Consider the following 55042-nt stretch of genomic DNA (forward strand, 5'->3'; position numbering starts at 1 on the left):
CTCCCACTGGAAGTAGTTGACGCCGTACGGACAGGCGACCTGGCAGTACCGGCAACCGATACAGACGTCGTAGTCGGTCAGGACGAGACCGTCCTTGTCGCGAGTGTGACGAGCCGTCGTCGGACAGACCTTCTCACACGGCGCGTCCGTACAGTGCTGGCACGGCCGGATAAGCCGGTTGCGACTGAGACTTCCGTCCGAGGATTCCTTGTTTTCGTCCTGGTACTCGAGAATGTACATCCAGTTGACGCCCTGGTCGAGCTGGTTCTCCTGTTGACAGGCGGTGACACAGGAGAGACAGCCGTCACAGCGCTCCAGATCGAGCACCATCCCCAGCTGCGGGCCGTCGCGCTGGACATCGCTGTTGCCGTCGTCGGCTGCGGCGACGTTCATCGCCGGCCCGTCGTCGACGGTCCCCCAGGCACCGAGTCCGACCGCAGCCGCGCCGGCACCCATCTTCTTCATCGTCTCGCGCCGACTCTCTTCACCGTCACCGTCGAAAGCGTCGAGCATCCGACCGACGGTGCCTTTCCCTTCTTCGGCGGCCCGCTCGTAGGCCTCTGCCGTCGGGCGATCGTCGACGCCGAACTCGTCCATCACGTCGTCGTGATACTTCTCGTGGAATTCGGCTTCGGAGAGTTCGCCTTTGGTGACGGCCATCGCGTCCTGGGCCATTTCCATTCCCAGGTCGCTATCGTACTCGGTATCGTCGAGCATCGTCTCCAGCTCGTTCTCCCACTCCTGGCCGAGTGGGTGGAACGAGTCGTCGTCCGTACTCATTTACCGGGAACACCTCCCTGGATGTTCACATCGGTGCGACGTAGTTACATGCCGGCACGTAATTGAATACATGTCTCTGTACTCTACCCGCGACTCATAACTAGATGGATTTGAAGTATCGAGTCGATTTCCATCGAGTGAGAATGGATGCGAACATATTCGGCCATTTAAATAGTTAGACGGGCTCTTCCAGCGACGGATTCCGGCATCGACGCTCGAACGACCGGTACGGCCCACGAACGTCCGGTACGCCTCAGGACGAGTGCCTCCGAACACGTTCGCCCCAATCATCTTTCGGAGCCGCGGTCCGTATCCACTCGTATGACCACTTCGGAATCGGAACGCACCGTCACGGAAGTCCAGTCACTCGCAGCACTCGACGGAACCCCCCACGCACAGGTGTTCGACGGAGAGCCGAAAACGATCCGACTGTCGCTCGCAGCGGGCGAGGAAATCGCCCCACACCAGCATCCCGATCGGGAGATCGTGATGCACGTACTCGAGGGGCGACTGGCGGTGACACTCGGCGACGCCGAACACGAACTCGAAGCCGGTGAGCTCGCTCGCTTCGATGGCGCACAGGACATCGCACCGAAAGCGCTGGCAGCGACGACGGCAGTGCTCGTTCTCGCGCCCCGAGCCGACTGATACGGTTTGGTGTGATTCTTTACCCGTGATCGCCGCACTGGTGGGGTGGTGACCGGTAAAACGTCACAACTATCCGTACGAATCGTCGCCCGTGCGGCGCGGTCGTCCGCTCTACACTTGTAGAGCTACAGTTGGGGTGACGACGCGAAGTCGATCGATCAGCCGCTGGCGAGCTGTTCGGCCAGATCTTCCTCCTCTGCGACGCCGGGAACGTCCTCGACGAATCGTTTGATGATCGCCTCCTCGGCCCGGTGAAGCGTCTCGCTACACGTCGATTTCGCGATGTCGAGATGGGCGGCCAGTTCGGTCAGCGAACACTGCCGCGGCGTATCGTAGTACCCCTCCTCGACGGCCGCGACGACGATTTCGAGTTGGCGTTCCGAAAGCAACTGGCTCTCGTGAAGTCGCTCTCTGACGTGTTCGATGCGGTACTGCAGACCGAATCGTTCGAGCTGTGCGGCGAGTTCGGCAAGTCGCTCGCGCGAGCCCGTCACCTCGACCGTCGCGTCGCCGTCTTGAATCTCGACCGGAAGTTCGATCGGCATTCCCGACTCCTTCGAGGAAAACAGCAACAGTGGATCCGTCGTCTCGAAGTGGACCGTCGCCTCGTTCTCGCTCCACTGGGCGAGGGTCAGTTCGGTTATCTGCGGGTGATCGTTCATATCGTCGACCACCTCGGCGATCTCCGGACCCGCGATCCGGACGAGGGCGAATCCGGAATCCGAGCCCGGGACGGCAGCGAGCACTCGAAACGTCGCCTCGGGGTGAGACGTCGAGACCTGCTGAATCCAGACCTGCTGGGGCATCGTAACCGTGAGAGTTGCTTGAGCCATACGAACCTGTTACCGATCGAATCTACGTCCCCGTATCTACGAATATGTTCGGCGCATTCCTGCTGCGTGGGAATGTGGCGTACCAACCCGTTTCTCACCGGTCTTCCCGCTCGATCGCCGCGCGAACGACTCTACACCCGCGAGTGGTCGTCGAGCGCAACGACAGCCGTAGGCGACGTTCGAACACGTTCGCGTCAATACCCAACCGGTTCAAGAACGAATCATCGAGCGATGTCGATGGATACCGAGAGTCACGACCGAACGCTGGACGTTCGCGAGATCGATGGCGCACCGTTCGACGACATCATGACGGCCCTAAAGACGCTCGACGACGGCAATCGATTGCGATTGATCGCGCCGTTCGAGCCGGTTCCGCTCTACAAAGTGCTCTCGGCCCGTGGGTACACCCACGAAAGCGAGGAACGCGAGGGTGGCGTCTGGCACGTCCTGATCGAGTCCGAGTAGCTGACGCGAATATATTCGGATGAACGTGTACGTGGGTGCGGAAACGAACTTCGACTCGCATGACTCGACTCGACGTCAGAGACGTTCCACCGGTGAACCGCCACCCGACCATCCACGAGGCATTCGAGGAGTTAGCGCCCGGGGAAACGTTGACCATCGTCAACGACCACGAACCCAAGCCGCTGTTCTACGAGTTCCAGGCGGAAGTCGAGACGTTCGACGCCGACGGCTACGAGGTCGAACGGGCAGGCCCGGAGGAGTTCGTCGCCCGATTTCCGAAGGTAGAACCGTAACCCAGTCTACGGATCGACGACGCTCCCGAGACGGCCGGCCGGCCACCCCCATCAGCCGCTCCTGTGCTCGCCGTTTCGACCGTTCCTGTCCCTCTCTGTTCGATCGGTCGCCCGGCTGACCGTCAGTTCGGCCGAGCACTCGCGGCCGACCGATCGACACTGCAGGCCCCGGATTGCACGTTCCCGAACACGTGCGGGACGAAACACACCCCGTTCCAGGTCCAATCAGCACGCATGGCGTCACCGACGACGATCATCGATCGAACCGGGGCACCGACCGATCGACCGCATAAGACGATCGACGTGCGAACGCTCGGGCCGCCGGAGCCGCTGCAGCGGACCCTCGAGACGCTGGCCGACCTCCCCGACGAGACCGTGCTGGTCCAGCGCAACGATCGCGCGCCGCAGTTTCTCTACCCGAAACTCGACGATCGAGGTTACGAGTACGAAACGATCGAATCCAGGGGCAGCGACGGCGATGTCGTCACCGTCATCTGGCGGACCGACGCGTAGATCGCGCCGTCACTGATCAAGGTGTTCGAGGAGGAGCGTCGACAGTCGATCCGGGCGTTCGTGGGGGACCCAGTGACTCGTCTCCGGGAACCGCTCGAGTCGGCCGTCCTCGCAGTAGCGCTGACTCTCGATCGCGAGTTCGGGGACGAGCGCGATGTCGTCGTCGCCCCAGACGACGAGCGTCGGCACCGTGACGCGGTTACTGGAGTAACTCGCCGGATAGCGAGCGGCGGCACGGTACCAGTTGAGCATCCCCGTCAGCGCGCCGTTGGCACGCCAGGCTCGTCGGTAGTGTTCGAGCACGTCGTCGGAGAACGTCCCCGGCGGGGAACTCTCCCGAAGCGCCCGCTCGAGCAGGGCGAAGTTCGACGCGCGAAGGAGGCGTTCCGGGATCCACGGCAGCTGGACGGACAGGACGTACCAGCTTCGACGCAGCTGGTCGGGGTTCGACCTGAGTTGTTCACGGAAGGCGGTCGGATGCGGCGCGTTGACGATCGCGAGCCGATCGACGATCCCCGGAAAGCGCAGAGCCACGTCCCAGGCGACGCTGCCGCCCCAGTCGTGTCCGACGAGATGTGCCGATTCGCGATCCTCGCTTGCGACGAGATCGACGATGTCTTCGGACAGTTCGCGGGCCCGGTACGCCCTCACGCCGGGTGGCTTCTCGCTCAGGTTGTATCCCCGCTGGTCAGGAACGAGCACCCGGTAGCCGGCGTCGACGAGCGCCGCGATGTGGTCGCGCCAGCCGTACCAGAACTCCGGAAACCCGTGGAGCAAGACGACGAGCGGGTTGCTCTCGTCGCCCGCGGCGACGACGTGGAGTCGGACGCCGTTGACCACGCGGTACGACGAGGTGAGATCGGGCTCCGAGAGAATCGACGCGCCAGTTTCGGCGGTGACTGGCGTGGAAACCATACCGGACGGTTCGATCGCGACGCAGTTATATCCCCGTCGTCGATCGATCGTTTCTCCGCGGCGATCGCCTTATTACAGACCGCCCGAACCCGTTCGGGAGTGTTCCATTTCTGAGAGAATCACCGATGCAGCTGAACGTATAGTCACTGTATACAGACATGAGGAGAAAAACGATGACTGTAACCACCGCAAACCGACGATCGTTCATGCAAACACTCGGCGCAACCGGCGCGGTCGCGATCGCCGGCTGTCTCGGACGGGACGCCCCAGAGGGGAGCGCGAGCACCGACCCGGACGAGGACGCCCTGCCGGCAGCGGCGGCCGTCGACCTCGAGCGCATCGCGGCCGACCCGACCGCCATCCCGCCGCCGGTCGACTGGGACGAACCGCGGACCCACGAGCTCACGATCGAGTGCATCGAAGCGACCGCCGAGATCGAACCCGGCGTGACGATCGACTTCATGACCTACGAGGGGCAGATCCCCGGCCCGCTGATCCGCGTTCGCGAGGGCGACACGATCGATCTCACCTTCGAGGTACCCGAAGCGCACAACGCCGACACCCACAACGTGGACTTCCACGCGGTTTACGGGCCGGGTGGGGGTGCCGTTGCGACCACGATCGCCCCCGGCGACGAGCCCGCCAGGCTTCGCTTCCAGGCGACCTACGCCGGAATCCACATCTACCACTGTGCGGTCCCGAACATGGACCAGCACATCAGCCTGGGGATGTTCGGGGCGATCCTCGTCGAACCGGAAGACGGACTGCCCGAGGTCGACCGCGAGTTCTACCTCGGCCAGCACGAACTCTACACGAACGGCGACACCGGCGAGGAGGGCCACCACAGCTTCGACTTCGACGCGGCGGCGGACGAGGACCCGACCTACGTCCTCTTCAACGGCGGCGTCGGCGCTCTTACGGAGGACGGTCACGGACCGATCGCGGCCGAAGTGGGCGACACTGCACGGGTGTACTTCGCCAACGGTGGCCCGAACCTGACCAGCGCATTCCACCCGATCGGAAACGTCTGGAGTCGCTACTATCGCGACGGCGACCTCCTTTCAGAGCCCGGACAAAACGTCGAGACCTCGCCCGTCGCACCCGGAACCGTCGTCGCCGGCGAGATGGAGTTCCCCGTCCCCGGGCCGGTCAAAATCGTCGACCACGCGCTCTCGCGCGTCGCTCGGAAAGGCGCACTCGCCGTGATCGAGGTCGACGGCGAGGAGAATCCGGAGGTCTACGACGACGATCCGTGATCGGTCTCCGGGCGATCGAATCGTGCTACAAGCTGTCTGCTAGTAGCTGTCTTTTCAGAAACACCCAACTACGTCCAGACGCGAAGACAATCGGTCGAACAGAAGTGCAGGTCGATCGTCTCGTCGTCGGTGTCCGATCCGGCTCCGCTCTCGGCTGCGCCACCGGCGTCGACGTGAGTAGTCAGCGTGTACGCGACCTTCTCGGCGCGACAGTTGTCGCAGTTCATACCCGTACAGCCACGAGCGTTGATATGAATATGCACCCGTTAGTCGATCGCGATTGCGGGTAGTGGCCCATTAGGACAGTTCAAGCGACCGTTGACCGACGGCCGTAATCGGGTACCGGAAAGTCTGCGCTCAGGCGGCCGCCCCCTCTTCGGCCTCGAGGAGTTCGTGGTACCGGTTACGGATAGTGACTTCGGAGATGCTTGCGACGTCGCTCACGTCGTTTTGGGTGACTTTCTCGTTGGTTAGCAGTGCGCCGGCGTAGACTGCTGCAGCAGCGAGTCCGACGGGTGACTTCCCGCTGTGAACGCCGCGTTCTTTGGCCGCCTGTAGCAGCGATCGCGCGCGACGCTCGGTCTCGTCGGACAGGTCGAGATCGCTCGCAAACCGCGGAACGTAGCTCTCCGGATCTGCCGGCTGTACTTCGAGACCGAGTTCGCGAATTACGTACCGGTACGTGCGAGCGATCTCGTCTTTCTCGACGCGGCTAACGGCCGTAATCTCGTCCAAACTGCGCGGCGTCCCGGCCTGGCGCGCGGCGGCGTACAGCGACGACGTCGCGACGCCCTCGATCGATCGCCCCGGGAGCAGATCCTCCTCGAGTGCCCGCCGGTAGATGACGCTCGCCGTCTCGCGAACGGTATCGGGGAGGCCGAGTGCGCTAGCCATGCGATCGATCTCGCCCAGCGCCTGTTTGAGATTTCGCTCCTTCGAGTCTCGGGTACGAAAGCGCTCGTTCCAGGTGCGCAGGCGCTGCATCTTTTTGCGCTGGCGGGAACTCAGCGACTTGCCGTAGGCGTCTTTGTTCTGCCAGCCGATGTTCGTCGAGAGCCCCTGGTCGTGCATCATGTTCGTCGTCGGCGCACCGACGCGGGATTTCTCGTTCTTTTCGGCAGCGTCGAACGCGCGCCACTCCGGACCGCGATCGATCTCACCTTCGTCGACGACGAGGCCACAGTCTTCGCAGACGGTTTCGGCGTGTTCGGTATCCGACAACAATCGGCCGCTGCATTCCGGACACTGCTCTCGTTCGTCCTGTTGATCTTCGTGCTCTCGGGTCGCTTCCAAACTGGTTTGCCGTCGCTCACCGCTCCGCGTTCGGATAGTGGAATTGGTCATTGTGTTGAAACTCAGTGGAACGCTCGATGGAAAACGCTCTATCGTGGCATCATTTAACTATCTGCCGCCACTTAAATACTTCGATTGTTCGAAGAGACGAACGGTTTCCTGCGAACGCTGGAACCGGCGACAGACAACCGTCTACCAGCGGAGTGACGATCGGAGGGCAACGAAACAGCGACAGCCCGCCACGGTGGGCTCTCCGGGTCGATCGGTCGCCGCGGAGACGGTATCGAAACCCTTACTCTCGGGAGGCCGGTGAGATGGGGTATGAGCGACGATGCCGTCAGTTCCGAGGAGGTCCGCCACGTCGCGTCCCTCGCCCGGGTCGACCTCACAGACGAGGAGGTCGATCAGTTCACGGGCCAGTTTGCGGACATCCTCGAGTACTTCGAGACGCTGGACGAGGTACCGGAGGTCGATCGCGAAGCGACGCTGACGAACGTGATGCGACCGGACGAGGTGTGCGACTCTCTGGAACGCGACGAAGCGCTTCGGAACGCCCCCGAGACCGAAGACGGCTATTTCAAAGGCCCGAACGTTTCCTGATCATGTCCGAGAATATCTTTATCACAGAAGCCCGGATCGAGGGCGACGACGACGGCCCGCTGGCCGGGAAGACCGTCGCCGTCAAAGACAACATCTCGACGGAAGGCGTCCGAACGACCTGTGGGTCCCGGATGCTCGAGGAGTACGTCCCGCCGTACGACGCGACGGTAGTCACTCGGATCAAAAACGCCGGCGGAACGATCGTCGGGAAGGCCAACATGGACGAGTTCGGGATGGGGTCGACGACCGAAACCTCCTCCTTCGGCGCGGTGGAGAACCCGGCCGCGCCCGGACGCGTTCCGGGCGGCTCATCGGGCGGGTCTGCGGCCGCCGTCGCCGCTGGCGAGGCCGACCTCGCGCTCGGCTCCGATACGGGCGGCTCGGTTCGCTGTCCCGCCGCGTTTTGCGGTGTCGTCGGTATCAAACCGACCTACGGCCTGGTCTCGCGGTACGGGCTCGTCGCCTACGGGAACAGTCTCGAACAGATCGGCCCGTTCGCGAACACCGTCGAGGACGCCGCGGCGCTGCTCGACGTGATCGCGGGGAGCGACGAGCGGGACGCGACGACGCGCGAGGCTCCGAACGGAGACGACGCGACCTACGCCGACGCCGCGACCGGCGACGTCGACGGTCTCCAGATCGGCGTTCCCACGGAACTGCTCGACGGTGCCCACGAGGGCGTCGTCGACACGTTCTGGAACGCGATCGCGGCGCTCGAAGACCAGGGAGCCGAGTACCACGACGTGAGCCTCCCGTCGATCGAACACGCCGTCGAAGCCTACTACGTGATCGCGATGTCGGAGGCGTCCTCGAACCTCGCCCGGTTCGACGGCGTACGGTACGGCCACGACGGAGATGGGGCCACCGACGGGAACTGGAACGACGCCTTCTCGAACGCCCGCAAAGAGGGCTTTGGCGACGAGGTAAAACGTCGTATCTTGCTCGGCACCTACGCGCTGTCGGCGGGCTATCACGACAAGTACTACAAAAAGGCCCAGGACGCCCGCGCCTGGGTCAAACAGGACTTCGACGACGCTCTCTCGGAAGCCGACGTCCTCGCGTCGCCGACGATGCCAGTGCCACCTTTCGAACTCGGCGAGAGCCTCGACGACCCGCTGCAGATGTACCTGGCCGACGCGAACACCGTTCCCGTCAACCTCGCGGATCTGCCCGCGATCTCGGTCCCAGCGGGCGAAACCGACGGCCTCCCCGTCGGACTGCAACTCGTCGGGCCGGCCTTCGGCGAGACGCGCCTGATTCGAGCGGCCAGCGCGCTCGACTGATCGGAGGAATCTCTGGACGAGGAAGGAACTGGTCGCGGAGACGATCGCCCGTGGCGACAGATCCGACTCGGAGGTAGTTTTTTATACGGACATTGCCAATAGTATTCACACCGACCAATATATTCGGTAGGTTTACATGAAGATCGCACAGGATCACGAGGTCGAATTCGATGAGTTTTCGCGAGCGTGTGATCTCGTCGAGAAGTACTTTGGCGAGACGATCGACGACGTAGCGCTCAACGCACCGGTCTCGAGACGTCAGCTTGTCGCCGTGCTCGCACGCGCACAGCTTTCCGGCCGCCAGCTCGCGATCGACGGGCTCACCGAACACGGAGACGTGGTCTACCAGTCGAACGACGAAACGCTCCTCTGGCTCGACGGGAACTTCTGGACCGACATGCGCGGTCTCCACCACCTCGATCCGGACGAGGGGCGCGCCGCTCGCGAGGTCCACAGACGGCTCATCGAGGTTATCGACGGCGATGTCCCCTACTACAACCGAGAGCGCGATCCGTTCGTCCTGATCGAACGGTTCGACCCCTACGAGTAACGATCGCCACGAAACGGGCAGAAAACAGTGACATGCGGATGCGATCACCCGAGCACACTCGATCGATGCCGTCGTCGATCGAGCGTCCGATTACTCTTCGTACGCGAGGTTCATGATCCACTGCGAGAAGGCGTCGCTGTTTGGATCGACCTCCTCTTCGCCGATAAACGGCGAGAGCATGTCGCCGGCCATCAGGAGGGTGAAATCGAGGTCCCTTGCGGTTGGCGTGATGTAGTACGTGTTGTGTCCGCTGTAGACCGTCTCTTCCCGATCGACGAGTTCTTTCTCGACGAGCGATTCGACGATTCGACTCCCCTTGCGCGAGGAGACGTCCAGTTCCTTCCAGAAGTCGCTCTGGTGAATGCCGCCGCTCTGGCGTACGAGTTCGAGTCCCGCGCGCTCGTCCTCGGAGAGATCGGCTTCGATCGCTGACACGCTCACGGTGACCACCACGCCGTGTTCGTCGCGACAGGCAGGAGTCCGTCCATGTGTGAATGAGATGGATCGATCCGCATGAAACTACCGTTCCTCGGTTCCCCGTTCCGCTGACCAGTCGCGAACGCTGACGGTCGGAACGGACTCGAACTCGGTTTCACAGGGTGGTCCCGGAGCGTACCAAAACCGGCTCTCCGCACCGATCGCGATCAGCGACGACGATCGCGTCCCGAACCCGTTTTCGTGGATGCAGACGCCGTACTCGTGATCTGCGAGAACGGTCCCCGCACGATCCAGCCAGTCGGTGACGGTCTCGTCCGGCCTGACGTGGAGATCACGCCGGACGCGTCTTGCGTCAGCCGCCTGTTTTTTCGCCCGGTCGTGTCGCATCGAGGGCAACTGCGCGTCGTCGTCGACGGCGACGTTGACCACGACGTGCACGCCGGGATCGAACGTCGTTCGATCGAGGTCGCCGTCCCACTCGAGACAGATGGCATCGGTGGCGTCCGCGAGAACGAGATAGAACCCGTCGTATTCGTACTCGCTGATCGTTTCCCCGACCGCCGCCGCGGCCTCGGCTGCGGAGTCGGCGTTCAGCGCATCCGTGACGAGCAGCCCCCGCGACCGCTCTCCGGCGAGGTCGGCGTCGGTCCAGCGGTTCGTGATTCCGGCGAAGACGCCGTGCTCGTTGTAGCCCATCCACGTGCCGCCGGCTTCGAGGTCGCGCGGTGCGATCGCGGCGGGGTCCTCACGGTAGATCGCCGGCGGGACCGACTCGCGATCGAGCGCTTCGTCCCGGTTCGCGGCGACCACCACCGGTGCCTCCTCGAAAACCCGCCAGGCGAGAGTGAGTGTGCACACGAGACCCTCTAGGCACGGAATTGCCTTAACTGCCAGTCTGGCGTTCGCGGACTGCAGATCGAGTCTACCGCCGCCCGGGCGGGAGGAACGCGCCGCAGACGTCGTTACGACCCGTCGGCCACGTCGACACCGTCGCCGCGAATCCGTTCGCGGACGGCCTCGCGATCGATCGTCCCGGAAGCGGTCCGCGGAATCGTCGTTCCGAACGCGATCGTCTTCGGCCGTTTGAACCCCGCGAGTCGATCGTCGCAGTGGGCCAGCAGTGAGTCGAGGTCGACCGACGAATCAAGACTCGCCGTTTCAGCGCCGACCGCGTTGTCTGCAGGCACGATGAGTGCGCCGACCCGCTGGCCCCACTCCGAATCCGGGAGACCGACCACGGCGGCATCCGAAACGGTGGGATGATCGCACAACGAAGCGCGCACTTGACCGGGATCGACGTTCTCGCCGCCGGTGACGATCCGATCGCCTCGTCGAGCGTGAACCCAGAGGCGACCGTCCTCGTCCCGGTAGCCGATGTCCCCGGTGTGGAGTCCACGATCGCTGAACGCGGCTGCCGTCGTCTCCTCGTCGAGGTAGCCAGGGGCCACGGTCGGTCCCGAGACGAGGAGTTCGCCGGACTCGCCGGGGGCGACGCGCCGTCCGTCCTCGTCGACGATCGTAACGTCGGTACAGACCAGCGGCTGACCGACCGTTCCAGGGTGCGTCCGCGTCTCCTCGGGTGTCGCGGTCGCGATCTGGGAGGCCGTCTCCGTCATCCCGTAGGTCGGGTACACCGGAACCCCAGCCTCGCGACAGCGATCGAGCAGTTCCCTCGTCGCAGGTGCCCCACCCAGCAGAACGAACCGGAGGCAATCGCCGGAGGCCCAGCCGGCGTCGAGGAATCGCGTACACATCGTCGGCACCAGTGAGACGCCCGTACAGTCGTAGTCAGCGAGGACGCGCGCGGTTTCACTCGGCTCGAACGAGCGCTGTATCACGACCGTCGTTCCGTAGAGAACCGATCGAACGACCGGCGCAAGCCCGCCCATGTGGTACATCGGGAGACAACACAGCCACCGATCGTCGGGGTCGACGCCGAGGCGAAACGCCGACGCGGTCGCACTCGCGAGGAGGTTCCCGACCGTCAGGCGGACGGCTTTCGGCTCGCCGGAGGTCCCCGACGTGAACATGATGAGCGCCGTTTCGTCCCGATCGATCGGGTCGGTCTCGATCGGAGATACCGATCCCCTTTCCGATCGCCCGCCTGCGACGGCCTCGGCATCCAACCGCGTCGTTCGGTCGTCGATCGGGTCGTCGACCGACACCACCGGAATCTCGGATCCAACGATCTCGCGGGCGGTCGACTCGGTCGCGCCTTCACAGACGATCGCGACCGGCTCCGTGCGATCGCACTTCGTGGCGAGTTCCGCGGTGGTCTCGCGGACGTTTAGCGGGACTGTCGTCGTTCCGGTTCGCATCGCGGCGAAGAAAACGGTCGCGAACGCGGGCCTGGTGTCCATCACCAGCCCGATCCGGTCGCCGGTCACCCCGAGTGCGTCGAGCCGTCGTGCGACGCCGTCGACGCGGCGATCGAACTCGCGAAACGTCCACCGATCGTCCGTCGCTGCGTCGATGAGCGCCGTTCGCTGGGGCGTCGCAGAGACGCGGTGTGCCAGAAGCTCGCGCGTCGGCCACGACGGGCTATCGATCACGCGTCCCACCCCCATCCGGGCCGTCGACGCGTCCCTCGTCCGGACCGCTGATCACGCCTCCCACACCCCGTCGACGCCGAGGCCTTTCGCCTGCGGGACGACCGCCGACCCCTTTTCGAGGAGCACGGGGTCGCGACCGAGGTCCTCGGCAAGCAATTCGGCCGTCGCGAGACCACAGGCTGGAACGCCGGGAATCGCCGCCGCGAGGTGGACCGCTCCGGTCCGGGCGACCACCGCATCGATCGTCGTCGTGACGATCGGCATAATGTCCAGTTCGGTGACCCAGGCCGCGACCTGACGGGCGACGTCGATTCCACCGAGCGCCATGGGTTTGAGGACGACCGCATCCGCAGCCTTCGCCTCGCAGATCGCGTCCACGCCGTGTTCGAGCAAGCCTTCGTCGAGAGCGATCGGGACGCCGTTCCGGCGGAGCGCGGCGTGGCCTTCCAGCGCGCCGGCCGGAAGCGGCTGTTCGAGCAGCGAGATGTCGAGGTCAGAAAGGCCCGCGATCGCGGTTTCGGCCTGATCGTACGTCCAGGCCTCGTTGGCGTCGATGCGCAGGGTTACGTCCGGACCGATCGCGTCCCGCACTCGTCGGACACGTTCGAGATCCGCCTCGACCGCCCGGGTACCGACCTTGAGTTTGCAGACAGTGAAGCCGCGATCGACCGCGTTCCGTGCCGCCGAGGCCGTTTCGTCGGGATCGCCGTCCCCGATCGTCGCGTTCACCGGAACTCGCCCAACGAGCGGACCCTTGCCGAGGTAGCGGTACAGCGGTGTCGACTCCTGAGTGGCCGCCAGATCCGCGAGCGCGAGCGTCACCGCGTGCCGGGCGGCGACCGATCGATCGACCGCGTCGAGCGCGTCGCATTTTCCGCCAGTTCGGAACGCGTCACGAGCGCGCGTGAGAGCCGTCTCACAGTCACTGTGCGATTCAGTCCAGCCGGTTAGCGGAGACGCTTCGCCGTAGCCGACGACACCGTTGCCGTCGCTGATTCTGACGAGAAATCCCGTCCGGCGATCGATCGTCCCGCCGGCGGTTTCGAGCGGTTGGGCGAGGGGAAGCGAAAACGGACGATAGTCGAGTTCGAACGTCGATTCGCCGTTACGGTCGGGGGGAGTCATACGATCACCAGTCCGGTTGCAAAGAGTACGGCATAGAGCGCGAGGAGCTTTCCGGTCCGTTCTAACGCCGGGTTCAGAGCCGCGCCGTCGGTTCGCGTACAGACCGTGTGGGTGACCATCGCGGCGTAGGGGAGGCTAACGAGCGGGAGCAACGCCGCGGGACCGAACCCGGCACCGAGCCAGAACCAGAGCGGCGTGACGTACGCCAGCGCGATCAGAGCGACGTACTCGACGCGACTCCAGGTGTACCCGAGTCGAACCGCGAGTGTCCCCTTCCCGGCTTCTGCATCGGTCTCCTTGTCACGAACGTTGTTCACGACCAGAATCGCCGTCGAGATGCCGGCGATCGGCAGACTCGCCGCGATCGCTTCCGGCGTGACCGTCCCCGCTGGAACCGTAGTCGAGAGAGGATCCGCGAGAACTGCCGCCGCCTGCACGTAGTAGGTTCCCACGACGGCGACGATTCCGAAGAAGACGAACACGAACAGGTCGCCAAGCCCGTGGTAGCCCAGCGGGTACGGTCCCCCCGTATACGCCCAGCCACAGAGGACGCTGACCAGTCCGACGACGAGGATCGGAAGCCCGCCGATGTAGACGAGGGAGGTTCCGGAGAGGATCGCTAGTCCGAAGGTGACGATCGTCGCGAGTTTAACCCGCTCTGGCGGAATGAGCCCCGACTGGGTGACTCGCGTAAACCCCTCCCGATCGTCCGTGTCAGCCCCCTTGATCGCGTCGTAGTAGTCGTTCGCGAAGTTCGTCCCAATCTGGATCAGCGCCGCGCCGACGAACGCCATCACCGCCGGGAAAAGCGCGAAAACGCCGTCGTGGACCGCAAGCCCCGTCCCCGCGATCACCGGTGCCGCCGCCGCGGGCAGCGTCTGGGGACGTGCGGCCATCAGCCAGGCCTTCGTTCGCGACGTATCGACCTCCGCTGTGCTCATTTACTCGCGTATCCCACTCGCGTACGTGTCAACGTTGGCATTGCGGTCGATCGATCGTGCCCGGTGGCATCGCGGTCGATCGATCGCTGCGGTGATCGATCCGAACGGCACTCGCCTTCGATCCAGACCATATCCGTCCTGTCGATCAGTAGTGCCACGGATAATCGTCGAACGCCGGGTCGCGACCCTCGACAAACGCGTCTCGCCCTTCTTTCGCCTCGTCGGTCATGTAGCCGAGCCGCGTCGCCTCGCCGGCGAACACCTGCTGGCCGACCATGCCGTCGTCGGTCATATTGAACGCGTACTTGAGCATCCGCATCGCCGTCGGGCTTTTGGCGTTGATTCGATCGCCCCACTCGAGGGCGGTCTCCTCGAGTTCGTCGTGCGGGACCACCTCGTTGACCATCCCCATCTCTTCTGCCTCAGCCGCCGAGTAGGTCTTGCCGAGGAAAAAGACCTCTCGAGCCTTCTTCTGGCCGATCTGTTTCGCCAGATAGGCCGAACCGAAGCCGGCGTCGTAGCTCGCCACGTCGGGATCGGTCTGCAGAAACTTCGCGTGCTCCTCACTCGCGAGGGTGAGATCACAGACCACGTGCAGCGAGTGGCCGCCGCCGACGGCCCACCCTGGCACGACGCAGACGACGACCTTCGGAACGTGACGGATGAGTCGCTGGACCTCGAGAATGTGGAGTCGTCCCTGTTCGGACGCACGATCTTCGTTGCCCTCGTACTGATACCCGTCCTTACCCCGACTCGTCTGGTCGCCGCCCGAACAAAACGCCCAGCCGCCGTCTTTCGGTGACGGCCCGTTGCCCGTCAGCAGGATACAACCGACGTCGGTCTGGCGCTTGGCGTGATCCAGGGCGTCGTAGAGTTCGTCTACCGTTCCCGGCCGGAACGCATTGCGGACCGCGGGGCGATCGAACGCGATCCGAACCGTCCCGGAATCGATCGCGCGGTGATACGTGATGTCCTCGAACTCGAACGCGTCGATTTGCTCCCACCGATCCGGATCGAACAACTCGGAAACCATTGCTCGAGTGTGGTCGACGTGTCCTGAAATAGGTTCGCGTCGTTCCCGGCGTGCGATCGGTCATCTCCGCCGCTGAGCGACCCACCCGTGGCGGTAGCGGCATCAACAGACCCGCCTGCGGTCGATCGATCACCCTCGTTTTGATATATCGAAATACAATTTATTCGTCGGAATTCCACCAGCGGTCAAGAGGGGTGCTACCAGACAGCAAGAGGTCGCTCAGAAAACGAACCGGAGGGAATCGTGACTCACACGTGGCAGTCGTCAGTAATCCACGACAGAAGTCGTTGGCTTCCTACTCGTATCTGTGTGACTCGCTAACGGCAGTCCATCTCGAACGTCGAATCGCGATCGCGTCTAACTGGGTTCTGGTTGGATACGCGATCGCTCCTGGGAGGGTTGCTACAGCGCTGAATCGCCGTCCGAATCCCCCCCGATTTCGTCGAGAACGCGCTGCTCGAGGGCGTCCCGGCGGTGGTGACTCGCGCCGGCGTCGAACTCCACGGCGAGCACCTGCGTCCCCCCCGATTCGAGCGAGGTTCGGTAGGTAGCCTCGAATTCCTCGGGCGAAACGCGATCGAATTCGAGGTCGTACAACGCCGCGAGCGACTCGAAGTCGAGTCCGTGGGGCGTCTTGAACTGGTCCGTAAACGGCGGATCGAACGCTTCGATCGGGAGTTTGTGGAAAATTCCGCCGCCGTCGTTGTCCAGCAGGACGATCGTCGCGTCGACGCTGCAGCGATCGATCGCGAGCAAGCCGTTCGCGTCGTGGTAAAAGGCGAGATCGCCCGTCACGAGCACGAGCGGATCGTCGACGGTGCTGCCGGCACCCAGCGCCGTGCTCGTGATGCCGTCGATTCCGCTCGCCCCGCGATTGCCGAGGACGGTCAGGTCAGCGGGTCGCGGGCGGCCAAAGCGATCCGCGTCCCGGACCGGCATGCTGTTTGACACGAAGACGGTCGCCGGGTTCGGCGCGTGCTCGAACGCCGACGCGAGGATCGCTCCCTCGAAAGGGGCCGCCTCGAGTGCGGCCGTCGCCGTCACCTCGTCCCGAAGCTCCCAGTGGCGTCGCTCGGCGCGCTCGAACGCGGCGAGCCACTCGTCAGTACGAGGGGCTGGGTCGCGATCGTCGAGTCGATCGACCAGCGCCTCGACGACCGATTCGGGCGTCGCCGCGAGCAGATCGGTCGCCGTAAACGTCGCCTCGCGCCACTCGCCGGCGGGGTCGACGAGGAACTGCCGCGCGCCGGAGTCTCGAAGCGCGTGTCGTAGCGGCTTCGATGTCGGTGATGCACCGAACCGAACGACGACGTCCGGCTCCGGAAGGGCGTCGACGTACCCGTCGTAGCCGCCGAAAATCGGCCCTTCGTCTACGTGGGGACCGAACCGAAGCCCCGAAAGCGGATCGGCCAGTACGGGTGCACCGAGTCGCGCCCCGAGTTCGCTGACCGCACTCGGATCGAGGTGCTGTAGCGTCGCCGGATCGGCCGGCCCGGCGACGATCAACGGCCGATCGGCGGCCGCAAGCGCCTTGATTGCCGGTTCGAGATCACCCGGAGAGAGCCTCGGCGCTCCAGCGCTCGTCTCTACAAACGGCCCGTCCCGCCCCCCGCCCGCGAGCGTATCCGCAAACTCTGCGGGAACGTCGCCCGCGTCGATCGGCTCGAGCGGTTTCCGGAACGGGCAGTTGAGGTGGACAGGGCCGGACGGGACCCCGTTCGTCTTCGCGAGCGCGCGGGCGGCGGTCGTCCGGAGGCTCCGAACTTTCCGCTCGTCGGCCTCGGGGTCGGGGAGTTCGGCATACCACCGGACCGCGTCGCCGTATAATTTGACCTGGTCGATCGTTTGGTTGGCCCCGCTGTCGCGCAGTTCCGCCGGTCGGTCGGCGGTCAACACGAGCAGCGGGACCCGTGCCTGACTGGCCTCGATGACGGCCGGGTGAAAGTTCGCCGCAGCCGTTCCGGACGTACAGACCAGCGCCGTCGGCTCACCGGTGCGCCGGGCGCGACCGACCGCAAAGTAGGCGGCCGATCGCTCGTCCAGGTGCGAGTAGACCTCGATATCGGGGTGATCAGCGAACGCGATCGTCAGCGGCGTCGATCGGCTTCCGGGGGCGATACAGGCCGCCTCGAGCCCGCCCTTCGCGAGTTCGTCCACGAGAACGCGGCCCCACAGCGTCGTGCGGTTCGGTACAGTCATGATTACCGTAGCTCGTCGAGGATCGGGCGAAACTTCAGCTGAACCTCCTCCCACTCTTCGGTCGGGTCGCTATCTGCGACGATGCCGTTACCCGCAAAGAGCGTGACCCGCTTGTCCGTCGCCAGTCCCGATCGAATAGCGACGGCGAACTCGCCGTCACCCGCGGCGTCGAACCAGCCGACCGGCGCGGCGTACCAGCCCCGATCGAAGGTTTCGGTCTCGCGGATCGTCTCCCAGGCCGTCTCCGGTGGGACCCCGCCGACGGCCGGCGTCGGGTGCAGGGCTTCGACGAGTTCGAGAACGTGCTGGTCGGCCGCAAGCGTTGCCGAAATCGGCGTCCGGAGGTGTTGAATCGTCGCCAGCCGCCGGATCGTCCGGTCTTCGACGGTGAGTTCGCACGCAAGCGGCGCGAGCTGGTCTGTGATCGAATCGACGACGAGTCCGTGTTCGCGATCGAATTTATCATCGTCTACCAGCCGGTCGACGTACTCGTCGTCAGCCTCGGGCGTCTCGCCGCGAGCGACCGACCCCGCGAGTGCTTCGGTTTCGACCCGCCGTCCGCGCTTTGCGACCAGGCGCTCTGGCGGCGCACCGAAGAACGTGCCGCCGACCTCGTTGCCCACGAGGAACCGATAACAGTTCGGGTACTGTCGGCGGAGGCGCTCGAGGGTCGCCGGAACGTCGATCGGTCCCGCGAGGTCGACCTCGAGTGCCTGTGCGAGGACGACTTTCGTCAGCGGGCCCGCCGCGATCCGTTCGAGTGCGGTCTCGACCTGTTCGGTCCAGACGGTCGCGGAGGCGGTCCGCCGGGTGCCGACGACGCCGGGGCCCGTTCCGCTGGGACGCATCGCCGGCAGCGCGGCCAATCGGTCTTGCCAGTCTTCGAGGCGTTCGATCGCCGTGGCCTCGTCGGGAGCAACTGTCGTCAGCCACGTCGCATCTCCCGTCCGCGTGACGAGAAGTTCGGGAACGACGAACGAGGCCGCATCGAATCCGGTCCAGGGCGGTGTCCCCTCGTGTCCGTCGTGAAACGAAACGCCGCCGAAGGCCCGCGGGCGGGCGGCACGGGGACCGTCGTGATCGAGCGTCGAAAACGTCCGGGCTGCCTGTTGACGGATTTCGTCGAATCGGTCCGTTCCGGATGCCCGAAGCCGAACAGCAACCCCGCGACCGACGATTTCGAGGCCCTCGGGTGTTGCCCACTGAATTCGAGCCTCGCCGCCAGCGTCCGCGATCGCTCCAAACGAAACGTCGTCGAGTTCGCGGCTGTGGCTCACCAGTTCGACGCCGTCCGGGAGACCCGCTTCCGACTCTGGCTCACCCGCCAGCCGTCTCTCACCCGACGTGTGGTCCATCGAACGCAGTTCGGGACTGCCGCGCCTTCAGCCTAACTATTCCGGACCCGAGTTCGAGCAACCACGCAGTACGGTCCGGAGTCGAGAGTTGCACGAGCGCCCCTCTCTATGGCCCGTTCAGCAATACCGCTCTTCGCGCCACGGGTTCGCGGTCCGCGAGTAACCCCGTTTCTCCCAGTAGCCGCGGTGTGGGTCCGTGAGAAACTCGACGCCGTCGACCCACTTCGCACCCTTGTACGCGTACTTGTGCGGAGTGACGACTCGGAGCGGTCCGCCGTGGTCCGGAGACAGCGGGTCGCCGTCAGACGCCCACGCGAACAGTACACCTTCGCGAAGACAGTCCTCGAGCGGGAGGTCCGTGGTGTAGCCGTCCAGTGCCGAGAACAGGACGTGTTCGACCTCGTCGCGATCGATACCGGCGCGGGCCGCGAGTTCGGGAAACGGCACGCCCGTGAACTCGCAACCGAGCCGGCTCCAGCCGGTGACGCAGTGGAAATCCTGTCGTTGGGTTTCACTCGGCAGATCACGGAATTCCTCCCACGAGAAGCGACGCTCGGTGTCGACGGCACCGGTAACGGTGAACTCCCAGCGCTCCCGGTCCCAGGTTGGCGTCGCACCTTTCGAGAGGACGGGAAACTCGCTCGTTTCGTGTTGACCCGGTGGGAGCCGATCCTCGCCAAACTCCCGATAGCAGTCGGTGACGTCTTTCATATACGGCGTACCGTCCTCGGCGGACCTAACGCTGACGCTCTCCTCGGATCCCCACCCTCCTCGGATCCGGGCGCTGCCCGTCCCGAAAGACGGCGACCACGAGCGAGAGCGATCGCCGCCCGGTCGCACCCGCCACCGGCCTCGAGACACGGCATTCGCACCGAGACGTTTCATACTGAGTACGGGTACAGCGGGCAACGGCGTATCGCAATACGGGTTGGGGTGGAAACGAGAGATTGCCGGGCAGGCACCGGTGAAGAAACGAACCGGAACGGTCCACGAGGTCACACAACTCGGGGTTCCCCCTCGAAACCCTCGCCATCCCTTAGTAGCGTCTCACCGATCTTCTGTTCTGTATGGCTACGAGACAGCAGCTGTCAGAACGAGAGATGTCAGGAGAAGCGGCCGAAAAAGTCGGACAGGAAGCCATGGGTCCCGCTGCCCTCGCGTCGGCAGCGTCGGTCGGCCTCGCGTGGTACTACTTCTTTCTCCGCGGCGATCGAGAGCGGGGACTCTTCGTCGGACTCTGGCCGCCGACGATTCTCGCGTTCGCGAGCTACTTCAATCAGCGAAAGATGCGCCGCCAGCTCGATACCATTACCCAGCCCGGAACGACGCTGCGAAACGCGATCGACTCGATGATGGGTAATAAATAGGCCCGGTACCGGGCGTCACAGCGTCTCGATTATCGACTCGGGTCTTTCCGATCGGAACGGGCTGTGGCCGGAAGAGGACTCCGCCACGAGAGTCTGATCGATCGCCATCCGAATCGAGAAATAATCCTTTCCGTCCAGAGATGATTTCTTCGCGATCGGTGCAGATTCCCCGTCAGAGCTAAATACCCCCTCGCCGAAAGCCGAATCAGATGCCGAAAGTAGAGATCACCATTCCGGAGCACCTCGAGATGCAGATCGCGCAGATGGTCGAACGCGGCGAGTTCGTCAACCGCGAGGAAGCGATCGAGGACCTCCTGTCGACGGGCATCAAAGCCTACAAGACCAGCGGACCGATGGACGACGACGAAGCGGCGGGAGGCCCCGGACTCGAAGACGACGGGATGATGGGCCACGACGACGAGTACGTCTTTTAGATTGCTGTCAGGAGGGGAACGCCGAATATAATCGCGACGCCGATCGCGAACACGACGAAGCCGATACCGACGGCTCTCGACGAGTAGTCGCTCATCGGTGCAGTCGTTCGTTCGGCCTCCAGATCGTGGCCGACGTCGGCCGCCGAATCGTGATCCGCCGCGGGATCTGTATCGTCTGCCATAGTCGATCGTTTCCGTTTCAGGGCCTTAAAGACACCTACAGCGCGCGAGTCGATCGAACGTAGCGGCCGGCATCGAACCCGCCACGGGGTCGCGTACGCCGACTTGGAACTCGACTGGTGACCCGTTCGTCTACCTGTAGCAGTCAGAACAGGTCACAGAGTCACAACGTATTTACTGACAGGTATTGAACACTCTCCGAATGCCCTCCATTCACCTCTCCCGCAGACGGGTAGTCGCGACGGTCGGGTGCCTGCTCCCGGCGCTTGCCGGCTGTACCGGCACGGATCGATCGTCGACGACTTCGGACCACACCGCTACCGACGGAACCGAACCCATGCCGTCCGACGAGTTCGAGGTCCTGATGATTCGGTCGGAAACCGACACCGACGTGTTCGTCTACCCGGACGGCGAGTCGCCCGAGAGCGACGACCAGTCGGGCCCGCATACCACCCACGTCGAGTTCGTGCTATCCGCTGAGGATGCGGCGGCGCTCCGGATCGACGCCGACACGGGCGACGCCGAGGAGGCCCAAGCCTTCCTTCAGGAAACGGACTTCGAGACCGAATCGATCGTCGTCGAACAGCGACCGATCGAAGACTGCTACCGGCGACATCTCCTGAGCGTGCAGGCGAACGCGGACGACTTTCGCCGGCAGTACTGCCAGACGTTGAAACCCCCGACGGTGGCGTGTGACGCCGACGCGGAACTGATGGAGGCGATATTCGTCCGCGTCGATCGAGCGTACGACGAGAGTCCCTCCAGTCGGTCGGCAAGCGAAAGTATGTCGTGTCCAACCACGGTTCTCGACGGCGAGAGCGACGAAAACCGATCAGCCGGGAACCGGTCAGCAGAACACCAGTCGGCGGAGAGCCGATCGGCGGGGGAACGATGACCGACCAGCCGACGGACTCTCGGCGGCGGGTTCTGGCCGGGTTCGCGACGCTCGGCAGCGTCGCCGTTGCCGGCTGTAGCGCCCTTCCGTGGGACCGGAACGACGACCTGGCCTCCGGGCGGTTTACCCGGGCGACGGTTTCCGGGTTCCTGACCAACGAACCCGCCGTTCCCAACGTCGAGGAACCGTCTCCGGTTCAGCCGACCGAGAGCGCGGTGAACGACGAACTCGGACGCGTCGACGACCTGCTCGATGCCGTCCCGAACCCGATCGGTCCCGAAGACGTCCCGAACGGTGTCGTCCGCGAGGCGATCGCCGACCGGCGTGAGCGCGCACTCGAGGATCGATCGACGGCCGCCGCGGCTAAAAAGCGGCGCTACCACGCCTTGCGGACGACCCGAGACGCCCGCGACTCCGCTCGACGTGCCGCCACGACGCTCGCCGCGATCGACGCCGACAGGGAGTCACTGCGCGCGGAACTCGACGACGAACGACGCGCTGTTCGGGCCACGCTCACGGATCGACGCGACGAAACCGAGTACCGTGGCGGCGACGCTGCGGACGATCGGCTCCGTGCCGCACTGTTCTACGCCGACCTCGAGGCCGACCTCGAGACGGCGAGCCGGCGCGTCGATCGCCTGGACGTACGAGCTACCTCGAGTGCTGGACCCGCAGAGACCGTCACGACGGTCATCGACCTCGGGGATGAAGCCGGTGCTCTGGAGTTTGCGACGGCGACGGTCGCCGTTTGGGACCACTGCATCGATCGGTTCGACGCCGAGACGGCCGACCGCGTCGCGCTCGAACCGGTCTTTCGAGCGTCGATCGAGGCGTCGATCGATCGGGCCGAAGGGGTCGATCTCCCCGAGCAGGACGAGGACGACTGGCTCGCGGAGCTCGTCGACGGCGACGTCGAAACCGGCTTTCCCCAGACGCTCCTCTGGGATGCCGTCAGGCCCGTCTATCGCGCGCGTGACGGACTCGAAGACGATTTCGAGGCGGGACAACTCGGGTCGGCGCTGTCCGAAGCGCTCCGATTCGAGCTGGAACGCCGGGCGTTCGAGACCGTTCGCGATCGGTTCGAAGACGGCGACGTCGTGACCCCGGAGACGGTCGAGACGATCGCAACGGAGCGAGCGGCCGCAATTTCGGCCGCCGAAACGGCGATCGGCTCGGTGACCGGACCGTCGCTGGCTTCGGCTCGTCTGGCGGGACTGGCCCGCAGACTCGAGTGGACCGACCGATCGGTTCGGCGTGCGGGAGCGGGCGATCCGGACGTCTACGTTTCGCTGTCCCGAGAGTATAGCGAGTACATCTGCTTGCGAGCACGGTTCGAGGCGCTTCCCGCCGCGATGGACGCCGTTCGAAAGCCGCTACTCGAGGCCGACCACGGAGACGACTGATTACCGTAGTCCAACGGTGCGGGGCATGACGATCGATCGCTGCCGTACTACGGTTTCTTCGAGTGTTCGATCCAGACGGCTTTACTACCCCCAGTGCGAACCCCCATCCAGTTACCACATGGTATTGACCAAGCGAATCATCCCGTGTATCGACGTCGACCTCGACGAGGACGGGAACCCGGCGGTCTACACCGGCGTCCACTTCGAGGATCTCAAGTACACCGGCGACCCGGTCGAGATGGCGAAAGCGTACAACGAGTCGGGGGCCGACGAGTTCGTTTTCCTCGACATCACCGCCTCTGCGGACGGCCGCGAAACGATGCTCGACGTCGTCGAGCGCGTCGCAGACGAGGTTTTCATCCCGCTCACCGTCGGCGGCGGCATTCGGACCACAGAGGATATCAAGGAGACGCTCCGTGCCGGCGCGGACAAAGTGTCGATCACGACCGGCGCGCTCGAGCGGCCAGAACTGATCAACGAGGGTGCTCGTGCTTTTGGCAGCCAGTGTATCGTCATCAGCGTCGACGCCAGACGGCGCTACGACGGCGAGGGCGAACACTACGTCGAGATCGACGGCGAGTCCTGCTGGTTCGAGTGCACGAAAAAGGGCGGCCGCGAGGGAACCGGCGTCGACGTCCTCGAGTGGGCACAGGAAGCCGAGTCCCGCGGTGCCGGCGAACTGTTCGTCAACTCGATCGACAAGGACGGCACCAAAGACGGCTACGACCTGCCCCTGACGACCGCGGTCTGTGACGCCGTCGATACCCCGGTGATTGCCTCCTCCGGCTGTGGCGGCCCCGAAGACATGTACGACGTGTTCACCGAAGCTGACGCCGACGCCGGTCTCGCCGCTTCGATCTTCCACTTCGGAGAGTACTCGATCGAGGAGACGAAAGCGTATCTGAACGAGCGCGGCGTGCCCGTTCGATTGTAGGTCGACCAGACGAGTGGACGGTCCCCATCTCGCGTCGCCGCGAACCGATCGAAATCCGACTGTCCGTCGCCACAAATTGATTGCGGACCGCTGTATCCAATACGCTTATAGCTTCGCAGTCGTGGGTTTCTATCAGTGAAGTGGCGGTGTACGTGGTGTGGGAAACCGCACGCGGAAGACGATCCTCCCTGTAATGCCTGCGGGCACAACGCCTTCGAGGAGGCGATCGTTCGCGAGGACGGAGACCGGGGCGAGAGCGATGCCAACGCGGCGACCCGGCGAACGGTCGACACCGGGACGACCTACGTCTGGGTCTGTCCGAACTGCGGTCGGGATCACGTCAAGAACAACCCGCCCTGTTCGCGGTGTGGCAACCCGGATCTCGAAAAGACCGAACAGGACTACGCCGACGTCGATCGAGACCAGGCCGTTCCGGGCTGGCTCGAAGTCGCGAAACCGTACGCGCCGGTGTTCGCCATCGTCGGACTCGTCGTCCTCCTGTTTGTCACCGGCGTTCTTTCGCCGTCGCTCTTGCCGGGAATCGGGACGCCCTCCCCTCCGGACGCGCCGGGCGAGGGGACGGCAGCCGGCGGGCTGGATCTGGAGACCACCGAGCGATCGATTCACGAGCGACTCGAGGCCGAGCGCGAGAGCGCGGGTGAGCAATCGCGGTCGTACAACGACGGCCTTGCCGCCTTCGCCGAGTATCAAAACCGGTATCGCGTCGCCCTCGACTACGCCGACGAGGACCCCGAACGGCCGCCACATCCAGACGAGTTCGGCCACGAGTGCGCCGCCGACCCCGAGATCGGGCCGCTGACGCTCGATGCCGTCTCGATCGACGACTACGAGGACGAAGACGCGTTCGCGGCTGCACTCGCCGACACGCTGCTGTCACAGTTCGAGGACGCGACCAGAACAGGGTACGACGCGGAAGCGATCGACCTCCACGTCGCCCCGGACGATCGCGTCTACGTGATGTACGCCGTCTGTTAGCAGATCTTGAAACGAGGTCGGTGCCCGCACGCGGGTGTCGATATCGCCGGCCCTTGGAGATGGGTGGATCGCCGGCCCTTGGAGATGGGTGGATCGCCGGCCCTTGGAGATGGGTGGATCGCCGGCCCTTGGAGATGGGTGGACGTGACTTATGTCGTCGAGCGAACGGACGAACGTGGGTGCTGGTCGGCGTCGCTCGTCGAGACGGAGAACGATCGACGCAAAAATGAACTCGGCGAGTCCCGGAAGCGAAACGATAGAGATCTATGCGGCCGCCTCGAAGGCGTCGCGAAACGACGACGCCTTTTCGCGGACCGAAACCGCCGCTTCTTCGAGCGCTTCGAGAGGGTCTTTCCCGGTCTCGGTTTTGATCGTCAGAATGGGTTCGGTTTGGCCGCCCGACTGTTCGGGATTGACGTCGTAGGTCGCTGCACTCACGTCGTCGTGTTCGAGCAGTGCCCCCTTGAGGACGTTCATGAACGTGTGATCTTCTCCTGCAATTTCGATCGAGAGTTCGTTCTCGGTGCTCTCGGTGACCCGCAGTTCCATGGCGAACACTCCGCCCGTCTGCCGCTTGTACCTTTCGAAGGCGTCGCTGACCGGTTCACCGTCCGTTTCGAGCGGAATCGGTGTCCCTTCCCAACGCCCTCTCGGGAATGTAAACCACTATACGGATCCGGCCGAACGAACCACCATGGTTTCGGTCGCGACCGCCATCGCGGTTGCCCTCGCGGTGGCGCTACTCGGTTCGATCGCGATCGTCGGACGACTCGATCACTCCGGTCGTCGCTGGGGCGATCGTCTCCGGAGGCGACTGGTGATGGGCGTTCCCTGGGGGACGCTCGTGACGGTCGCGTTCGTCTTCTGTATCTACCTGTTCGTCCAGGACGGGATCACCGACTTTCAGACACCCGTGACAATCCCCTTCCGGGCGTGGTCGTACTTCTACCCGCTCGGGATGCTGATGGCGGGGGTGTCACACGCCGGGTCGAATCACTTGCTCGGTAACCTGATTGGGACCCTCGTCGTCGCCCCGATCGCAGAGTACGCCTGGGGCCATTACCCGGATGAACGGGGCTCGCAGTCGTTCGAATCGTGGCGAACGAACCCGTGGGTTCGAGCACTGTGTCTCTTTCCGCTAGCCGCGGTCGGCGTCGCCGTCCTCACGAGTCTCTTCGCGCTCGGTCCCGTCATTGGCTTTTCGGGCGTCGTCTTCGCGTTTGCCGGTTTCGCGATCGTCCACTACCCGATCGTGACGATCATCGGGACCATCGGCGTGCAAGGACTGCTGTTTACGATCCTGCGCGCGCTGCAGTCGCCGATCGCCGTCTACGTCGCCCAGCCCAGTCCGCCGGGACCGCCGTCGTGGGCGACGATCGCGATCCAGGGTCACGCTCTCGGTTTTTTTACCGGGCTCGTCCTCGGGGTACTCGTTCTCAGACGGCGAAACCGGCACCCCGAGGTGTTTCACGTCTGGCTCGCCGTGTTACTGTACGGGTTCTCGAAATCGCTGTGGGCCATTTACTGGTTCGGCGGCGAGAATCGGTACATTCTCTACCGCGGTCCCGGCGTCCTTGTCGTCACCGTGCTTGCGCTCGTCGCCACCCTCGCGATCGCGGGGCCCAGTACGCCGCTGATCCCGGACCGACTCGGGGGAGCGTGGCAACGGCTCCGGCGGACTCGATCGTCCGCGCCCGACTCGGCCGCACCCCGTCGCGTTTCCGCCGCAGTGTCCCGCGTTCTCGAACTCGGCGTTCCGACGCGGTCGACGGGGAGCCACGACCCCGACGGCGGACCGATCGTCGCCCGACCCGATCGACTTCGGGCGATCGTCGATGGTGGCCGAACGGCCGACTCGCGATTCACAGAGCTAACACACAAACGAGCGGCGTTTCTCGCCGTTCTCTGCGTCTTCGCGGTGATAGCGGGGATCGCGATCCCGGTCAACCTCCTGGTGTTCGAGGGGGCGGCGGCCTCGGGGCCGACCGTCGAAATCGAAGACTACACCATCACCTACGCCGAGGGCGTCGAGAACCGACTCGTCACCGGGTTCGACGCCGGACCGTTTCAGGAGGACCTGCAACTCGAATCGAGCGGCGTGATCGTCGCCAGCGAGCAACGCCAGGTCTGGCTGGAGGCGGTCTCCGCCCAGCGCCTCGCGTTCACCGGCGAGGAGACCGTCCACGTCGGCGGCCCCGGCTGGCGGGAGGCCGTCCACGTCGAGCGATCGGGGTGGGAACCGGCCGGCAACGACACGGTGTATCAGGTCTGGCTCTGGGAGGACGACGGCGACCACCAACTCGCTCACGAATCGAACAGTTCGCGTGCCGACGTGCGGATCGACGATCGGACCGTGACGATCGCGCCCAACGACGGCGAGTTCGTCCTCGAAGTCGAATCGACCGAGACGACCGGTGTCGACGTCGCCCAGCTCCCCGCGGGGAACGAAACCACCGAGGCCGGCGGGCTCACCTTCGAGCGCGACGGGGAGACGGTGTACGCGAGCAACGGCGGGACGGAGGTCGCGATCGCCCGCGAAGAGACGTACAACTAGGCGGTTTGCTCTGCCGGTTTCGGCGTGACCCACTCCACGGCTCGCACCACTGCCAGTTCTCCGGCTCTCGACGCACGTTGCTCACTGACGCTCGTCTGTCTGCCACTCGATCCGGAACACCTCGGCCTGCAGGGTCCGTTCGCTCGCCGTGTGGAAATCAAATCGGTGGTCGATCGGCAGCGGGGCCCTGAACGCGTGGGTCACCGTCGCGCCGTGATCCGCCGCGAAGGATTCGACGAACGACTGGCTCTCCTCGTTGTGAATCGTATACGAGACGGCAGCGATCTCGGAAGCTGTCTCGAGAAAGGCCCGGTCAGCGTGGCGATTGCCATGCTGCGCGCCGAACGGGGGATTCGAGACGACGGTTGCCTCCCGCACCGAGAACGGGTGGTGCGTGACGTCGCCGCGAACCCAATCGATCGCTCCTGCTCCGCCCACGGTCGCTGCGTTTCGACGCGCCAGGTCGAGCGCCTCCCGAGCGAGATCGACGCCGACGACGCGAGCTGCACCCGCAAGCGACGCGGCGATCGCAAGCATTCCCGTCCCGGTTCCAAGGTCGAGGACCGGGCGATCGAGGTCCTCCTGAAGGCCGGCGAGATGGGCGATGTGGGCGGCGAGGTCGGCGGGAGTGAGATACTGTTCGAGCGACGCGGTGGGGTCCGAAAAGTCCTCGACACCCTCGAGCTGACGGGCTAGCGTTCGCCGGGAGAGATCGGGCATGGCTGTCTCAGTGTGCGGGTTCTCCACGCTTGCTCGATCCCACGCTGTATCTACGACGCGGCCGTGGCGCGATCGATTCCGGAGACGACCCATCGGGTACGCCGATCGCGGCGTCTGCCGGTCGACCCTGGCCAGTCGTCGGTTCGGCGTCGGACGTGGCGCTCGTGCTCATTATTGCGGGAGACGCGAGCGGGACGCAAAAGCGTGGTGAATACCCGATCGAGCCAGCAGCCAGGGGCTAACCACTGGATTGCAGGGGAAACTCGATCGCCCCGCCAGTTCGTAGCGCGCATGGAAATTTCGTGACAACAATAACTAGAGTTAAGGCTGTACCGTGTCAGAGAGACGTATGGACCAGTGTCCACGGTGCCAGGGAACCCTCGAGGAACTCTCGCTGGGTGACGTTTCGACCGTGACGTGTCCACACTGTAGCTACGCGGACATCCCGGTCGATCACGATCGACCGCCGGAAGACCGAGAGTCCTGGCGAGACGCGTTCAACCGATTTTACGAGGAGTGACGGACTCTCGAAGAACGATCGCCGTAGCGACTACCATCGCGCGCTGGAACGATTCGAGCCGGTGCTCGGAATCGATCGGAACCGCAAAAACGAGGGGGTTTTTGGTCGCGTTACTCGTTTGCCGGAGCCGCTTCGGCTTCCTCTTCCTGATCGATGTCCTCGTCGGAGCGGGCAGCGACGAGGCCACCGCGGGCCACGCTGTAGAGCGGTTCGTTCGCGTGCGTGACGCCGCTGATCGAGAACGGAATGTTCGCGTCCTCCAGGTGGTCACGGAACAGTGCCTCGAAGCCCGAGGGACTCGAGGTGCCGCCGGTGACGACGACCGGCACGTCGAGTCCTTCCTCGACGTCCTCTTCGTCGACTTCCTGGACGATGTTGTCGATCACGTAGTCGAGCAAGTTCTCGTAGTAAATCGAGAGGGCACCCTCGACGCCGCCGACGTCGGTCGTAAAGTCGAGTTCGAAGTCGTCTTCTTTGATCGACGTGACCTTGTCCACCGGCGTACCCGTTGCACGGGCGGCCTGCTCGTCGACCCAGTCGCCACCGCGGGCAACGGAGAACTTCATGACGGGCACCGCGTAGTAGGACAGACAGACGTTCGTCATCCCGGCACCGAAGGAGATGCCGAGACCGGTGAAGTTGTTGTCCGCGAGTTCGCTGTAGATGACGGACATCCCCTCGTTGATCGGTTCAGAGTCGTACCCCATATCGTCTAAGAACGACTCGATCGTCTTCTGGTGATATAGCGTCGAAAGATCCGAATCGATCGGGTCCGCCGGCGACGAGAAGTAGAGTTTCTCGTCCGGATAGGCGGGTTCCCCGACGACCTGTTCGATGATGAGTTTCATCATCGGAATCGCGCTCTTTTCGTCGTTCGAGAGGATCCCGTGTTTCATCGGTCGACGGGTTTCCTTATTGAAAATGTTCGCGAAGTTGAGGGCATCGTCACCGACGACGTACACTTTGTCATCCTTTCGGATGTGAAGCACTTCACTTCGCGAGAGCATCTGCTCGGCCATATCCGAGTACTCGATCTCTACGAAGGAGTTTCGCTGCTGCACGAACACCGTGTCGTTTCCATCCTGCTGTGCAGACAGGATGTTCATCGTTCCAACGTCTAGGCCTTTGGCCATAGTTGGGCAAGGCCACTGACGGATTATAAATCTATGTGCCTTTTTTACACACGACAACGGTTCTCCCGCAAACGAAGATTTCCGCGGCTAACCACGGGTTACTTTCGACCGACGAGTTCCCGAAACCGCTCCCGGAGCGTCGCGAGAGCGGACGGCGAATCATCACCCTCAGCCGAGGCCGCATCCTCCTGGCGCTGTTGTTCGCGAAGTTGTTTTAATTTCTGGGTCTGGTCGTCGACCGTCGCGCTCGAGGTCGTCGTCTTGGTTTCGCCACCTTTCAATCCCTTCAGACCGGCGACCTGCTGGTCGACGCCCGTCGATCGGGTCGTCTTCGTCGCCGCGCTGTCCACGTTGACGTCGTCGAACTCCTGTTCGGAGAACGTGAGTCGCGTGTGCTCGGTCTTCTCGACGCCGCCCCAGGAGAGTTCGACGCCGTCCATCGCGTCGTCGATGTCCCGTTGGATCTCCGCGTCCGTGATTTCGGGGTCGTCCTTTGCGTCTTCCTCGTCGACATCGACCCGTTCGGCGGCACGAGCCATATCGAGATAGTGGGCGATCAGCGCGGCACCGGTGGAGGCGGTAATCCCGGCGAGTCCGACGGCGTACACCCCGACGACCTGGGCGGTGTAGTCCGCGCCGTATCCGTTCCAGTCGTCCGGGTAGGCGAATAGAAAGCCGCCGACGGCGACGATCGCGACGGCTACGCCAGCGATCGACGTGTACACCACTCGCTGTTCGGCCGGAAGCAAGACGACGATCCCGAGCATTAACACCGGCAGGGCCACCATGACGAGTGCGTACGCGGGCTGTGCCCACGCGATATGTGCCCCCGACCGCGGCTCTAGCGTGGAACTCCACAGGAACAGTACGAGCGCGACGATCGCCAGCCCGATGCCGCCGAGGAATAGACCGAAGCCCACGTAGACGTCGGTCCGGTCCTCCGGTTCGCCGATGTACTGGCGATAGAGGTCGAAGAGATAGCCGTCCGAGGGCGGTTCCGCTGCCATAGAACCCGGTTTAGACTCCAGTACTATGACTGTTGGGTCGGGTGACTGGTTCCTTCGAACTAACGTCAAACCGATCCACAGTCGATGGAACTGTCACAGGAGACGGACGATCTGGTACCCCACGAGATGTGCTGGTAGACAGGGCTACCGGTCAGTCGATAGCGGAAGCGTCGCCGTTATACGTTCGTGGCTGTAACAACGGCCAATGAGCCAGGAGCCGGAGTACAGCGAAGGAGACCTCCGCAAGACCGGAATGCGTCTCAAGCACGATCGCGAGTGGGACTACGAACTCGAGCAGATCGTCGAGGCGATCGAGGAACGAGACGCGACGAAGGTCGGGTTGCAGTTCCCCGAGGGACTCAAACGGCGCGGGCCGGCCGTCGCCGACGACCTTCGGGAACTCGCCGGCGACGACGTGACGTTCATGCTCTCGGGTCAGCCGTGTTACGGAGCCTGCGACCTCGACACCTACCTGATGAAACGCACCGACGTCTTCGTCCACTTCGGCCACTCGCCGATGAAGGACACGGACAAGGTGATCTACGTGCCGCTGTTTTCGAACGTCGAGGTGCTTCCGATCATGGAGGAAGCACTGGATACCCTCGAACCGCCCGAGGAAACCGGCAGCGTCGGTCTCGTCACCACCGCCCAGCACATGAACCGCTACGACGAGATGCGCGAGTTCCTCGAGGATCGAGGGTACGAAGTTCACAGTCGTCGCGGCGACGATCGACTCACCCACGAGGGACAGGTGCTCGGCTGTAACTACGCGAGCGCGGACGTTCCCGCGGATCAGGTCCTCTACGTCGGCGGCGGGAAGTTCCACCCGCTCGGACTCGCGATGGAACACCCCGACAAACACGTCGTCATCGCCGATCCGGTCAACAACGTCGTCACCGTCGCGGACACGGAGAAGTTCATGAAACAGCGCTACGGAGCCGTCCATCGCGCGATGGACGCCGAGAAGTGGGGCGTCATCTTCTGTACCAAAATCGGCCAGGGACGCTGGGAGACCGCCCAGAAGATCCTCGACGACAACGACAACGCCTACCTGATCACGATGGACGAAGTCACCCCCGATCGGCTCCGCAACTTCGATATGGACGCGTTCGTCAACACCGGCTGTCCCCGAATTACCACCGACGACGGCCCGCAGTTCCACAAGCCGATGCTCACCCCCGGTGAGTACCGGATCGCCGTCGGCGACGAACCGCTCGATAGCCTCTCGTTCGACACCTTCCACGGCACCTGGTGATCTCCGACACTCCTGTCTCCAACTCACGTCCGAACCAACCGCCGGTCCAGCACTTGAACAACCGACCGCTCAGATCTACAGGCTGGGCAGGCCGAGCGCCTCGGGGTCGTTCGGAAGATCTTGGATCTTCCGTGATAGCGAGAGGGCGTTGCTCTCTCGAACCACTCGACCCCGAGGCAGTTGACACGCGTCGGAACCCGCCGCCTCTCCCGACGATACGCTTTTGACACGTTTGTGCCCCTTTCGCCACAGATACAGTATAATCACGTGAAACGTTCGTATTTATAATATATTATCCACTATAAGTCTCCAGTTGTGAACGGAAGCCAACGCTATTTGGGCGAGCGTTTTTGCTCCATCCGTTCTGACCAGCAGTCGTATGACAACCACGCGCCGCAGTCGATCGAGCGACTCCCTCGACGGGCTCTTTCGTGCCCTCTCGACTGGACGCCGGCGAGCAATCGTCCGTCTTGCCGACGAGCGGTCCGGAATCGCGCGGGACGATCTCGCTCGACAGCTCGCGGCGGCGACGACGGAGTCTCGTCCGGGGACGGTACCCGTCGAGGACGAACGGCGAGTACGGATCGCGCTCGAACACAGCGATCTCCCGGCACTGCGCGACGCCGGCGTGATCGCGACGCGAGGCGATCGCGTCGTCACGATCGATCGCCCCGATGTCGATGCGATCGAGACTCTGATCCGAGACCGGCCGTCCGCGGAACTCGATCGCATCTGCAGAGCACTCGGAGACGCCCGCCGCCGAGCGATCCTGTCGATCCTCGAACGGCAAGATGGTCCGGTCTCGATCGAAACACTGGCCCAAGCGGTTGCCGACCGGGACTCCCGACGTGGACGATGGGACACCGCTCGCGTCGACGCGGTGCTCGTCGAACTCGTCCACGTCCACCTCCCGGTGCTCGACGACGCCGGGTTCGCCGCCTACGACGAGCAGACAGGTCAGGTCGCGGACGAGGGACATCCTGCGGTGCCGACCGACTGGCTCGCCCCGGAAATCGAGTCGGATGGCGACGAGGACCCGGCGGTCGACGTTACTACGTAACCGACTATCCAGCGATCGACGGTACTACGTAACCGGTTCGCAGTTGTCCGATCGCCACCGTCCAGTTCGACGAAGACGGTAACACTTACCCAGTCGGTCCCCAGACGTTGCAGTATGACACAGTCTCGAAGCGATTGGGGGGCGTGGCTCGTTCGTGACATCGAAGCCGCCGACCCGGATGGTGTAGCGATCTGGTATCTCGGCTGCAACGGCTTCGCAGTGAAAGGCAGTGGGGGAACGACGCTCTTTATCGATCCCTACGTCGGACTCGGAGACCCGCCGCGAACGGTTCGAATGATTCCCGTTCCGTTCGATCCAGAAGACGTCACCGAAGCCGACGCCGTCCTCGCGACTCACGAGCACACGGACCACGTTCACGGCCCGAGTCAGGCCCCGATACTCGCGAACACCGGTGGGGAACTGTACGCGCCAGACGACAGTCTCGCGGTCGCGCGCGAAGACGAAAATTGGACCGAGGAGTGGGACGTGAGCGAGGATCAGTTCACCGAACTCGAGGAGGGCGACACCCTCGAAATCGGTGAGTTCACGCTCCACGTCGAAGACGCCTACGACCCCGACGCGACGCACCCGGTCAGTTACGTTATCGAACACGACGCGGGGACGTTCTTCCACGGCGGCGATACGAAACCGTCCGAGGAGTTCGAGCGCATCGGCGCGGAGTACGACCTCGATCTCGGTGCACTCGCGTTCGGCACTGTCGGTCAGGTTCCGGACAAACAAACCGGCGAGCCCAAACGGACCCGCTGGTACAACGACGAGAATCAGATCGTCGAGGCGGCCGCCGACCTACAACTCGATCGGCTCCTGCCGAGTCACTGGGATATGTGGCGCGGCCTGACCTCGGACCCGAAGGTGCTCTACCACCACGCCAAGAGTTTCCAGTTTCCGAACCGACTGGAACTCGTCGAGATCGGTGATCGCGTCGACCTCTAATCCGAACCGGCGCTCGAACGCGATACCGAACACCTTTTGTGGAGTCGTCTGGCCCCGGTCCAGTTTCGAGGAACCGTGGCCCAGCACCGACGATCGGTCTCTAGTACGAGATCCTGACAGTGAGTCGGCCCGTACAATTTATAATAATGGTATGGTAACGTTGGGAGCATGAGTAGTAGCGCCGACACGGACGACGTAATCGAGGTCACTGCGGACGGGTTGACGGTCCGCAAGACGTTCGCGGCGGACGAGTTTCCCGTCCCCGCGATCCGGTTCGAGATCCGTTCGGACCACGACGACGAAGCGACCGTTCGACTCTCCGAGGAGATTCCGGAGTCGTTCCCGATGGACAACGTCGGATTCCACCCCGACTATCACAGCGACAACTGGACCGCGTTCCAGGACAACCACATCGAGTTCACCGGCACGGTCGGGGCGGGCGACGAACTCGTCACCGTCTACGGCATCCGCATCGACGACGAGAGCGAGGCCGTACAGTTTCTCACCGAGCCGACGATCGTCGACGTGAGTGCAGAGAGCGACGGCGAGAGCGAAAGCGACGCCGAGGAAATCGACGACGACGTCATCGGCAGCATCGTCGACGAGGACCGCAACCAGCCCGTAAAGGACATGCTTTCGGGCACCGCCGACGGAGTTCCGGGTCTCGAGGACGACGAAGGCGGCGAGAGTGGAACCGAGTCGGCGGGCGGGGAAGCCGAGGAAGAGAGCGAAGATCCGACGGTCGTGACCGACGACGCCGACGGTCTCGACCTCGATCTGGGCGACGTCGATACCGAACCGCAGCCGGTTGCGGACGACGAGTCGGACGCAGACGACGCACCCGACATCGACCTCGGGTTCGACGACGACGAGATACCGGAACCAGACGACCAGTCGGCCACCGACGCCGACGACGAGGACCTCGAAATCGATCTCGGAACCGAGGACGAAGCGTCCGAGGACGGCGAGGACGCAGACGACGAACCCGCGATCGACCTCGAGATCGACTCGCCAGCAGCGTCTGAGGAGGACGGCGAAACCGGTATCGATTCCGAGAGCCAAGAAGACGTCGACACTACTGAGACGATCGAGACCGGAGAGACCGACGACGAACCGGCAGCCGACGACCCCGAGACCGAATCGGTGGCTGACGACGAACCGGCAGCCGACGACTCCGACAGCGAACCGGCCGATGACTCCAAGGGAACCGACGACTCGGAGGATATCGATGACGCGCCAGTGGATGACGCTGTAGATGCTGACGACGCGCCAGTGGATGACGCTGTAGATGCTGACGAAGAAGCCGACGACGACGCGACGGACGAACTCGAAACAGATGCGCAACCAGAGACAACTGACTCCGAAGTCGACGACCTCGATATCGACGACCCTGTAGCGGTCGACGAGTCGTCATCCGACGGAGCCGACGACTCTGAAACGGCCGACTCGACCGCGGCCGACGCGTCAGCGACCACCACGACCGAGACGGAGACGAAACCTACAACGCCGCCGGAACAGCCCGAATCGATCGCGTCCCAACTCGCTACGGAACTCAGAGAGGAAACGGTCGACGACGACGAACTCGCGGTGCTTCGCGAGGAACTCGAATCCGAGCCCTCGGGCGCCGAGCAGGCGAGATTCGACCACCTCCAGTCACGAGTCGAGGAAGTTGCCGCCTACACCGACGCGCTCGAAGCGTTCCTCGACGAACACGGCACGGGAGAACAGCTGATCGAGGAGTTCAAGCAGGAACTCGACGCGTTCGAGTCCGATCTGACCGCGATGGACGAGCGGCTCACCGGAACGGAGGATCAGGTGTACGATATGGAAGACACCGTCGAGGGGCTGACCGAGCGAACCGACGGCATCGAAACCGATCTCGAGGAGGTAACGGACGAGGTCTCAGATCTCGAAGGCGACGTCGGCGGCCTCGAAAGCGACGTCGACGAACTCGACGACGGGCTCGATTCCCTTTCGGAGAACGTCGACGATATCGATGCCGACGTCGAGGACATAGAAGACGACGTCGAAGAACTCGAGGACGACCTCTCGGCCGTTCGCGAAGACGTCACCGACATTCAGGAGTGGCGTGACCAACTCGGCTCGATGTTCTCGGGGTAATCCGGCTCGAATTCGCGAAGCGCAACGCGTTTATCCGTTCCAAGTCGAGCATTGATCGATGGGCGAGACGATCCCGATCGCGGTTCCGCGGAAAGGACGACCACTCGAGTCGGTCCTCGACCGACTTGCGCGTCGACTCGACGCGTCACCGCTTGCGGACGACATTAGTTCGACGCTCCGTCACGAAAAGGCACTCACGAAGGGGGCGATCACCCCCGACGAAGCCAACGTGTACCATCGTCTCGCCGCCTACAGCTCCGTCGACGATCCCACGGCACCGGAGTATACGCTCTTGCGCGACGATCGAGCGGGAAAGCCCCGACGGATCGTCTTCGACAGCGTCACGATTCCGATCGAGGGTATCGACGGCGTTCCGGACGGTACAGAGATTCAGTTGATCGGCCGCGAGGAGCCGTTTCGAGCGCTCCGAACTCACGAGTTCGCCCTGGGATTCGACAGCGCCGACCTGGTTCTGGAAGAGGTCGTCGAACTCCGGCCCGAGCCACTCGACCGAATCGCCGAGATCAATGCGCGAATCAACCCCGCTGACACCGACGTTCGCGTCGTCACCGGACTCGGGGATACCGTCTACCACACGCTGATGGCAGACCCCGAGGTCGTTCCCGCATCGGCGTCGCTCGATCGAGGGTTTCTCGAGAGCTACGACGGCCCGTTGTGTATCGAACCGCGATACGAACGGCTCGTTCAGGCCGTCCTCGGGACGCAGGCCCTCGAGGACATCTCCTTCGAGTATCCACCCGAGGGCCGCGAAGAAGAGGCGGCGATCGTCGACACCGGGCTCGGCGTCTATCTGACCATGACCGGGTCGACGGCCCGCGAACATGGGCTTCTTCTGGGCGAGCAACTCTTCCCCAGCGAAACCGTCATGCTCGAAACCACCCCGGAGGTGACGGTCCCGATCGAGACCGTTCGATCGGTACTGGCCGATGGCATCGAGGAGACCGAACTCGCGATCGGGCGGTAGTAGTCCCGACGTCGTCCCACCAGTGGACGCGGAGCGATAGTCACGGAGCGGGGATTTCTATCGATCATCGAAGAGTGGTACCGTCCGCTCTCGACCCGGTGACTCCAATTTCGATATAGCGACATAAGATATATTTGTGGAGTGTCGATCACTGAGACATCGTTCAGCACTTCCAGTAGTTCCGGAAGTCGGCCACTGACACCGCCGGGGCCGATCGCACTCGATCCGTTCACACGGTTGCGATCGTAGCAGATCCAGCTGCCCCCTCACTCGAAAGCGGTGAGTCCGTCCGCTACTCGCCCGAAAGCGAATAGATGTGTTCGAGATAGGTCTCCCGGACCCGATCGCCCCAGTTGTGCGTGTAGGTATCGATCACGTCGCTCGCGACGTCGCCCCGGAGGTACTGGACGATGCCGCGATCGCCGGTTCGATCGCGGAGGTGCGTAGTGAAAAAGTGCCGGAAGTAGTGGGGGGTTACGTTCTCGGAGGCTCCGCCACCGGTTCGGTACCAGCCAGCGTCCCTCGCATAGCCTTCGACGACGTGGTGGACGACATTAGGCGTAAGCCGCTGCCCCCAGCGGTCTGCCGTGCCGACGAACAACGGCTCCGCAACGCCCGGTCCCCGCTGTGGCGTGTCCGGCCGAACGGCGAGCCAACGGACGAGCACCGCCTTGAGCTCGTCGTCGATCGGAACGACGGTTTCCCGTTTGCGCTTGTTCGATGCTTGCCGTCGCTCGCCGCCGGATTCCTGTCCGTAGCTGTGTTCCGAGGAGACGAATATCGAATCCGGCCGCCCCGCGATATGGGCGCGGGGCTGCCACGTTCGAGCCTCGTGGTCGAGGTTGATATCGATCAGATCGAGGTTACAGCATTCGCCGGCCCTGATGCCAGTCTTCAGCAGCGCCACGACGAGCGCTCGGTGAAGCGGGTGCCGGATGCCCCCGACGAACGATCGCATCTCCCCGAGGGTAATATCCCGGCGCGTCGGGTTCGATTCGATCGACTCGTTCATTTCCTCGAGGACGACCGTCATCGGGTTGTCCTCGGCGTGACCGACACGTTCGAGGTAGCTGTAGAACCGGTTAAGATACGACGCGTAGGTCGCGACGGTACTGTCGGAGTGTGTCGCTCGCAGTTCGTGCACCCACGCCATGCAGTCTCTGTAGCTGGCCTCCGGGGGCTGTGTGTCGAATCGATCGGTGAGAAACGCCTCGTAATCCGTCAGCACGCGCTCGTAGGCCGCTGCAGTCCGTTCGTTGCGGCCGTGGTGTTCGATGTCCTGCAGGAAGTACTCGACCGTGTTCTGACGCTGTGTGCCGTCACTCATCGGTCGTGAGTACGTAGCCCCCGTCTCGTCCACTGTACCGGATCAGATTCTCGTCTTGGAGTTCCTGAATCGTCGCGTCGAGTTCCGCCTCGACGTCGTCGATCAGGGCATCGACGAGGTCGTCCCAGCCGAGTGGCCCCTGCCGATCGAGCACGGCCAGGATTCGATCCCCGAACTCCTCGTCTGCATCGACGGCCCCGGACTGGGCACCACCGGACTCGGCTTCACCGTCCGAGCCAGGGGGCGTGGTGGTCTGTCCACCGAACGCCGACGGAATCTCGAACGACTGTCGTCCCGCCTGAACCATCGTTCGCACGAACTCACTCTGACTCATTTCGAGATCATCAGCGTGCTCTCGCCAGCGTTCTTTTTGATACCGCGGCACGTACGTCTTCACCGCAACTCGATCGTCGTCGGCCATACCAACAGTCGCTCACCGAAGTCACTTCAATTTACCCCACATTCACAAATAAGGGCATTTATTTCGATTTGTAGCCCTGCAGTTCGCCCCCGTTCGACGGCATATTTTCCAAGATGGTCCTGCAAAACAGGGGAAGATAGTCCTACATTAGAAAATAAAGGCACGTCGGGCTGGAGGTAACGAGCAGCGTCTCGAACTCGCTCTCTCTTCGATCGAGACCGAACCGAGGTTGGGGCGAAACAATTGTTTTTCCGATGTTTTCTGGAAGGTGGTTTTCCCCGCTTGTACCCCCGGAGTAACACCCCGAAAACCGGTCTCCAGAATTCGGTGAAAATTGCCGATACCCCACGACTACCCTCACCCATCATATCTAATATTTGATAATATCGTCGAGTAGCGGGGGTGACCGAGCATCACCGCAACAGCCGGACGATGAACGTGCTACTGGCCACCCATCGACTAGACCAGTTTGAGGTAGTCGTGAACGCGGATGGAATCGGATCGCGACGTCGCCGGACGAGCACCGACCGGTACCGAACGGCCGTAACCGGTGTAGGGTGAGTATCGAAGACGGCGTGATACTGCGACCAGCGTATAGCTCTCCCCACTCGAGACATCGTGACCGCAAAGCTGGTATCGAGTGATCACACCGGATCGGCCCAGAAACGGCCACATTTCGGGCCACCGTCGGTGGGAGAACGGAGGATCGGATCGAGCGTTACCGGCGTCCGGCCCGATCATGTTTGTGGAACGATTCCACACGCTGTACGCAGTCGAGCACCGACGGGAGACGCTGGCGGCCTAAACCAATGTCACGAGTATGCACGACACCGAAGCACCAGCGATCGAGGCGAGAAAGACAGTTTTGCGGTAAGTTGCCCCCACGAAATAGAAACGCGGATCGAATGCTGCTGACGCGTGCCGCCCGAACACAAATAAATCCTATGGCGCGATATCCAAATGGCGGCGATCCGACTCGAAGCCGATCGAACCGACCCTCACGAGGCGGACTCACTGCCATCGTCGTCGCTCTCACCCAGGCCGAGCCACTGGTCTCGGACGCGATCGCGCCCGCGCGCCTGCAGTTGCTTCTGAAGCCCCGATTCGATCGTTCGCTGTAACTCGAGACCGTCCTCGGCGTCGACGTCGTACGCAGTTCCGGCGCGGCCGAGAAACGCGGCCGAACTCGCGGTGTCGGCAGTAACGCTTGCGAGTCGCCGTCGGCGCTGGAACACCGACTGGGTGTGCACCACCGACTGAACGCGGTAGTGTGGGACGACCTTGGTCGTCCGTCGCCAGAAGCCGGTGCGCGTGAGGAGATACCGATCATCGACCTGGTGACCCCGGTTCGACCACTTCAGGTGCGCTCCGATCGGGACGAGACCGGCGAGCACGGCGAGGGCGTACCAGGGCCCGGAGATGGCCGTGACGCTCGTCGCCAGATAGCCGGCAGCGACGACGATCGCGACGACGAGCAGATATCGAACGGCGTAGCGCTCCCTCGCACGCGTCGGGGGTCGCTCGAACGCCAGATCCTCGTCGAACGGTTCGATCGATCGGGCGAGTTCGAGGACCCGATCGCGGCCGGCGAGCGGGATCGCGGAGTCGGTGCCGCGATCGCCCTGGCCCGGCGCATAGCCTGCTGTTTCGACGGCCAGGGCACCGTAGCCGAACCACCGAAACGGGATACGCTCGGTTATTGTGAGCGTCTGGATTTTATCCAGCGGAATCGTCCCACTGTAGCGCTGGAGCAGCCCGCGTTCGTAGTAGAGTTCGTCGTCGACGCGCGTGAGTCGAAAGCCGTAGTAGCGGTTGAGCGTCAACAGCGCGCTGACGAGCCAGGCTGCGACCGCGAACAGGATCACAGCCCACAGGATCGCGAACAGGCCGGTACCGGGAAGCCCGTCGAGCAGTCCGAACGGGATCACTGTTATCGGATCGAACCCGCTTGCAAACGAAAGGGCGATCCCGCCGAGGAGGGTCGCGCCCGGATCGATCGTGAACGCACTCAACACCGCGAGTTCTCGCAGCTGTAACTCGAAGAGCAGTTCCTCGTCGGTGGGGTCGTCACTTCGAACGCGATCGCGTCTGCCGTCGACAGCCGCGTCAGTGGCGTCTTCGTCCGTCTCAGGATCTCGCTCACCCTCTCGAAGCCGTCGTCGCAGGCGGCGGGCTTCCGCTTCGGAGACGTACTGCAGGGTCACTTCCGTCTGTCCCCCACCTGCGGTCTCGACGTGGACCGCGGCGAGTCCGAGCGCGCGGCTGAACACGGACTGTCTGATGTCGACGTTCTGGATTCGACGAAGGGGAACTTCGCGGTCCCGGCGAGCGAGTACGCCGGAGGTGACGTCGAACGTGTCGTCGGTAAGTTCGTACCGGAACCGCTGGTAGTAGGCGAACTCGTAGACGAAGCCGACGAGGATACCGAGAACGACCATGCTGCCGATCAGCGCGAGGTTCGCCGTTGCACTCCCCGGGGCTGCGACGAGTCCGATCACGAAAAACATCAGCCCCGTGTTCAGGCTGCGCGAGAGCGATCGGACGGCGATCGACGCGGGGTGGAGCTGTCTCATACCGCGTCTTCACCCTCGCTCTCGATCGCGAGTCGGCGCAGTTCCTCTCTCAGCCCCTCGGCGCGCTCCGGCGTCAGTCCGGGGATGGCCACGTCCGCACTCCGAGAACCGGCCGTGTAGACGACCATCGTCGCCAGGCTGGTGGTCCGCTCGATAGGCGACTGCCGGGAATCGACGTGCTGGACGCGAACGTAGGGGACGACGGTTTTGATGCGAGTAAAGACGCCCCGCTCGATATAGAGACCGTCGTCCTGGACCTCGAAGCGCCAGACGGCATAGCGAAGCCACGCGACGATCGTTCTAACGAGTCCGAGTGTCACAGCAAGGCCGACGGCAGCCGGGACGAGCCATCCGGGTTCGTTCTCCCAGATGGACGTTTCGGCGACCACGAGTGCGCCGCCGACGATGATCCCGCCGAAAATCAGCGACCGGACGGCAGCCAGAACGAGCCAGACGACGCGGACCCGCGGAGTGAGTCGTTCCATACGTCGCGTACGGACAGTGTCCGAATAAAGAATGGGAACGCCCACGAAACGTCCCAGTACGGTCGAACACACAGACGGATTCGACTTGCCCCAAAGTCTGGACCTGTGACGTCCTCACACGTCGAATCCGGAAAACGAAAACCGTGCCGTAACGGGTCGGCGCTCAGTGTGTTGCGGTACGAACGTCCTCGACGTTGAACAGGTCTTCCTGAAGACCGTCACCCTCGCAGTCGTCGTTCGGACAGGTATAGTGCCAGCCGTCTTTCGTCGCTTCGGCCTCCCGGAACCGATCGCCACATACCTGACAGAATAGTTGTCCTTTCCGGCAGGTGTCCCGGTGTAATTCGAGGGCAAGCTCCGTCTGAAACGACTGGTTGCAGTTACGACAGGTGTGCATATTACGTCAGACGATAGCCTCCGTAAAAACTGCTTGGGTTCTTTTATTACGTTCGTTTTCGCCGTGATTCGGCGTCACTGTACCGATTTTGGATCGACCCCTCGGGAAGAAAGAACCACAGGAAATCCAGTTTACTCGGTTGCGTGTTCAACGGGTTCTGTCACGTGTCGTTTGCGAGAGGGTATATGGTGATGGTTCCCACGAACCAATGTCGAATATAGTATACTTGGGTGGTCGAGACGTTCGACGGACCGATCGCGGTGGGGACGATCGAAACGGGTTGGAATCTACCGGCAATCGGCAGTCATCGGTCGTTAGTCGACAGTCCTCGGCCGTCGACCGCCGTTAGTCGTCCTGTCCAAGAATGCCGCGTTCGGTCATCTTTCGGGGGTTGAGTACCTCGTCGGCTTCCTCCTCGTCGAGATACCCCTTTTCGAGGACGACCTCGCGAACCGTCTTGTTCTCTTTGAGTGCGGTCTTTGCGACCTCGCTCGCCTTGTCGTAACCGATGTGGACGTTGAGCGACGTCGCGAGCGCCATCGACTGCTCGACCTGCTCCTCGCAGTGCTCGCGGTTGGCTTCGAGCGGGTCGACGAACCGATCGGCGAAGACCTGGCTCGCGTTGGAGATGAGTTCGGCGGACTGGAGGAAGTTGTGCGCGAGGACTGGTTTGTAGAGGTTGAGGTCGATCTGGCCCTCGGCAGCGCCTGCGGCGACGGCGGCGTCGTTGCCCACGACCTGCTTGTGGACCTGATTGACGGCCTCCGCGACGACCGGGTTGATCTTGCCGGGCATGATCGAGGAACCGGGCTGGTTCTCCGGCTGTTCGATCTCACCCAGTCCGTTTCGCGGCCCGGAGGCGAGCAATCGCAGATCGTTGGCGATCTTGTTCAGCGAGCCCGCGACCACGCGGAGCGCACCGTGCGCTTCCGACATCGCGTCGTGGGCGGCCTGGGCCTCGAAGTGATCGTCGGCTTCGCGGAACTGGACGCCCGTCTCCTTCGTTATGTACTCCGCGGCGCGGCCGGGGAACTCCTCGTGAGTGTTCAGCCCCGTTCCGACCGCGGTGCCGCCGAGGGCGAGTTCCGCGAGGTGTTCACGAACCTTGTCGACGCGGGAGAGACCCTTTTCGACCTGCGTGCGGTAGCCGCCGAACTCCTGGCCGAGCGTCACGGGCGTCGCGTCCTGGAGGTGCGTCCGGCCGGTCTTGACGACGTCGTCGAACTCCGCCTCCTTGGCCTCGAGCGCCTCTCGGAGGGTATCGAGTGCTGGAATGACGTCCTTCTCGATCGCTTCGAGGGAAGCGACGTGCATCGCCGTCGGGATGACGTCGTTGCTCGACTGGCCGTAGTTGACGTGGTCGTTCGGGTGGACGACTCGATCGCCGACTTCTGCGCCCATGATCTCGGCGGCGCGGTTGGCGATGACCTCGTTCGCGTTCATGTTCGATGACGTTCCGGAACCGGTCTGGAAGACGTCGACGGGGAACTGGTCGTCGTGTTCGCCAGCGATGACCTCGTCTGCGGCCTCGATGATCGCCTCCGCGACGTCGTCGTCGACCAGGCCGAGGTCGCGGTTCGCCTGTGCGGCGGCCTTTTTCACGACTCCGAGGCCGCGGACGAACCGGCGTCCGAAGCTGATTCCCGAGATGGGGAAGTTCTGAATCGCTCGCTGGGTCTGTGCGCCCCAGTAGGCGTCGGCCGGGACCTGCATTTCGCCGAGGCTGTCCTCCTCGATACGGAACTCGTCGTCTGCTCCCATACGCGGGGGGTCGCGGGCAGTCAGGTAAAAACCACCGAAAGGGGTCGCGTTCCGGCGTCGCCAACTGTCGCCGCGCGGAAATCGCCGGGATCGAGCAGACCACGTGTAATCGACTTCCAGAGACCGTCACGTGAAGTCGACTTCCATCCCGATATCGTCCTCACGAGCGCGGTCGCGTAACGCACGCTGCAGGCGCTTCCGGCTGGTTCTGTGAATGTCGCGAGCGTCTTCGAGGTCGACGTCGTAGATCGTCGGCGTCGTCCAGAAGAACGTCCGCGAACTGGCGGTGTCGACGACCAGCGACGCCAGTCCGAGCCGGCGCTGGAAGACCGATCGGCGGGTGTTCACCGTCTGGATGCGGTAGTACGGAATCACGGTCGTCCGACGACGCCAGAACCCGCGCCGGATCACGAGGTGATCCGCGCCGACGTAGTAGCCGAGGTGGACGTACCGGAGGTGAGCCGCGGGCGTCACCGCGAGAAAGCCGATCGCCGCGAGATACCAGCGATCGATCGGCGTCACCTGTGCGACCACGAAGGCGATCGCGACGACGGCGGCAGCGACGAGCGAGAACCGGACGAGGTACCGCCGTCGCGCGAGCGGGGGCGGGCTGCTGAAGGCGGGGGTTTCGACGCCGGCGAGATTCTCTGCGAATCGATGGATTCGATCCTCTTCCGCAAGCGGAACGGCGGACTGACTGCCGCTGTCGCTGTCGGGACCGTACCCCGCGGTTTCGACCCAGAGTCCGGCGTAGTCGATCAGTCGCTGAATCGGGTTGTCGGTGACCGTGACGGCCTGGACCTTCTCGACCGGGATCGAGCCGCTGTAGCGCTGGAGTAGTCCCCGTTCGTAGACGAAATCCTCGCCCACGCGTCCGAGCTGAAAGTCGTAGTACGTCGCGAACGTGTAGGCGACGCTTACGAGATACGTTACGAGGATGCCGTTGACCGCCGAGACGATCGTCAGCACGCCGTAGCTTCGCGCGTCGCCGGCAGCGATCCCCTGTGGGCCACCGAACGGCTGTGCGGCCGTCACCAGCACCTCGAGGACCGTATCCGTCGCGAGGAAGAAGACGAACATGACGGCGGCGACGGCAGCCGGACGGAACGACGTAAGCGAATACAACAGCAATTCTCGGGCTTCGAGGTCGAACAACCGCTTTTGGTCGGGCTCGAAACGATCGCGCCGATCCGTCTGCGTGCCGGCAGGCTGGGGGTGGGATGCCGGTCGGTCGAGGCCCGCGGTCGTGGGTTCATCGACCGGTGACCGATCGACTGGCGTCCCTGGACCGGATTTGCGATCGGTCGTCTCGGAGGCGTCGAGAGAAGCGGCGTTCCCGGCCGGTTCGGAGTCCGTGGTGGAAGCGTCGGTTTCGGCGTGCGTTCTCGAGCCTCCGGCCCGGCGGCGTTCTTTGACCTCGGCGGTCCGTCGTCTGATCTCCCGCTGGAGACGGTGGGCTTCCCCCATGCTGACGAAGTTCAGCGTGGCCTCGCTGTCGCCACCGCCGGCGGTTTCGACCGAGACGACCGCGAGATCGAGCAATCGTTGGATCACGCCCTGTCGAACATCGACGTTCTGAATCCGTCTGTAGGGAATCTCGCGAGAACGGCGCGCGAAGACGCCAGAAGCGACGTCGACGGTCGTCTCGGTAACTTCGTACTCGAACCGGTAGTAGTACGCGATTCCGTAGGCGACGCCCGCCAGAAACCCGAGCGGGGCCGCAAACGGTGCCCAGCCGGCGCTGACGACGTCGGTCGCCGCCGCGAGACCGAAAACCAGAACTACCGGGATCCAGACCCAGACGAACCCGTATTGAACGGCGTAGGTGACCGCACTGAGTGGGTGTAGTCTGTTCATCAGTTAGACGGCGTCGTCGACCTCGCTCTCGACGGCCAGTTCGCGGAGGGTATCCTGTAAGTCCCGCGCACGACCCGGCGGCAGCCCCGGAATCCTGACATCGGCGTTTCGCGATCCGGCGGTGTACACGACGACGCTCGAGAGGCCGAGTGCTCGTTCGATCGGCCCGAACTGCGTGTCGACGTGCTGGACGCGGACGAACGGGACCGCCGTCTCGACGAACGTGACGACGCCGCGTTCGAGGTAGAGCGCATCGGGCTGCAGTTCGAACTGCCAGACCTGATAGAGCCGGATCGCGTAGGCGACGCCGACGACGATTCCGACCGCGACGACGCCCGCCAGCACGGCGGTGGGAAGGGGCCAGATCCACCTGTCGACGCCGGCGAGAACGGCACCGACGACGATTGTTCCGATCGCCGCCTGTGCGATCCAGAGCAGCCTGATTCGAGGGTGAAGCGATTCCATACGCGTATCGTATCAGGATTGGTGGATAAACCTGGGGTTCCGGTTCAGGCCGTGTCGCTCGTCGCCACGACGGTGGTCGACACTCGCCTGTCTCCCGCCTGGAACCGCGGACACGCGATCCGGGACTGCCCGTCCGCAATTACTGCCCGGCGATTCGCGGAGTGTGTCACTCACCGTTCGCGTCGTCGTACTCCGCGGGGGTGTACGTCGAGAGTTCGAGCGCATGAATGTCCGTCGTCATGTGGCCGTCGAGTGCGTCGTAGACCTGCTGGTGTTGCTGGACGAGCGAGAGTCCCTCGAACGCTGGCGAGACGACCGTCGCCGCGAGGTGGTCGTCGTCGTGTTCGTCGCGGGCGTGCGTAACCGTCGCGTCGGCGTCTTCGATGTCGGATTCGATGAGCTCCTCGATGTCTCGGAGGTTCATATTCGATCACATGGGCGTTCGAGACAAAAGGGCCGCGGTCGAGACGATGATCGAACGAATCGCGGACGCCGAGCGAATCACAGTCGCCGGAGTCCAACGTCCTCTGCTGTGGATCGACCAGTATCATTCGCTCCGGACCGGATTCGTCCGCGCCGAGCCGGCCAGTATCTCGCCTCCCCCGCTGGATTGGACGGCACCGACGGTCCGGTTCTTGCTTCGTCGCGAAATTTATGTCGGCATCGGACCCAGTGCGGACTATGTCACTGGCTGCCAGAACCCGACGCGCCGTCGAGGACCATCCATTCCTCCGATCGGCGCTGCAAGCCGACGTGGTCAACTACACCGCCGCTGCCCGGTTTCTCGACGTCGATGGCGAGACGGACGCGATCGCGAGCGCGCTGCGGCGATACGCCGACGAGTTGCCGCCTTACGAGACGACAGCGCGGGACGTGACCGTCCGGATGCAAAGCGGGATCGGCGTGGTCGATGTGAACGATTCCGGGGACGAGAGCGATCGTGGGCTGCTCACCGTCGGCGGCGTGACGTTCGCGGAGGGAGGCGGCGATCAGACGGCGATCGTCGCGACCGGAACAGTCGGTCCGACCGTCCTGGCCCGCTGTGTGCAGGCGCTTGCGATCGACGAGATCGACCCTGCCGCCGCCGCCGTCGGCGACGGAACGTTGGTCGTCGTCGTCGATCGACGCGAGGGGGCGACCGCGCTCCGAACGATCGAAGCGGCGCTCGAACGGGTTCCACGTCGGTGACTCGCGATCGGGTGCCATCACACAGTTTAACTTTCGCCCGCGGAAAGGGAGCGTAATGACCCTGCACGTGACGAACACGTTGACGGGCGAGAAGGAGCCGTTCGAGCCACAGGACCCCGAAAGCGTCTTGCTATACTACTGTGGCCTGACGGTCTCCGACCCGCCCCACCTGGGCCACGCGCGATCGTGGGTCCACGTCGACGTCATGCACCGCTGGCTCGAGCACCTCGGCTACGACGTGCGTCACGTCGAGAACTTCACCGACGTCAACGAGAAGATCGTCGCCCGTGTAGGCGAGGACGACCTCGGGGAGGACGAGGCCGCCGTCGCGGAAACCTACATCGAGCGCACGATCGCGGACATGCGATCGCTGAACCTACTGCGGGCGGAGGTCTACCCGCGGGTTTCCGAGCACGTCCCGGAGATTATCGACCTCGTCGAGACGTTGATCGAGAAGGGATACGCCTACGAGGCCGACGGTTCGGTCTACTTCGACGTGACCAGCTTCGAGGAGTACGGCAAACTCTCGAATCAGGAACTCGACGAGATCGAATCCCAGGGAGACCCCGAAGAGCGATCGGAGAAGCGCAACCCGGCCGACTTCGCGCTCTGGAAGGCCGACGGCGTCGACGAGGCGGCCATCAGCGAGCACCGCCACGAGGGCGCGGCCGACCCCGAACACGCCTGCGAGACGGCCCTGACGTGGGACTCGCCGTGGGGCGAGGGACGACCCGGCTGGCACATCGAGTGCTCGGCAATGAGCACGACCCACCTGGGCGACACGCTCGACCTCCACGTCGGCGGGCGGGACCTCGTCTTCCCTCACCACGAAAACGAAATTGCCCAGTCCGAGGCCGCAACTGGCCAGCAGTTCGCGAACTACTGGCTCCACTGCGAGCTGTTCCAGATGGACGACGAGAAGATGTCCTCGAGTCTCGGTAACTTCGTCACCGTCGACGACGCGGTCGATCGGTGGGGGACGAACGTGCTCCGAACCTTCCTTACCGCCGGCTCCTACAACAGCAAACAGCTCTACGGCGACGAGCCGATCGCCGAGGCAAAAGAGCGCTGGGAACAGCTCGAACGCGCCTACGATACCGCCGTCGACGCCATCGATTCGCCGGCCGCGCGATCGAAACTCGCGGACGACGACCTCCGGGAAGCGGTTACTCGTGCCCGCGGTGCGTTCGCAGCGGCGATGAACGACGATTTCAACACGCGCGAGGCCCAGTCGGCGCTGCTGTCGATCGCGACGGCGATCAACCGACACGTCGAGGTAGCGACGGAGAGCACCAGGCCGACGGACAGTGAGAGCGAGGACGGCGAGAGCCAAGCCATTGGATACGATTATCGCGGGCTTCGTCGGGCGGTCGAAGTGCTCGAAGATCTCGGCGGTGTGCTCGGTCTCTCCTTCGTCGGTGAGACGACGGGGACCGCAACCCTCGCTGGTGACGTGATCGAACTGGTCCTCGACGTGCGAGAGCAAGAGCGGGCCGGCGGCAACTACGATCGCGCAGACGAGTTGCGCGACGAACTCGAGGCGCTGGGGATCGAAATTCAGGACACCGACGAAGGTCCCTCTTACCGGTTACCGTAGGACTGCTGACCCCGATCGAGACGGCACGGTTCGGCCGCATTCGTGTGTCCGCCTCCGCATCGACTCGGCACCGCCGACATCATCTCAGCCTCCGTGACTACCCAGGTAGCAAAACGATTCAAGTAGTTGCAGGCGAGTGATACCACAATGGAACGTTCCGGGTCGATCGCCGCTGCTGGCTTCGATGCCCTCCCCGCTCGGGTCGCGATCCTCGATGGCGACGGCACGATCGTCTACACGAATCAGGCGTGGAAAACGTTCGGCAACGAACAGGGATTGTTGAACGGTTCGGGCGATATCGGAAGCAATTATCTCTCGGTCTGTGACGCGAGTGAGGGGTGTGACGCGGCGGAGACGGCGAAGGGAATTCGAGCGGTCGTCAACGGGACGACAGAGCGATTCGAACTCGAGTATCCGTGCCACACGCCAGAGGAAGACGGGTGGTTTATGATGCAAGCGACCCCGTACGTCCACGACGGAAACCACTACGTTCTCGTAATGCACATCGAGATCACAGAACGGCGGATTCTAGAACAGCGGGCACGCCAGCAGGCCGATCGCATGGAGTCGTTCGCGAAACTCCTCTCTCACGACCTCCGAAACCCGCTCGCTGTCGCGCTAGCACACGCGCAGACGCTCGCGCTCGAGGATACCTCTGGCGGTGATTCCACGCCCGTTGACGGTGATTCCGCACCTGCTAGCAACGATGGGGACACCGACGATTCCGAATCCGCGTTGCTTTCGTCACTTCATCGGATGGAGACAATAATCGACGACGCGTTGTTGCTCGTCAAGACCGAGGACGTTTCACTCAAGGATCAGCAGTTGCTTTCGATTCGAGAGACCGTCGACACGGCCTGGAGTCACGTCCGGACTGACAGCGCGACGGTGACGGTTCCCGAGCAGTTCACCATCCGTGCCGCCCCGAATCTCGTGGGACACCTCTTCGAGAACCTGTTTCGAAATAGCGTCGAACACGGCGGCGAGTCACCGACGGTGACTGTCGGCCCTCTGTGGTCCCATAGCGACGCCGTAGAAGTCGAGTATGCCGAGTCAGACGACCCTGACGCCGTCTCCGAATCGCGGTCGGAAGAGCCGGCCGCAACCGACGGCTCGGGCGGGGGCGGCGTATTCGAGGGGTTTTACGTTGCCGACGACGGTCACGGGATTCCCGACGACGACCACGATCGAATTTTCAAGTCGGGGTACACGACGAATCAGGACGGAACCGGGTTCGGACTCGCGATCGTCGAACGGATCGCCGACGCACACGGGTGGTCGATCGACGTCACAAAAAGCGAGACTGGCGGCGCTCGCTTCGAGTTCCGCGGCGTCGAAACGATCGAGACGGAAGCGGAAACCGTCTCGGGGTGACAACGCGATCGGGCCTAACTCGTGGTTCGGGCGATCGAAAGCCGAGCGACCGGAAGGCTCCCGTCGAAAGAGAGGGGTGCTAGAACCCGATCGCCGCAGCGATCGACACGCCGCTGGCGAGCGCTCCGAGGAGGTAGCCAGCGATTGCACCACCGTTGAGCAGCGGCAGGCCGGCGTGAGGTCGCCCTTTGAGGACCATGTACATCAGAACGAGGAGACCGGCGATCGTCCCGGTCAGCGCACCCAGCGCGGCGATATTGAGCGAGATCAGCGGGACGTCGAGCGTACCGACATCGAGAAACGAGGCGGCGCTCGCGACGAGAATCGTCGGAATTACGGCGTCGCCAAGGCCGATGAAGAGCGCGTCGCGGTTCAGTTCCGTATCCGGTTCCTGATCCGGTTCCTGATCCGGTTCGGCCGCTCCGCGATCGTCCGCGATCGCCTCGGTCGATGCGGCTTCGCTCGTGTCGGAACCGTCCGTATCGGCTGTAATCGCATCGTGACCGTCCGTATCGGCTGTAGTCGCGTCGGGACCGTTTGCTTCGACCTCGAGACTCGCTGTCTCCGTCGCGGTTTCATCGGCCGCTTCCGCGTCGTGATGCTCGTCGTCGAGTACGCCCTCGGTGCTCCCCGCAGCGAGGTAGGAGTACGAGAGCGTCGTCGGCACGACGAAGACGACGGGGATTTTGAGGTCCATCACCCCCTCTGCGAGATCGAGCATGTGTTCGGTGCCGTAGACGCTGATCGCGTCGTAGACGGCGAGGACGGAAAGCAAGAGAATCGCCGGTAACAGCCCGAAGCTGATGCCAAAGAGCGCGGCTGCGCCGGCACCCATCAGGACGCCGGTGGCGTCGATGACGTACCATTCGGGGTAGACCAGGAGGGCAGCCCCGATTCCGATCGCGCCGGCGAGTGCGATCGCGCTAGCGGCGGTCGGACCGAGTCCGGATGGGACGAATTCGCTAAACACGAACCACGAGAGCATCACGCTGACGCCGACGATCATCGCCCTGATGAGCCACTGCACGTCGTACCGGAACGCCGCGAGCATGAACGCCGTCGCGACCAGAATAATGCCGAAGTAGACGATGCTGTTCGTCGGGTTCTCCGGATCGTCGACGGCCTGGCGCTCCGACTCGTCGAACGGCTCGATCAACGCCAGCGCGCCGAGTTGTACGCCGAGAAACAACAGGACCGTCAGCCCGACGGCGGCGAGAATACGCGTCCGATCGTTCATGACCCGCCGTTTGAACCCCGATGGTATGGGTGTTTTCGTTGGCGATCGACGATCGCCGGGTGTCGAGGTCGTCGGCTATCGGGTGTCGATTCCGCCGGCTACCGGGCGTACAGCGTCGACCCAACCAACGACGGCAAGTGGACGCTCTCGTCGGGCGTCACCGCGAGGTACGGTCGATCGACAGGCCCGAAAACGTCGACGACGCGGCCCACGCCGTCGAGCGATTCGTCGAGAACCATCGTCCCGATCTCGTCGTGGTCGTCACCGTCGCTCTCGTCGGCCCGGAGGATCGCCAGTCCCTGTGCGATTCGGACGACCTGACCAACCCGGCGCATCAGTCCCGCATCGCGACGACGTACGCCGCGACGGCTTGCACCAGATCGTTTTTCGTGGAGTCGTCCGCCCCCCGAACGACGACGCGGCCGCGGTCTGCCCAGTGTTCGCGTGAGTACGCTTTGTCCCGCTCGATCGCGGCGTCGTACCCGATTTGCTGGACGGCTTTTGCGATCTCGTCGACCGTCGGCTCCTCGACTGCCAGTTCCTGGGCCACTCTTCGACCCTCGGCCCGGGAGAGCGCCGCATCGAGATAAGCGGGCCAGATGACGTTCTCGACCATACGGTCATCTCTGGAGGCCTGCGTGTAAACCCTTTTCAAAACGGTTGCATCGGTTCCCGCGCCGGTCGAGCGTTAGGGTCGGCGCGAGTGGGCAACGAGCACGGCGAGCAGTGCCGCGACGACTGCCGGAACACCGAATCCGGGTATCGTGTCGGCGTCCTCCGCGGTCGCATCTGTATCGTCAGTCTCGTCGGCATCGTCTGCATCGTCGGTCTCATCGGCCTCGTCGGTTTCGCTGGTCGCCTCGAGTTCGGCTTCGATCTCCGCGTAGGCGTCGGGGTGGACCTCCTGAACGATCGTTTCGATCGCGTAGACGACGTGGGGAGCCGGCTGATTGATCTGGTTCGCGTCGACGGCGACCAGCTGGTCGTTCTCGTAGGCGGTCGTCGCCATCGCACCCTCCGAGAGACCGGGATCCGCACCCTCTTCGTTGACGCCGTAAATGATCCACTCGGGGTCTTCTTCGATGACCACTTCGTCGCTGATCTCCTGCCAGCCCGCGATGCCGGCCTCCGCGGCGAGGTTCTCGACGCCGGCAGTTCGCAGGACCGCGTCCTGGAAGGTGTCCGCACCGGCCGTCCAGCCGAAGCCGAGCGACCAGTACGCGAGCGGTCGCTCTTCGTCTTCGAGCGCCTCGTCGATGATCTCGAGTCGCTCGTCCATCCAGTCGATGCGCTCTTTGGCACCGTCGCACTCGCCGGTGAGCTGGCCGGTTAGCCGGACGTTCTCTCGAATGTCGTCGATCGACATCTCGGTCTCGAAGTGGTAGACCGTGAGGCCGGCCTCCCGGAGCTGTTCGACGTCGCCTTCCTCCGTCACGTCGGCGGCGAGGACGACATCGGGTTCGAGATCGATCACCGTCTCGACGTCGATGCTCGTGTCGTCGGGAACGCCGATGTCAGTTCGATCGCCGGGGTCGTGTGCGTCGGTGTACTCGTTGATCGGCATTCCGACGAGTCGATCCTCGGCACCGATCTCGTAGACGGTCTGGACGTCACTCGGCTGGAGGGCGACGACCCGTTCGGGCGGTTCCTCGAGCGTTACGTCTTCGCCGGTCGCGTCCGTGAGCGTCAGCGGATAGTCGCAGTCGGCATCTTGCTGCGTCGCGCCGGGTGCGCCGCCCGCGACGGTCGCGGGTGCGAAGCCGGCGACGACGAGTAGCGCGGCCATCAGAACGATGGTAGTGGTTCGCATCAGGTCTACTCTGGAACACACTCCAACAAATATTTGCCTAAAGCAAGCGAGATTGAACAGTGTGACGTTGAGGGGACGCGTTCTCTCGTGGTCGCTCGGACTGACGGTGCTCCTCGTCGGGACCGTCATCGTTAGCGCCGGGCTCGGCCCGGTCAAAATCGATCCGATCACGGTCGCCCTCGCCGCGTTGAACGCCGTGGTCGTCCCGTCCGGTATCGGATTCGGCTCGTGGGCGACCCCTCTGACGGGCTGGTCGGTCCCCGTCCCCAGCCTCGAGTACAGCGGCGTGTTCGCGTTCGAGACCCACGCTCCCCACCAGACGATCGTCGCGGACATCAGATTGCCCCGCATCGCGCTCGCAGCCACGGTCGGGTTCGGCCTCGCCGCCGCGGGGACGGTCATGCAGGGATTCTTCCGCAATCCACTCGCTGATCCGTCGATTATCGGCGTCTCCACGGGCGCGGCGGTGGGTGCCGTCGCGGCACTCGCGTTCCCGGCGCTCGTTCCGATCGGGCTTCGACCCGCGGCGTTCATCAGTGCGATCGCGACGGCGTTTCTCGTGTACGCGATCGCGACCGAGGGCGGACGAACTCCGGTCGCGACGCTGCTGCTCGCGGGCGTTGCCGTTCAGGCGTTTCTCGGTGCGGCGATTTCGTACATGCTCGTACACAGCGGCGACAGCCTCCGACAGGCCGTCGTCTGGTTGATGGGACACCTCTCGAACAGTACCTGGAACGACGTCTCGCTCTCGTTGCCGATCGTCGTTGCGGGCGTCGTCGTCCTCGGTGCGTATACCCGCGAACTGAACGTGCTCTTGCTCGGCGAGGAGGACGCCCACCACCTCGGGGTCGACGTCGAACGAACCAAACTCCTCCTGCTGGCTATCGCGAGCGTCGTCACCGCCGCGGGCGTGGCCGTCGCCGGCGTCATCGGGTTCGTCGGTCTCGTCGTTCCGCACAT

The 55042-nt window shown here is 63.7% G+C and carries 57 protein-coding genes (2 of these 57 cut by a window edge); 25 read left to right on the forward strand and 32 right to left on the reverse strand.

All coding sequences use genetic code 11. The features are described 5' to 3' along the window. Positions 1-780 carry the 5' end (the start) of a 4Fe-4S ferredoxin N-terminal domain-containing protein gene (locus AC6I6L_RS18885; RefSeq protein WP_497919319.1) on the reverse strand. 1014 nt of this gene lie to the left of the window's left edge, so 780 of the gene's 1794 nt are visible here — the first part of the coding sequence; the start codon lies at positions 778-780; the stop codon falls past the left edge of the window. Between the two features lie 321 nt (positions 781-1101). Here AC6I6L_RS18885 and AC6I6L_RS18890 point away from each other — a divergent pair, with 321 nt between their 5' ends. After that, positions 1102-1428 (forward strand): cupin domain-containing protein, encoded by a 327-nt coding sequence (locus AC6I6L_RS18890; RefSeq protein ID WP_497919320.1) that lies wholly within the window; start codon positions 1102-1104, stop codon positions 1426-1428. 158 nt (positions 1429-1586) lie between these two features. On the opposite strand, the gene AC6I6L_RS18895 is transcribed toward AC6I6L_RS18890, so the two are convergent. Beyond that, the gene (locus tag AC6I6L_RS18895; RefSeq protein ID WP_497919321.1) at positions 1587-2261 is read right to left on the reverse strand and encodes a helix-turn-helix domain-containing protein; all 675 of its coding nucleotides are present in this window, start codon (positions 2259-2261) and stop codon (positions 1587-1589) included. Positions 2262-2498: 237 nt separating this feature from the next. Between AC6I6L_RS18895 and AC6I6L_RS18900 the strand changes: the two genes are divergently transcribed. The 3 genes from AC6I6L_RS18900 to AC6I6L_RS18910 all read left to right on the forward strand — a co-directional run bounded on the left by AC6I6L_RS18900 (position 2499) and on the right by AC6I6L_RS18910 (position 3532). Beyond that, positions 2499-2726 (forward strand): DUF2249 domain-containing protein, encoded by a 228-nt coding sequence (locus AC6I6L_RS18900; protein ID WP_497919413.1) that lies wholly within the window; start codon positions 2499-2501, stop codon positions 2724-2726. Between the two features lie 59 nt (positions 2727-2785). Then, positions 2786-3019 carry a DUF2249 domain-containing protein gene (locus AC6I6L_RS18905; protein ID WP_497919322.1) on the forward strand — a complete coding sequence of 78 codons (234 nt, stop codon included), beginning with the start codon at positions 2786-2788 and terminating at the stop codon, positions 3017-3019. Positions 3020-3253: 234 nt separating this feature from the next. Beyond that, positions 3254-3532 (forward strand): DUF2249 domain-containing protein, encoded by a 279-nt coding sequence (locus AC6I6L_RS18910; RefSeq protein WP_497919323.1) that lies wholly within the window; start codon positions 3254-3256, stop codon positions 3530-3532. Positions 3533-3541: 9 nt separating this feature from the next. On the opposite strand, the gene AC6I6L_RS18915 is transcribed toward AC6I6L_RS18910, so the two are convergent. Next, on the reverse strand, positions 3542-4447 hold the full coding sequence (locus AC6I6L_RS18915) for an alpha/beta fold hydrolase (RefSeq protein WP_497919324.1): 906 nt from the start codon (positions 4445-4447) through the stop codon (positions 3542-3544). A 173-nt stretch (positions 4448-4620) separates the two neighbouring features. Here AC6I6L_RS18915 and nirK point away from each other — a divergent pair, with 173 nt between their 5' ends. Then, positions 4621-5703, forward strand: coding sequence for a copper-containing nitrite reductase (gene nirK, locus AC6I6L_RS18920; RefSeq protein WP_497919325.1), 1083 nt, complete (start codon positions 4621-4623; stop codon positions 5701-5703). 68 nt (positions 5704-5771) lie between these two features. Here the strand turns inward: nirK and AC6I6L_RS18925 are convergent, their stop codons facing one another. Together AC6I6L_RS18925 and AC6I6L_RS18930 are read right to left on the reverse strand one after the other, a co-directional pair. Then, positions 5772-5930 carry a hypothetical protein gene (locus AC6I6L_RS18925; protein ID WP_497919326.1) on the reverse strand — a complete coding sequence of 53 codons (159 nt, stop codon included), beginning with the start codon at positions 5928-5930 and terminating at the stop codon, positions 5772-5774. A 130-nt stretch (positions 5931-6060) separates the two neighbouring features. Then, positions 6061-7047, reverse strand: a complete 987-nt coding sequence (locus AC6I6L_RS18930; protein ID WP_497919327.1) for a transcription initiation factor IIB — start codon at positions 7045-7047, stop codon at positions 6061-6063. Positions 7048-7317: 270 nt separating this feature from the next. On the opposite strand from AC6I6L_RS18930, the gene gatC reads away from it, so the two are divergent. From gatC to AC6I6L_RS18945, 3 genes are all read left to right on the forward strand, one after another. Continuing rightward, on the forward strand, positions 7318-7596 hold the full coding sequence (gene gatC, locus AC6I6L_RS18935) for an Asp-tRNA(Asn)/Glu-tRNA(Gln) amidotransferase subunit GatC (protein WP_497919328.1): 279 nt from the start codon (positions 7318-7320) through the stop codon (positions 7594-7596). 2 nt (positions 7597-7598) lie between these two features. Further along, positions 7599-8879, forward strand: a complete 1281-nt coding sequence (gene gatA, locus AC6I6L_RS18940) for an Asp-tRNA(Asn)/Glu-tRNA(Gln) amidotransferase subunit GatA (RefSeq protein ID WP_497919329.1) — start codon at positions 7599-7601, stop codon at positions 8877-8879. A gap of 136 nt (positions 8880-9015) precedes the next feature. Then, positions 9016-9429: a DUF8048 family protein gene (locus AC6I6L_RS18945; RefSeq protein ID WP_497919330.1), complete on the forward strand. Its 414-nt coding sequence runs from the start codon at positions 9016-9018 to the stop codon at positions 9427-9429. 90 nt (positions 9430-9519) lie between these two features. On the opposite strand, the gene AC6I6L_RS18950 is transcribed toward AC6I6L_RS18945, so the two are convergent. The 9 genes from AC6I6L_RS18950 to AC6I6L_RS18990 form a co-directional block, all read right to left on the reverse strand. Next, a complete protein-coding gene (locus AC6I6L_RS18950) occupies positions 9520-9870 on the reverse strand; it encodes a helix-turn-helix transcriptional regulator (protein WP_497919331.1) in 351 nt (116 codons plus the stop codon). A gap of 78 nt (positions 9871-9948) precedes the next feature. Further along, complete coding sequence (locus AC6I6L_RS18955) at positions 9949-10725, reverse strand: NRDE family protein (RefSeq protein WP_497919332.1); 777 nt, start codon at positions 10723-10725, stop codon at positions 9949-9951. Between the two features lie 104 nt (positions 10726-10829). After that, positions 10830-12434, reverse strand: a complete 1605-nt coding sequence (gene menE, locus AC6I6L_RS18960) for an o-succinylbenzoate--CoA ligase (RefSeq protein ID WP_497919333.1) — start codon at positions 12432-12434, stop codon at positions 10830-10832. A gap of 36 nt (positions 12435-12470) precedes the next feature. Beyond that, positions 12471-13544: a mandelate racemase/muconate lactonizing enzyme family protein gene (locus AC6I6L_RS18965; protein WP_497919334.1), complete on the reverse strand. Its 1074-nt coding sequence runs from the start codon at positions 13542-13544 to the stop codon at positions 12471-12473. After that, positions 13541-14485, reverse strand: a complete 945-nt coding sequence (locus AC6I6L_RS18970) for a 1,4-dihydroxy-2-naphthoate polyprenyltransferase (protein ID WP_497919335.1) — start codon at positions 14483-14485, stop codon at positions 13541-13543. The genes AC6I6L_RS18965 and AC6I6L_RS18970 overlap by 4 nt, the downstream gene beginning before the upstream one ends. A gap of 145 nt (positions 14486-14630) precedes the next feature. After that, positions 14631-15518, reverse strand: a complete 888-nt coding sequence (locus tag AC6I6L_RS18975; protein ID WP_497919336.1) for a 1,4-dihydroxy-2-naphthoyl-CoA synthase — start codon at positions 15516-15518, stop codon at positions 14631-14633. Positions 15519-15920: 402 nt separating this feature from the next. Further along, positions 15921-17717, reverse strand: coding sequence for a 2-succinyl-5-enolpyruvyl-6-hydroxy-3-cyclohexene-1-carboxylic-acid synthase (menD, locus tag AC6I6L_RS18980; RefSeq protein WP_497919337.1), 1797 nt, complete (start codon positions 17715-17717; stop codon positions 15921-15923). A 2-nt stretch (positions 17718-17719) separates the two neighbouring features. Beyond that, a complete protein-coding gene (locus tag AC6I6L_RS18985) occupies positions 17720-19072 on the reverse strand; it encodes an isochorismate synthase (protein WP_497919338.1) in 1353 nt (450 codons plus the stop codon). 117 nt (positions 19073-19189) lie between these two features. Beyond that, positions 19190-19783: a sulfite oxidase-like oxidoreductase gene (locus tag AC6I6L_RS18990; RefSeq protein WP_497919339.1), complete on the reverse strand. Its 594-nt coding sequence runs from the start codon at positions 19781-19783 to the stop codon at positions 19190-19192. A gap of 356 nt (positions 19784-20139) precedes the next feature. Between AC6I6L_RS18990 and AC6I6L_RS18995 the strand changes: the two genes are divergently transcribed. Continuing rightward, the gene (locus tag AC6I6L_RS18995) at positions 20140-20439 is read left to right on the forward strand and encodes a hypothetical protein (protein WP_497919340.1); all 300 of its coding nucleotides are present in this window, start codon (positions 20140-20142) and stop codon (positions 20437-20439) included. Between the two features lie 209 nt (positions 20440-20648). Further along, the gene (locus AC6I6L_RS19000) at positions 20649-20873 is read left to right on the forward strand and encodes a ribbon-helix-helix domain-containing protein (RefSeq protein ID WP_497919341.1); all 225 of its coding nucleotides are present in this window, start codon (positions 20649-20651) and stop codon (positions 20871-20873) included. Here the strand turns inward: AC6I6L_RS19000 and AC6I6L_RS19005 are convergent. Next, positions 20870-21055 (reverse strand): DUF7550 family protein, encoded by a 186-nt coding sequence (locus AC6I6L_RS19005; protein ID WP_497919342.1) that lies wholly within the window; start codon positions 21053-21055, stop codon positions 20870-20872. The two genes, AC6I6L_RS19000 and AC6I6L_RS19005, sit on opposite strands and share 4 nt — an antisense overlap. Positions 21056-21255: 200 nt before the next feature. Between AC6I6L_RS19005 and AC6I6L_RS19010 the strand changes: the two genes are divergently transcribed. The 4 genes from AC6I6L_RS19010 to AC6I6L_RS19025 all read left to right on the forward strand — a co-directional run bounded on the left by AC6I6L_RS19010 (position 21256) and on the right by AC6I6L_RS19025 (position 25281). Further along, the gene (locus tag AC6I6L_RS19010) at positions 21256-21948 is read left to right on the forward strand and encodes a hypothetical protein (protein WP_497919343.1); all 693 of its coding nucleotides are present in this window, start codon (positions 21256-21258) and stop codon (positions 21946-21948) included. Beyond that, the gene (locus tag AC6I6L_RS19015; protein ID WP_497919344.1) at positions 21945-23351 is read left to right on the forward strand and encodes a hypothetical protein; all 1407 of its coding nucleotides are present in this window, start codon (positions 21945-21947) and stop codon (positions 23349-23351) included. The genes AC6I6L_RS19010 and AC6I6L_RS19015 overlap by 4 nt, the downstream gene beginning before the upstream one ends. Positions 23352-23469: 118 nt before the next feature. After that, the gene (gene hisF, locus AC6I6L_RS19020; RefSeq protein WP_497919345.1) at positions 23470-24285 is read left to right on the forward strand and encodes an imidazole glycerol phosphate synthase subunit HisF; all 816 of its coding nucleotides are present in this window, start codon (positions 23470-23472) and stop codon (positions 24283-24285) included. A 135-nt stretch (positions 24286-24420) separates the two neighbouring features. Further along, positions 24421-25281 (forward strand): hypothetical protein, encoded by an 861-nt coding sequence (locus AC6I6L_RS19025; protein ID WP_497919346.1) that lies wholly within the window; start codon positions 24421-24423, stop codon positions 25279-25281. A 264-nt stretch (positions 25282-25545) separates the two neighbouring features. Here the strand turns inward: AC6I6L_RS19025 and AC6I6L_RS19030 are convergent, their stop codons facing one another. Continuing rightward, the gene (locus AC6I6L_RS19030; RefSeq protein ID WP_497919347.1) at positions 25546-25830 is read right to left on the reverse strand and encodes a DNA-directed RNA polymerase subunit L; all 285 of its coding nucleotides are present in this window, start codon (positions 25828-25830) and stop codon (positions 25546-25548) included. Between the two features lie 145 nt (positions 25831-25975). Here AC6I6L_RS19030 and AC6I6L_RS19035 point away from each other — a divergent pair, with 145 nt between their 5' ends. Further along, entirely contained in the window at positions 25976-27835 is a 1860-nt protein-coding gene (locus AC6I6L_RS19035; protein ID WP_497919348.1) for a rhomboid family intramembrane serine protease, read from the forward strand. Positions 27836-27916: 81 nt separating this feature from the next. On the opposite strand, the gene AC6I6L_RS19040 is transcribed toward AC6I6L_RS19035, so the two are convergent. Then, complete coding sequence (locus AC6I6L_RS19040) at positions 27917-28555, reverse strand: METTL5 family protein (protein ID WP_497919349.1); 639 nt, start codon at positions 28553-28555, stop codon at positions 27917-27919. 349 nt (positions 28556-28904) lie between these two features. Between AC6I6L_RS19040 and AC6I6L_RS19045 the strand changes: the two genes are divergently transcribed. After that, complete coding sequence (locus AC6I6L_RS19045) at positions 28905-29075, forward strand: hypothetical protein (protein WP_497919350.1); 171 nt, start codon at positions 28905-28907, stop codon at positions 29073-29075. A gap of 110 nt (positions 29076-29185) precedes the next feature. Here AC6I6L_RS19045 and AC6I6L_RS19050 read toward each other — a convergent pair whose 3' ends face one another. Beyond that, on the reverse strand, positions 29186-30208 hold the full coding sequence (locus tag AC6I6L_RS19050) for a disk-shape morphogenesis protein volactin (RefSeq protein ID WP_497919351.1): 1023 nt from the start codon (positions 30206-30208) through the stop codon (positions 29186-29188). A 98-nt stretch (positions 30209-30306) separates the two neighbouring features. Next, positions 30307-31215, reverse strand: a complete 909-nt coding sequence (locus AC6I6L_RS19055) for a cell division protein CdpA domain-containing protein (RefSeq protein WP_497919352.1) — start codon at positions 31213-31215, stop codon at positions 30307-30309. A gap of 205 nt (positions 31216-31420) precedes the next feature. Here AC6I6L_RS19055 and dph2 point away from each other — a divergent pair, with 205 nt between their 5' ends. The 5 genes from dph2 to AC6I6L_RS19080 all read left to right on the forward strand — a co-directional run bounded on the left by dph2 (position 31421) and on the right by AC6I6L_RS19080 (position 37590). After that, positions 31421-32470: a diphthamide biosynthesis enzyme Dph2 gene (gene dph2, locus AC6I6L_RS19060; RefSeq protein WP_497919353.1), complete on the forward strand. Its 1050-nt coding sequence runs from the start codon at positions 31421-31423 to the stop codon at positions 32468-32470. 379 nt (positions 32471-32849) lie between these two features. After that, on the forward strand, positions 32850-33530 hold the full coding sequence (locus tag AC6I6L_RS19065; protein WP_497919354.1) for a DUF7344 domain-containing protein: 681 nt from the start codon (positions 32850-32852) through the stop codon (positions 33528-33530). Positions 33531-33644: 114 nt separating this feature from the next. Further along, positions 33645-34484 (forward strand): MBL fold metallo-hydrolase, encoded by an 840-nt coding sequence (locus AC6I6L_RS19070; protein WP_497919355.1) that lies wholly within the window; start codon positions 33645-33647, stop codon positions 34482-34484. Between the two features lie 168 nt (positions 34485-34652). After that, positions 34653-36605, forward strand: coding sequence for a midas domain-containing protein (locus AC6I6L_RS19075; RefSeq protein ID WP_497919356.1), 1953 nt, complete (start codon positions 34653-34655; stop codon positions 36603-36605). 58 nt (positions 36606-36663) lie between these two features. Further along, positions 36664-37590: a phosphoribosyltransferase HisG-related protein gene (locus AC6I6L_RS19080; RefSeq protein WP_497919357.1), complete on the forward strand. Its 927-nt coding sequence runs from the start codon at positions 36664-36666 to the stop codon at positions 37588-37590. Positions 37591-37882: 292 nt separating this feature from the next. Here AC6I6L_RS19080 and AC6I6L_RS19085 read toward each other — a convergent pair whose 3' ends face one another. The 9 genes from AC6I6L_RS19085 to AC6I6L_RS19125 all read right to left on the reverse strand — a co-directional run bounded on the left by AC6I6L_RS19085 (position 37883) and on the right by AC6I6L_RS19125 (position 47300). After that, on the reverse strand, positions 37883-38917 hold the full coding sequence (locus AC6I6L_RS19085; RefSeq protein WP_497919358.1) for a tyrosine-type recombinase/integrase: 1035 nt from the start codon (positions 38915-38917) through the stop codon (positions 37883-37885). Beyond that, entirely contained in the window at positions 38910-39338 is a 429-nt protein-coding gene (locus AC6I6L_RS19090; RefSeq protein WP_497919359.1) for a DUF5805 domain-containing protein, read from the reverse strand. Before AC6I6L_RS19090 ends, AC6I6L_RS19085 begins: the two co-directional genes overlap by 8 nt. Positions 39339-40336: 998 nt before the next feature. Next, positions 40337-41911 (reverse strand): PH domain-containing protein, encoded by a 1575-nt coding sequence (locus AC6I6L_RS19095; protein ID WP_497919360.1) that lies wholly within the window; start codon positions 41909-41911, stop codon positions 40337-40339. Next, entirely contained in the window at positions 41908-42396 is a 489-nt protein-coding gene (locus AC6I6L_RS19100) for a PH domain-containing protein (protein ID WP_497919361.1), read from the reverse strand. The genes AC6I6L_RS19095 and AC6I6L_RS19100 overlap by 4 nt, the downstream gene beginning before the upstream one ends. 163 nt (positions 42397-42559) lie before the next feature. Further along, positions 42560-42793 carry an HVO_2901 family zinc finger protein gene (locus AC6I6L_RS19105; protein ID WP_497919362.1) on the reverse strand — a complete coding sequence of 78 codons (234 nt, stop codon included), beginning with the start codon at positions 42791-42793 and terminating at the stop codon, positions 42560-42562. 345 nt (positions 42794-43138) lie between these two features. Next, entirely contained in the window at positions 43139-44554 is a 1416-nt protein-coding gene (locus tag AC6I6L_RS19110) for a class II fumarate hydratase (RefSeq protein WP_497919363.1), read from the reverse strand. Positions 44555-44680: 126 nt separating this feature from the next. Further along, positions 44681-46411 (reverse strand): PH domain-containing protein, encoded by a 1731-nt coding sequence (locus AC6I6L_RS19115; RefSeq protein ID WP_497919364.1) that lies wholly within the window; start codon positions 46409-46411, stop codon positions 44681-44683. 3 nt (positions 46412-46414) lie between these two features. Then, positions 46415-46876 carry a PH domain-containing protein gene (locus AC6I6L_RS19120; protein WP_497919365.1) on the reverse strand — a complete coding sequence of 154 codons (462 nt, stop codon included), beginning with the start codon at positions 46874-46876 and terminating at the stop codon, positions 46415-46417. A gap of 166 nt (positions 46877-47042) precedes the next feature. Continuing rightward, the gene (locus AC6I6L_RS19125) at positions 47043-47300 is read right to left on the reverse strand and encodes a BolA family protein (protein ID WP_497919366.1); all 258 of its coding nucleotides are present in this window, start codon (positions 47298-47300) and stop codon (positions 47043-47045) included. A 257-nt stretch (positions 47301-47557) separates the two neighbouring features. Here AC6I6L_RS19125 and AC6I6L_RS19130 point away from each other — a divergent pair, with 257 nt between their 5' ends. The 3 genes from AC6I6L_RS19130 (at position 47558) to AC6I6L_RS19140 (ending at position 51035) form a co-directional block, all read left to right on the forward strand. Beyond that, entirely contained in the window at positions 47558-48064 is a 507-nt protein-coding gene (locus AC6I6L_RS19130) for a DUF7523 family protein (RefSeq protein WP_497919367.1), read from the forward strand. A gap of 55 nt (positions 48065-48119) precedes the next feature. Then, positions 48120-49661, forward strand: a complete 1542-nt coding sequence (gene cysS, locus AC6I6L_RS19135; RefSeq protein ID WP_497919368.1) for a cysteine--tRNA ligase — start codon at positions 48120-48122, stop codon at positions 49659-49661. A 147-nt stretch (positions 49662-49808) separates the two neighbouring features. Continuing rightward, complete coding sequence (locus tag AC6I6L_RS19140) at positions 49809-51035, forward strand: PAS domain-containing sensor histidine kinase (RefSeq protein ID WP_497919369.1); 1227 nt, start codon at positions 49809-49811, stop codon at positions 51033-51035. A 79-nt stretch (positions 51036-51114) separates the two neighbouring features. Here AC6I6L_RS19140 and AC6I6L_RS19145 read toward each other — a convergent pair whose 3' ends face one another. The 4 genes from AC6I6L_RS19145 to AC6I6L_RS19160 form a co-directional block, all read right to left on the reverse strand. Continuing rightward, positions 51115-52272 (reverse strand): presenilin family intramembrane aspartyl protease PSH, encoded by a 1158-nt coding sequence (locus tag AC6I6L_RS19145; RefSeq protein ID WP_497919370.1) that lies wholly within the window; start codon positions 52270-52272, stop codon positions 51115-51117. 98 nt (positions 52273-52370) lie between these two features. Next, positions 52371-52607 (reverse strand): H/ACA ribonucleoprotein complex subunit GAR1, encoded by a 237-nt coding sequence (locus AC6I6L_RS19150; protein WP_497919371.1) that lies wholly within the window; start codon positions 52605-52607, stop codon positions 52371-52373. Continuing rightward, positions 52607-52888: a signal recognition particle subunit SRP19 gene (gene srp19 / locus AC6I6L_RS19155; RefSeq protein ID WP_497919372.1), complete on the reverse strand. Its 282-nt coding sequence runs from the start codon at positions 52886-52888 to the stop codon at positions 52607-52609. The genes AC6I6L_RS19150 and srp19 overlap by 1 nt, the downstream gene beginning before the upstream one ends. Before the next feature lie 72 nt (positions 52889-52960). Beyond that, on the reverse strand, positions 52961-54082 hold the full coding sequence (locus tag AC6I6L_RS19160; protein ID WP_497919373.1) for a PGF-CTERM-anchored ABC transporter substrate-binding protein: 1122 nt from the start codon (positions 54080-54082) through the stop codon (positions 52961-52963). A gap of 61 nt (positions 54083-54143) precedes the next feature. Between AC6I6L_RS19160 and btuC the strand changes: the two genes are divergently transcribed. Further along, positions 54144-55042, forward strand: the 5' portion of a protein-coding gene (btuC, locus tag AC6I6L_RS19165) for a vitamin B12 ABC transporter permease BtuC (RefSeq protein ID WP_497919374.1). The gene runs 196 nt beyond the window's last position; 899 of the gene's 1095 nt are visible here — the first part of the coding sequence; the start codon lies at positions 54144-54146; the stop codon falls past the right edge of the window.

The sequence above is a fragment of the Halosolutus sp. DAT137 genome, assembly GCF_059736405.1.

Coding starts and splice junctions, on each gene's coding strand:
- AC6I6L_RS18890 (WP_497919320.1), top strand. CDS start 1,102: ATGACCACTTCGGAATCGGAACGCACCGTCACGGAAGTCCAGTCACTC.
- AC6I6L_RS18895 (WP_497919321.1), bottom strand. CDS start 2,261: ATGGCTCAAGCAACTCTCACGGTTACGATGCCCCAGCAGGTCTGGATT.
- AC6I6L_RS18900 (WP_497919413.1), top strand. CDS start 2,499: ATGGATACCGAGAGTCACGACCGAACGCTGGACGTTCGCGAGATCGAT.
- AC6I6L_RS18905 (WP_497919322.1), top strand. CDS start 2,786: ATGACTCGACTCGACGTCAGAGACGTTCCACCGGTGAACCGCCACCCG.
- AC6I6L_RS18910 (WP_497919323.1), top strand. CDS start 3,254: ATGGCGTCACCGACGACGATCATCGATCGAACCGGGGCACCGACCGAT.
- AC6I6L_RS18915 (WP_497919324.1), bottom strand. CDS start 4,447: ATGGTTTCCACGCCAGTCACCGCCGAAACTGGCGCGTCGATTCTCTCG.
- nirK (WP_497919325.1), top strand. CDS start 4,621: ATGACTGTAACCACCGCAAACCGACGATCGTTCATGCAAACACTCGGC.
- AC6I6L_RS18925 (WP_497919326.1), bottom strand. CDS start 5,930: ATGAACTGCGACAACTGTCGCGCCGAGAAGGTCGCGTACACGCTGACT.
- AC6I6L_RS18930 (WP_497919327.1), bottom strand. CDS start 7,047: ATGACCAATTCCACTATCCGAACGCGGAGCGGTGAGCGACGGCAAACC.
- gatC (WP_497919328.1), top strand. CDS start 7,318: ATGAGCGACGATGCCGTCAGTTCCGAGGAGGTCCGCCACGTCGCGTCC.
- gatA (WP_497919329.1), top strand. CDS start 7,599: ATGTCCGAGAATATCTTTATCACAGAAGCCCGGATCGAGGGCGACGAC.
- AC6I6L_RS18945 (WP_497919330.1), top strand. CDS start 9,016: ATGAAGATCGCACAGGATCACGAGGTCGAATTCGATGAGTTTTCGCGA.
- menE (WP_497919333.1), bottom strand. CDS start 12,434: ATGGGGGTGGGACGCGTGATCGATAGCCCGTCGTGGCCGACGCGCGAG.
- AC6I6L_RS18965 (WP_497919334.1), bottom strand. CDS start 13,544: ATGACTCCCCCCGACCGTAACGGCGAATCGACGTTCGAACTCGACTAT.
- AC6I6L_RS18970 (WP_497919335.1), bottom strand. CDS start 14,485: ATGAGCACAGCGGAGGTCGATACGTCGCGAACGAAGGCCTGGCTGATG.
- AC6I6L_RS18975 (WP_497919336.1), bottom strand. CDS start 15,518: ATGGTTTCCGAGTTGTTCGATCCGGATCGGTGGGAGCAAATCGACGCG.
- menD (WP_497919337.1), bottom strand. CDS start 17,717: ATGACTGTACCGAACCGCACGACGCTGTGGGGCCGCGTTCTCGTGGAC.
- AC6I6L_RS18985 (WP_497919338.1), bottom strand. CDS start 19,072: ATGGACCACACGTCGGGTGAGAGACGGCTGGCGGGTGAGCCAGAGTCG.
- AC6I6L_RS18990 (WP_497919339.1), bottom strand. CDS start 19,783: ATGAAAGACGTCACCGACTGCTATCGGGAGTTTGGCGAGGATCGGCTC.
- AC6I6L_RS18995 (WP_497919340.1), top strand. CDS start 20,140: ATGGCTACGAGACAGCAGCTGTCAGAACGAGAGATGTCAGGAGAAGCG.
- AC6I6L_RS19000 (WP_497919341.1), top strand. CDS start 20,649: ATGCCGAAAGTAGAGATCACCATTCCGGAGCACCTCGAGATGCAGATC.
- AC6I6L_RS19005 (WP_497919342.1), bottom strand. CDS start 21,055: ATGGCAGACGATACAGATCCCGCGGCGGATCACGATTCGGCGGCCGAC.
- AC6I6L_RS19010 (WP_497919343.1), top strand. CDS start 21,256: ATGCCCTCCATTCACCTCTCCCGCAGACGGGTAGTCGCGACGGTCGGG.
- AC6I6L_RS19015 (WP_497919344.1), top strand. CDS start 21,945: ATGACCGACCAGCCGACGGACTCTCGGCGGCGGGTTCTGGCCGGGTTC.
- hisF (WP_497919345.1), top strand. CDS start 23,470: ATGGTATTGACCAAGCGAATCATCCCGTGTATCGACGTCGACCTCGAC.
- AC6I6L_RS19030 (WP_497919347.1), bottom strand. CDS start 25,830: ATGGAACTGCGGGTCACCGAGAGCACCGAGAACGAACTCTCGATCGAA.
- AC6I6L_RS19035 (WP_497919348.1), top strand. CDS start 25,976: ATGGTTTCGGTCGCGACCGCCATCGCGGTTGCCCTCGCGGTGGCGCTA.
- AC6I6L_RS19040 (WP_497919349.1), bottom strand. CDS start 28,555: ATGCCCGATCTCTCCCGGCGAACGCTAGCCCGTCAGCTCGAGGGTGTC.
- AC6I6L_RS19045 (WP_497919350.1), top strand. CDS start 28,905: ATGGACCAGTGTCCACGGTGCCAGGGAACCCTCGAGGAACTCTCGCTG.
- AC6I6L_RS19050 (WP_497919351.1), bottom strand. CDS start 30,208: ATGGCCAAAGGCCTAGACGTTGGAACGATGAACATCCTGTCTGCACAG.
- AC6I6L_RS19055 (WP_497919352.1), bottom strand. CDS start 31,215: ATGGCAGCGGAACCGCCCTCGGACGGCTATCTCTTCGACCTCTATCGC.
- dph2 (WP_497919353.1), top strand. CDS start 31,421: ATGAGCCAGGAGCCGGAGTACAGCGAAGGAGACCTCCGCAAGACCGGA.
- AC6I6L_RS19065 (WP_497919354.1), top strand. CDS start 32,850: ATGACAACCACGCGCCGCAGTCGATCGAGCGACTCCCTCGACGGGCTC.
- AC6I6L_RS19070 (WP_497919355.1), top strand. CDS start 33,645: ATGACACAGTCTCGAAGCGATTGGGGGGCGTGGCTCGTTCGTGACATC.
- AC6I6L_RS19075 (WP_497919356.1), top strand. CDS start 34,653: ATGAGTAGTAGCGCCGACACGGACGACGTAATCGAGGTCACTGCGGAC.
- AC6I6L_RS19080 (WP_497919357.1), top strand. CDS start 36,664: ATGGGCGAGACGATCCCGATCGCGGTTCCGCGGAAAGGACGACCACTC.
- AC6I6L_RS19085 (WP_497919358.1), bottom strand. CDS start 38,917: ATGAGTGACGGCACACAGCGTCAGAACACGGTCGAGTACTTCCTGCAG.
- AC6I6L_RS19090 (WP_497919359.1), bottom strand. CDS start 39,338: ATGGCCGACGACGATCGAGTTGCGGTGAAGACGTACGTGCCGCGGTAT.
- AC6I6L_RS19095 (WP_497919360.1), bottom strand. CDS start 41,911: ATGAGACAGCTCCACCCCGCGTCGATCGCCGTCCGATCGCTCTCGCGC.
- AC6I6L_RS19100 (WP_497919361.1), bottom strand. CDS start 42,396: ATGGAACGACTCACTCCGCGGGTCCGCGTCGTCTGGCTCGTTCTGGCT.
- AC6I6L_RS19105 (WP_497919362.1), bottom strand. CDS start 42,793: ATGCACACCTGTCGTAACTGCAACCAGTCGTTTCAGACGGAGCTTGCC.
- AC6I6L_RS19110 (WP_497919363.1), bottom strand. CDS start 44,554: ATGGGAGCAGACGACGAGTTCCGTATCGAGGAGGACAGCCTCGGCGAA.
- AC6I6L_RS19115 (WP_497919364.1), bottom strand. CDS start 46,411: ATGAACAGACTACACCCACTCAGTGCGGTCACCTACGCCGTTCAATAC.
- AC6I6L_RS19120 (WP_497919365.1), bottom strand. CDS start 46,876: ATGGAATCGCTTCACCCTCGAATCAGGCTGCTCTGGATCGCACAGGCG.
- AC6I6L_RS19125 (WP_497919366.1), bottom strand. CDS start 47,300: ATGAACCTCCGAGACATCGAGGAGCTCATCGAATCCGACATCGAAGAC.
- AC6I6L_RS19130 (WP_497919367.1), top strand. CDS start 47,558: ATGTCACTGGCTGCCAGAACCCGACGCGCCGTCGAGGACCATCCATTC.
- cysS (WP_497919368.1), top strand. CDS start 48,120: ATGACCCTGCACGTGACGAACACGTTGACGGGCGAGAAGGAGCCGTTC.
- AC6I6L_RS19140 (WP_497919369.1), top strand. CDS start 49,809: ATGGAACGTTCCGGGTCGATCGCCGCTGCTGGCTTCGATGCCCTCCCC.
- AC6I6L_RS19145 (WP_497919370.1), bottom strand. CDS start 52,272: ATGAACGATCGGACGCGTATTCTCGCCGCCGTCGGGCTGACGGTCCTG.
- AC6I6L_RS19150 (WP_497919371.1), bottom strand. CDS start 52,607: ATGCGCCGGGTTGGTCAGGTCGTCCGAATCGCACAGGGACTGGCGATC.
- srp19 (WP_497919372.1), bottom strand. CDS start 52,888: ATGGTCGAGAACGTCATCTGGCCCGCTTATCTCGATGCGGCGCTCTCC.
- AC6I6L_RS19160 (WP_497919373.1), bottom strand. CDS start 54,082: ATGCGAACCACTACCATCGTTCTGATGGCCGCGCTACTCGTCGTCGCC.